General features: G+C 54.0%; 59 protein-coding genes and 3 pseudogenes (2 of these 62 cut by a window edge). 43 read left to right on the top strand and 19 right to left on the bottom strand.

Annotated elements, in window-relative coordinates; genetic code table 11:
- The 7 genes from COMA1_RS20055 to COMA1_RS20025 form a co-directional block, all read right to left on the bottom strand.
- A protein-coding gene (locus tag COMA1_RS20055) for an HD domain-containing phosphohydrolase (RefSeq protein ID WP_176698212.1) crosses the window boundary here: on the bottom strand, nt 1–1,008 show its 5' portion. It extends 120 nt beyond the left edge of the window; only the first 1,008 of its 1,128 coding nucleotides appear in the window; the start codon lies at nt 1,006–1,008; its stop codon lies off the left edge, out of view.
- 200 nt (nt 1,009–1,208) lie between these two features.
- Complete coding sequence (locus tag COMA1_RS20050; RefSeq protein ID WP_245631170.1) at nt 1,209–2,639, bottom strand: sigma-54-dependent transcriptional regulator; 1,431 nt, start codon at nt 2,637–2,639, stop codon at nt 1,209–1,211.
- Between the two features lie 16 nt (nt 2,640–2,655).
- Nucleotides 2,656–3,927: a GAF domain-containing sensor histidine kinase gene (locus tag COMA1_RS20045; RefSeq protein ID WP_090751305.1), complete on the bottom strand. Its 1,272-nt coding sequence runs from the start codon at nt 3,925–3,927 to the stop codon at nt 2,656–2,658.
- 266 nt (nt 3,928–4,193) lie between these two features.
- Complete coding sequence (locus COMA1_RS20040; protein WP_141654437.1) at nt 4,194–5,195, bottom strand: hypothetical protein; 1,002 nt, start codon at nt 5,193–5,195, stop codon at nt 4,194–4,196.
- A gap of 80 nt (nt 5,196–5,275) precedes the next feature.
- Entirely contained in the window at nt 5,276–6,145 is an 870-nt protein-coding gene (locus COMA1_RS20035; protein WP_090751303.1) for a nuclear transport factor 2 family protein, read from the bottom strand.
- A 93-nt stretch (nt 6,146–6,238) separates the two neighbouring features.
- The gene (locus tag COMA1_RS20030; RefSeq protein ID WP_090751302.1) at nt 6,239–6,988 is read right to left on the bottom strand and encodes a Stp1/IreP family PP2C-type Ser/Thr phosphatase; all 750 of its coding nucleotides are present in this window, start codon (nt 6,986–6,988) and stop codon (nt 6,239–6,241) included.
- Nucleotides 6,985–7,779, bottom strand: coding sequence for a ribonuclease H-like domain-containing protein (locus COMA1_RS20025; RefSeq protein ID WP_090751301.1), 795 nt, complete (start codon nt 7,777–7,779; stop codon nt 6,985–6,987). Before COMA1_RS20025 ends, COMA1_RS20030 begins: the two co-directional genes overlap by 4 nt.
- 94 nt (nt 7,780–7,873) lie before the next feature.
- Between COMA1_RS20025 and COMA1_RS20020 the strand changes: the two genes are divergently transcribed.
- The 14 genes and pseudogenes from COMA1_RS20020 (at nt 7,874) to COMA1_RS19950 (ending at nt 20,062) form a co-directional block, all read left to right on the top strand.
- Complete coding sequence (locus COMA1_RS20020) at nt 7,874–8,266, top strand: cyclophilin-like fold protein (protein ID WP_245631169.1); 393 nt, start codon at nt 7,874–7,876, stop codon at nt 8,264–8,266.
- A gap of 5 nt (nt 8,267–8,271) precedes the next feature.
- Nucleotides 8,272–8,907, top strand: a pseudogene (locus COMA1_RS21710) (DUF507 family protein).
- Between the two features lie 19 nt (nt 8,908–8,926).
- Nucleotides 8,927–9,382 carry a tetratricopeptide repeat protein gene (locus COMA1_RS20005; RefSeq protein WP_090751298.1) on the top strand — a complete coding sequence of 152 codons (456 nt, stop codon included), beginning with the start codon at nt 8,927–8,929 and terminating at the stop codon, nt 9,380–9,382.
- Nucleotides 9,383–9,402: 20 nt separating this feature from the next.
- Nucleotides 9,403–9,870: a thioredoxin-dependent thiol peroxidase gene (bcp, locus tag COMA1_RS20000; protein WP_090751297.1), complete on the top strand. Its 468-nt coding sequence runs from the start codon at nt 9,403–9,405 to the stop codon at nt 9,868–9,870.
- 56 nt (nt 9,871–9,926) lie between these two features.
- Nucleotides 9,927–10,784, top strand: coding sequence for a hypothetical protein (locus COMA1_RS19995; protein WP_141654435.1), 858 nt, complete (start codon nt 9,927–9,929; stop codon nt 10,782–10,784).
- Between the two features lie 134 nt (nt 10,785–10,918).
- Nucleotides 10,919–13,726 carry a type I restriction endonuclease subunit R gene (locus tag COMA1_RS19990; RefSeq protein ID WP_090751295.1) on the top strand — a complete coding sequence of 936 codons (2,808 nt, stop codon included), beginning with the start codon at nt 10,919–10,921 and terminating at the stop codon, nt 13,724–13,726.
- 15 nt (nt 13,727–13,741) lie between these two features.
- Entirely contained in the window at nt 13,742–13,942 is a 201-nt protein-coding gene (locus COMA1_RS19985) for a hypothetical protein (protein ID WP_090751294.1), read from the top strand.
- Nucleotides 13,932–14,270, top strand: coding sequence for a type II toxin-antitoxin system PemK/MazF family toxin (locus COMA1_RS19980; RefSeq protein WP_176698211.1), 339 nt, complete (start codon nt 13,932–13,934; stop codon nt 14,268–14,270). Before COMA1_RS19985 ends, COMA1_RS19980 begins: the two co-directional genes overlap by 11 nt.
- A pseudogene (locus COMA1_RS21705) lies at nt 14,213–14,425 on the top strand (type I restriction-modification enzyme R subunit C-terminal domain-containing protein); the annotation flags it as partial. The gene COMA1_RS19980 and the pseudogene COMA1_RS21705, both read left to right, overlap by 58 nt.
- The gene (locus COMA1_RS19970; protein WP_176698210.1) at nt 14,422–15,807 is read left to right on the top strand and encodes a restriction endonuclease subunit S; all 1,386 of its coding nucleotides are present in this window, start codon (nt 14,422–14,424) and stop codon (nt 15,805–15,807) included. The pseudogene COMA1_RS21705 and the gene COMA1_RS19970, both read left to right, overlap by 4 nt.
- 2 nt (nt 15,808–15,809) lie before the next feature.
- Nucleotides 15,810–16,724: a restriction endonuclease gene (locus tag COMA1_RS19965; RefSeq protein ID WP_090751290.1), complete on the top strand. Its 915-nt coding sequence runs from the start codon at nt 15,810–15,812 to the stop codon at nt 16,722–16,724.
- 5 nt (nt 16,725–16,729) lie between these two features.
- Nucleotides 16,730–17,374: a type II toxin-antitoxin system toxin DNA ADP-ribosyl transferase DarT gene (gene darT, locus COMA1_RS19960; RefSeq protein WP_090751289.1), complete on the top strand. Its 645-nt coding sequence runs from the start codon at nt 16,730–16,732 to the stop codon at nt 17,372–17,374.
- An 11-nt stretch (nt 17,375–17,385) separates the two neighbouring features.
- A complete protein-coding gene (gene darG, locus COMA1_RS19955; RefSeq protein WP_090751322.1) occupies nt 17,386–18,426 on the top strand; it encodes a type II toxin-antitoxin system antitoxin DNA ADP-ribosyl glycohydrolase DarG in 1,041 nt (346 codons plus the stop codon).
- Nucleotides 18,427–18,529: 103 nt separating this feature from the next.
- Nucleotides 18,530–20,062 carry a type I restriction-modification system subunit M gene (locus COMA1_RS19950; protein ID WP_090751288.1) on the top strand — a complete coding sequence of 511 codons (1,533 nt, stop codon included), beginning with the start codon at nt 18,530–18,532 and terminating at the stop codon, nt 20,060–20,062.
- A 443-nt stretch (nt 20,063–20,505) separates the two neighbouring features.
- On the opposite strand, the gene COMA1_RS21275 is transcribed toward COMA1_RS19950, so the two are convergent.
- The 3 genes from COMA1_RS21275 to COMA1_RS19935 all read right to left on the bottom strand — a co-directional run bounded on the left by COMA1_RS21275 (nt 20,506) and on the right by COMA1_RS19935 (nt 23,620).
- A complete protein-coding gene (locus COMA1_RS21275) occupies nt 20,506–20,679 on the bottom strand; it encodes a hypothetical protein (protein ID WP_090751287.1) in 174 nt (57 codons plus the stop codon).
- 343 nt (nt 20,680–21,022) lie between these two features.
- Nucleotides 21,023–22,252: an HD-GYP domain-containing protein gene (locus COMA1_RS19940; protein WP_090751286.1), complete on the bottom strand. Its 1,230-nt coding sequence runs from the start codon at nt 22,250–22,252 to the stop codon at nt 21,023–21,025.
- A gap of 135 nt (nt 22,253–22,387) precedes the next feature.
- Nucleotides 22,388–23,620 carry a cyclic di-GMP phosphodiesterase gene (locus tag COMA1_RS19935; RefSeq protein ID WP_090751285.1) on the bottom strand — a complete coding sequence of 411 codons (1,233 nt, stop codon included), beginning with the start codon at nt 23,618–23,620 and terminating at the stop codon, nt 22,388–22,390.
- A gap of 165 nt (nt 23,621–23,785) precedes the next feature.
- Between COMA1_RS19935 and radA the strand changes: the two genes are divergently transcribed.
- The 11 genes from radA (at nt 23,786) to COMA1_RS19880 (ending at nt 31,911) form a co-directional block, all read left to right on the top strand.
- The gene (gene radA, locus COMA1_RS19930; protein ID WP_245631168.1) at nt 23,786–25,147 is read left to right on the top strand and encodes a DNA repair protein RadA; all 1,362 of its coding nucleotides are present in this window, start codon (nt 23,786–23,788) and stop codon (nt 25,145–25,147) included.
- 31 nt (nt 25,148–25,178) lie between these two features.
- Complete coding sequence (locus COMA1_RS19925; protein ID WP_090751283.1) at nt 25,179–26,012, top strand: hypothetical protein; 834 nt, start codon at nt 25,179–25,181, stop codon at nt 26,010–26,012.
- Nucleotides 26,013–26,017: 5 nt separating this feature from the next.
- On the top strand, nt 26,018–26,797 hold the full coding sequence (gene tsaB, locus COMA1_RS19920) for a tRNA (adenosine(37)-N6)-threonylcarbamoyltransferase complex dimerization subunit type 1 TsaB (RefSeq protein WP_090751282.1): 780 nt from the start codon (nt 26,018–26,020) through the stop codon (nt 26,795–26,797).
- 23 nt (nt 26,798–26,820) lie between these two features.
- Complete coding sequence (gene rimI, locus COMA1_RS19915; protein WP_090751281.1) at nt 26,821–27,366, top strand: ribosomal protein S18-alanine N-acetyltransferase; 546 nt, start codon at nt 26,821–26,823, stop codon at nt 27,364–27,366.
- A gap of 16 nt (nt 27,367–27,382) precedes the next feature.
- Nucleotides 27,383–27,622, top strand: a complete 240-nt coding sequence (locus COMA1_RS19910; protein WP_090751280.1) for an HP1242/YdcH family protein — start codon at nt 27,383–27,385, stop codon at nt 27,620–27,622.
- Nucleotides 27,623–27,664: 42 nt separating this feature from the next.
- The gene (gene tatC / locus COMA1_RS19905) at nt 27,665–28,441 is read left to right on the top strand and encodes a twin-arginine translocase subunit TatC (protein WP_090751279.1); all 777 of its coding nucleotides are present in this window, start codon (nt 27,665–27,667) and stop codon (nt 28,439–28,441) included.
- Nucleotides 28,438–29,532 (top strand): ligand-binding sensor domain-containing protein, encoded by a 1,095-nt coding sequence (locus COMA1_RS19900; RefSeq protein WP_090751278.1) that lies wholly within the window; start codon nt 28,438–28,440, stop codon nt 29,530–29,532. Before tatC ends, COMA1_RS19900 begins: the two co-directional genes overlap by 4 nt.
- 20 nt (nt 29,533–29,552) lie before the next feature.
- The gene (locus COMA1_RS19895; RefSeq protein WP_176698209.1) at nt 29,553–30,065 is read left to right on the top strand and encodes a peptidylprolyl isomerase; all 513 of its coding nucleotides are present in this window, start codon (nt 29,553–29,555) and stop codon (nt 30,063–30,065) included.
- A 17-nt stretch (nt 30,066–30,082) separates the two neighbouring features.
- Complete coding sequence (locus tag COMA1_RS19890; protein WP_176698208.1) at nt 30,083–30,853, top strand: hypothetical protein; 771 nt, start codon at nt 30,083–30,085, stop codon at nt 30,851–30,853.
- A 229-nt stretch (nt 30,854–31,082) separates the two neighbouring features.
- Nucleotides 31,083–31,409 (top strand): IS630 transposase-related protein, encoded by a 327-nt coding sequence (locus COMA1_RS19885; protein ID WP_141654397.1) that lies wholly within the window; start codon nt 31,083–31,085, stop codon nt 31,407–31,409.
- Nucleotides 31,390–31,911, top strand: a complete 522-nt coding sequence (locus COMA1_RS19880; RefSeq protein WP_090750782.1) for an IS630 family transposase — start codon at nt 31,390–31,392, stop codon at nt 31,909–31,911. Before COMA1_RS19885 ends, COMA1_RS19880 begins: the two co-directional genes overlap by 20 nt.
- Here COMA1_RS19880 and COMA1_RS19875 read toward each other — a convergent pair.
- Entirely contained in the window at nt 31,895–32,821 is a 927-nt protein-coding gene (locus COMA1_RS19875) for a polyprenol monophosphomannose synthase (RefSeq protein ID WP_090751276.1), read from the bottom strand. The two genes, COMA1_RS19880 and COMA1_RS19875, sit on opposite strands and share 17 nt — an antisense overlap.
- Before the next feature lie 307 nt (nt 32,822–33,128).
- Here COMA1_RS19875 and COMA1_RS19870 point away from each other — a divergent pair, with 307 nt between their 5' ends.
- On the top strand, nt 33,129–34,481 hold the full coding sequence (locus tag COMA1_RS19870; RefSeq protein ID WP_090751275.1) for an FAD-dependent oxidoreductase: 1,353 nt from the start codon (nt 33,129–33,131) through the stop codon (nt 34,479–34,481).
- Nucleotides 34,482–34,505: 24 nt separating this feature from the next.
- Here the strand turns inward: COMA1_RS19870 and COMA1_RS19865 are convergent, their stop codons facing one another.
- Complete coding sequence (locus tag COMA1_RS19865; RefSeq protein ID WP_090751274.1) at nt 34,506–35,366, bottom strand: NAD(+)/NADH kinase; 861 nt, start codon at nt 35,364–35,366, stop codon at nt 34,506–34,508.
- Between the two features lie 396 nt (nt 35,367–35,762).
- On the opposite strand from COMA1_RS19865, the gene COMA1_RS19860 reads away from it, so the two are divergent.
- The 16 genes from COMA1_RS19860 to COMA1_RS19785 all read left to right on the top strand — a co-directional run bounded on the left by COMA1_RS19860 (nt 35,763) and on the right by COMA1_RS19785 (nt 52,445).
- Nucleotides 35,763–38,189, top strand: a complete 2,427-nt coding sequence (locus COMA1_RS19860; RefSeq protein ID WP_090751273.1) for an ATP-dependent Clp protease ATP-binding subunit — start codon at nt 35,763–35,765, stop codon at nt 38,187–38,189.
- Nucleotides 38,190–38,337: 148 nt separating this feature from the next.
- Nucleotides 38,338–39,399 (top strand): tRNA (adenosine(37)-N6)-threonylcarbamoyltransferase complex transferase subunit TsaD, encoded by a 1,062-nt coding sequence (gene tsaD / locus COMA1_RS19855; RefSeq protein WP_090751272.1) that lies wholly within the window; start codon nt 38,338–38,340, stop codon nt 39,397–39,399.
- A 109-nt stretch (nt 39,400–39,508) separates the two neighbouring features.
- Nucleotides 39,509–41,107 (top strand): GTPase HflX, encoded by a 1,599-nt coding sequence (hflX, locus tag COMA1_RS19850; protein ID WP_176698207.1) that lies wholly within the window; start codon nt 39,509–39,511, stop codon nt 41,105–41,107.
- 21 nt (nt 41,108–41,128) lie between these two features.
- The gene (nth, locus tag COMA1_RS19845) at nt 41,129–41,794 is read left to right on the top strand and encodes an endonuclease III (protein ID WP_090751270.1); all 666 of its coding nucleotides are present in this window, start codon (nt 41,129–41,131) and stop codon (nt 41,792–41,794) included.
- The gene (locus tag COMA1_RS19840; RefSeq protein ID WP_090751269.1) at nt 41,791–42,669 is read left to right on the top strand and encodes a YicC/YloC family endoribonuclease; all 879 of its coding nucleotides are present in this window, start codon (nt 41,791–41,793) and stop codon (nt 42,667–42,669) included. The genes nth and COMA1_RS19840 overlap by 4 nt, the downstream gene beginning before the upstream one ends.
- Nucleotides 42,666–43,361: a guanylate kinase gene (gmk, locus tag COMA1_RS19835; protein WP_245631167.1), complete on the top strand. Its 696-nt coding sequence runs from the start codon at nt 42,666–42,668 to the stop codon at nt 43,359–43,361. Before COMA1_RS19840 ends, gmk begins: the two co-directional genes overlap by 4 nt.
- Before the next feature lie 43 nt (nt 43,362–43,404).
- The gene (locus tag COMA1_RS19830; protein WP_090751268.1) at nt 43,405–43,764 is read left to right on the top strand and encodes a DNA-directed RNA polymerase subunit omega; all 360 of its coding nucleotides are present in this window, start codon (nt 43,405–43,407) and stop codon (nt 43,762–43,764) included.
- 3 nt (nt 43,765–43,767) lie between these two features.
- Nucleotides 43,768–45,012, top strand: coding sequence for a bifunctional phosphopantothenoylcysteine decarboxylase/phosphopantothenate--cysteine ligase CoaBC (gene coaBC, locus COMA1_RS19825; RefSeq protein ID WP_245631166.1), 1,245 nt, complete (start codon nt 43,768–43,770; stop codon nt 45,010–45,012).
- 8 nt (nt 45,013–45,020) lie between these two features.
- Nucleotides 45,021–45,767 carry a tetratricopeptide repeat protein gene (locus COMA1_RS19820; RefSeq protein ID WP_090751267.1) on the top strand — a complete coding sequence of 249 codons (747 nt, stop codon included), beginning with the start codon at nt 45,021–45,023 and terminating at the stop codon, nt 45,765–45,767.
- Nucleotides 45,768–45,860: 93 nt separating this feature from the next.
- On the top strand, nt 45,861–46,361 hold the full coding sequence (gene aroQ, locus COMA1_RS19815) for a type II 3-dehydroquinate dehydratase (protein WP_090751266.1): 501 nt from the start codon (nt 45,861–45,863) through the stop codon (nt 46,359–46,361).
- Between the two features lie 48 nt (nt 46,362–46,409).
- Nucleotides 46,410–46,970 (top strand): elongation factor P, encoded by a 561-nt coding sequence (efp, locus tag COMA1_RS19810; protein ID WP_090751265.1) that lies wholly within the window; start codon nt 46,410–46,412, stop codon nt 46,968–46,970.
- Nucleotides 46,967–47,521: an acetyl-CoA carboxylase biotin carboxyl carrier protein gene (gene accB / locus COMA1_RS19805; RefSeq protein WP_218055439.1), complete on the top strand. Its 555-nt coding sequence runs from the start codon at nt 46,967–46,969 to the stop codon at nt 47,519–47,521. The genes efp and accB overlap by 4 nt, the downstream gene beginning before the upstream one ends.
- A gap of 43 nt (nt 47,522–47,564) precedes the next feature.
- Complete coding sequence (gene accC / locus COMA1_RS19800; protein WP_090751264.1) at nt 47,565–48,905, top strand: acetyl-CoA carboxylase biotin carboxylase subunit; 1,341 nt, start codon at nt 47,565–47,567, stop codon at nt 48,903–48,905.
- A 204-nt stretch (nt 48,906–49,109) separates the two neighbouring features.
- The gene (locus tag COMA1_RS19795) at nt 49,110–50,369 is read left to right on the top strand and encodes an efflux RND transporter periplasmic adaptor subunit (protein ID WP_090751263.1); all 1,260 of its coding nucleotides are present in this window, start codon (nt 49,110–49,112) and stop codon (nt 50,367–50,369) included.
- A 130-nt stretch (nt 50,370–50,499) separates the two neighbouring features.
- Nucleotides 50,500–51,198, top strand: coding sequence for an ABC transporter ATP-binding protein (locus COMA1_RS19790; RefSeq protein WP_090751262.1), 699 nt, complete (start codon nt 50,500–50,502; stop codon nt 51,196–51,198).
- 11 nt (nt 51,199–51,209) lie between these two features.
- Nucleotides 51,210–52,445 carry an ABC transporter permease gene (locus tag COMA1_RS19785; protein WP_090751261.1) on the top strand — a complete coding sequence of 412 codons (1,236 nt, stop codon included), beginning with the start codon at nt 51,210–51,212 and terminating at the stop codon, nt 52,443–52,445.
- Nucleotides 52,446–52,483: 38 nt separating this feature from the next.
- Here COMA1_RS19785 and COMA1_RS19780 read toward each other — a convergent pair whose 3' ends face one another.
- The 7 genes and pseudogenes from COMA1_RS19780 to COMA1_RS22255 all read right to left on the bottom strand — a co-directional run.
- A complete protein-coding gene (locus tag COMA1_RS19780; protein ID WP_090751260.1) occupies nt 52,484–53,668 on the bottom strand; it encodes a cyclic di-GMP phosphodiesterase in 1,185 nt (394 codons plus the stop codon).
- Between the two features lie 107 nt (nt 53,669–53,775).
- Complete coding sequence (locus COMA1_RS21270; RefSeq protein WP_176698205.1) at nt 53,776–54,153, bottom strand: RusA family crossover junction endodeoxyribonuclease; 378 nt, start codon at nt 54,151–54,153, stop codon at nt 53,776–53,778.
- A gap of 228 nt (nt 54,154–54,381) precedes the next feature.
- Nucleotides 54,382–54,825 (bottom strand): division/cell wall cluster transcriptional repressor MraZ, encoded by a 444-nt coding sequence (locus tag COMA1_RS19770; protein WP_090751258.1) that lies wholly within the window; start codon nt 54,823–54,825, stop codon nt 54,382–54,384.
- Nucleotides 54,826–54,831: 6 nt separating this feature from the next.
- Entirely contained in the window at nt 54,832–55,038 is a 207-nt protein-coding gene (locus COMA1_RS19765; protein WP_090751257.1) for a helix-turn-helix domain-containing protein, read from the bottom strand.
- Between the two features lie 104 nt (nt 55,039–55,142).
- Complete coding sequence (locus tag COMA1_RS19760; RefSeq protein WP_090751256.1) at nt 55,143–55,484, bottom strand: FmdB family zinc ribbon protein; 342 nt, start codon at nt 55,482–55,484, stop codon at nt 55,143–55,145.
- 12 nt (nt 55,485–55,496) lie between these two features.
- Nucleotides 55,497–55,961 (bottom strand): ComF family protein, encoded by a 465-nt coding sequence (locus COMA1_RS21265; RefSeq protein WP_176698204.1) that lies wholly within the window; start codon nt 55,959–55,961, stop codon nt 55,497–55,499.
- A 117-nt stretch (nt 55,962–56,078) separates the two neighbouring features.
- Nucleotides 56,079–56,300, bottom strand: a pseudogene (locus tag COMA1_RS22255) (double zinc ribbon domain-containing protein); the annotation flags it as partial.
- A gap of 145 nt (nt 56,301–56,445) precedes the next feature.
- Between COMA1_RS22255 and COMA1_RS19750 the strand changes: the two are divergent.
- Nucleotides 56,446–56,837, top strand: partial view of an ABC transporter ATP-binding protein gene (locus COMA1_RS19750; protein ID WP_218055438.1) — the 5' portion only. 310 nt of this gene lie beyond the right edge of the window; only the first 392 of its 702 coding nucleotides appear in the window; it begins with the start codon at nt 56,446–56,448; its stop codon lies off the right edge, out of view.

Raw genomic sequence — 56,837 nt, 5'->3', positions numbered from 1 at the left:
AATGGCTTGTTCGACGGAAAGGGGAGAGCGTCCTGGAGTATCTGCAGTCAAATGGTCAAACAACTGAGCCATACCCACAATGCGAGCCAACAGCGGAGTCTCGGTACCGTGCAGTCCACGGGGATATCCTTGTCCATCCCATCGCTCATGGTGCGCGGCGATAATCTGCCCTACTTCAGCTGGTAGCTCTAAGGGTGCGATCATGCGAGCCCCGTTGACGGGATGTTCTCGGCACAAAACAGGTTCCCGTGACGGCAGAACTTGATCGTCAGAAAATCGATAGTGAGGCAGGTTCGTTTTGCCAATATCATGGAGAAAGGCTCCTAGAGCCAAGGCCTTTTGGTCCGTAAGAGAAAGATTGAGTCGAGCAGCCATTAATGTGGCATAGAAACTCACACGACTCGAATGATTCAATAGCTGACGGTCAGTCGCCTCAAGGATGTCAGAGAGCAGCGGAAGCAGTGTCATATCGTCTTGCGAGGGTATCGCTGCCGCCGGCTCATTGTTTGGAGACAGAGAAAAGTATTCGGTTTGGAGAATTTTCCACGCTTGGGTGCCTTGTTCCGGAGATCCCCAAAGTTCCGGTGAGTTGCGGAGGTATCGCCGAAGAAAATCTAGTCGACGTTTTTTCTCGATTGTTTGCTGAATGAGCGTGGTCAGTTCGTGTGTATTGAAGGGTTTCAGTAGGTAGCCTGCCGCACCGTGACGAATACCTTCCATGGCGGATTTGAGGCTTCCGTATCCCGTGATAATCACGACCTCTATGTGGGGATACTCGAGCTTGATTTCTTGAAGGAGCTCTAGGCCTGGGCGATCCGGAAGTTTCTGATCGAGGGTAATGAGGTCTATCGACTTCGTTCTGAGAAGCTCCAGTGCTATCCTGGCATTCTCAGCACAGTGGATGGTGCAAAATGGACCAAGCACAACTTTCAATGCGTCTCGTGGGCCTACCTCATCATCAATAATAAGAACAGTGGGTTGTGCGGAAGGTTGGCTAGAAGTCGTCATGCGATCCATACTAGATGAGTCGTGACAAAAAACAAGCAAAAACCATTCCTTATCAACGCCTTACAGTAAATGTACATATATGGTAGCTCATTTTATTTAGAATGCTACATATATGAATATGCGGTAAGTCTATGAAATATTGCTCATGTCTCAATGATGGTGACATGTGCAGAAGTGTGGCATTCTTGCAAGTGCACGTGTCATTCTTGCGTGTGATGTTCGGAATCCTGTGTAGTTGAATTGTCTGGTCGCCCGATACCGAGTGTATCCATTCGATACTTGAGCATTCGGCGGCTGATCCCCAGTAGGTGTGCCGCATGGGTCTGGACATAATTGGTTCGCTTCAAGGCGTCGAGAATGATTTCCCGCTCAAATTCCATCACGGCCTTCTCAAGTGACATCCGACCGGCAAGGGTGTCGTCGCGGAGCGATGGCGAACGCGAGGTGCTCTTCATCGATGTTGGTAAATGCTCCGGAGTGATTTCCGTGGCATGTTGGGACCAGATGAACGCTTGCTCAATAAAGTTTTCAAGCTCACGCACATTACCCGGCCAAGGATAACGGGTCAGGAGTTCCAGCGCCTCTTTCCCAAATTCAATAGGGGGACGTTGTGCTTCCTCCAGTCGTTTCTCCAAAAAATGGTTGGCGATGAGGGGAATATCTTCAACCCGTTCACGAAGAGGAGGCAGATAGAGTGCGATCACATTGATGCGATAGTAGAGATCTTCTCGGAACAGCCCTTTTCGCACAAGGTCATCGAGGTTTTTGTTGGTGGCAGCGACGATGCGGACATCGACTTTAATCGGCTGCACTCCGCCGATCCTCGTAAACTCTCGTTCTTGAATGACACGCAATAGCTTGGCTTGTGTGATCGGACTGAGATCGCCGATTTCGTCGAGGAATAAGGTTCCCGTATTCGCTAGTTCAAACTGCCCGACACGTCGGGCTGTGGCGTCCGTAAAGGCCCCTTTTTCGTGGCCAAAGAGTTCGCTTTCAATCAGCGTCTCAGGCAATGCGGCGCAGTTGAGTGCGACAAACGGACGCTCTCGGCGGGAACTGTTGTAATGTAAGGCTTTGGCGACCAACTCTTTGCCGGTTCCACTTTCTCCGGTGATGAGTACCGTGGTTCGGCTGTCGGCAACCTGTTCAATTTTTGCGTAGATCTCCTGCATTCCCTGGCTTTTCCCGATCAGATTGTGAAACGCGTATCGTTTGACGACTTGTGCCCGTAATTGGGTGACTTCTTGTTCCAACTCCGATGAGTTCAGGGCACGGTCGATCACGATCCGAAGCTCGTCGACGTCGAAGGGTTTTGAGAGATAGTCGGCCGCCCCCAACTTCATCGCATCCACGGCGGTTTTCACGGATTTGGTGCCGGTGAGCATGATGACCGGAGTGGATTTGCGCTCCGTTCTGAGCGTCTGAAGCACGGCGAGACCGTCGGTGCCAGGCAGGACGATGTCGAGCAGAACCAGATCAGGGACTTCTTTGCGGAAGATGTCGAGGCCCTCAGGACCGTCACTTGCTTGGGCGATATCGTAAAGCGGCTCCAGCACCATTTTCAGTGAGGCACGGACCCTGGCTTCGTCGTCGATCAATAACAGTCGCTTTTTTGCAATGACGCTTTCCACAAGGGCTCCTTGGGTACTACTGATGAAGCGCGGGAAGAGTAATGCGGAACGTCGTGCCTTGACCGAGTGTGCTGGTTACATGAATGGTGCCGTGATGTTCCTGAATGATCTGGTGCGCGATCGTTAACCCCAGCCCGGTTCCGGCGTTCATCGTGCTTGAATGTTTCGTTGTAAAGAATGGATCAAAGATGTGCTCAAGGTTCTCTGGTGCGATTCCCTGTCCGGTATCTTCGATGTCGATCTGCATGAAAAACGTACCCTCAGGCTTCTGGAATTGATGTGTCCGTACCCGGAGGCTGCCGCGTCCCTCACCCATCGCATCGAGAGCGTTCAGGAGGAGATTCAAAAGCACCTGTTTGATTTGCTGACGATCCAGCATGCCACGAGGAGTCTCAGGCGCCAACTGTTTTTCAATCTTGATCCCTCGCCCGTCTGCCTTAACTTGGATGAAGTACAGGCAGGATGTGACGAGGTCATTCAGGTCCTCGTCGGTCATCTGCGGTTCCATGTAACGGGCGTAATCAAGGATTTCTTGAATCAATCGCTCGATCCGATTGACGTCTTCAAGGACAATGCGGCTGAATTCCACGATAAATTGGCTGTCGTCTTTCCGCTCGGGAGCCAGCTGAATAAAGGTCTTAATGGACGTTAACGGGTTACGGATTTCATGGGCAAACCCGCCGGCGATGATTTCCAGTGAACGCAGCCTGTCGGTTCGGCGCATGAGGGACTGGGATTGGCGGAGATCTTCATAAATCAGGAGCGAATCAAGTGCATTTGCGGCACTCTGGGCCATCGCTGTCAGGATTTCCATGGTGACGGGTGAGAGTGCTGCCTGTGTGGCTGGAGAGTGAAGTAATATGAATGCAATCAGGGTTCCATGTGTGAGGAGTGGAACGGCAAGGACATGGGACCCTGGAAGGGGATGCGTTCTGTCATTGAAAATTTTGGCGTGTGGGATAAGAGGTGATTCCAGCCTGTCCACGATGTGTTGGTCCGCGATGAGAGCCTGGACTAGAGGATGGTCAACAGCCATGACCGAAGGAGGTGCAACGGTCTTGATCTGTCCGAACGAATGTATCTGACGGTAGTGGCGATGTTCTCGTTCGAATAGGAAAAGGGAACCCTGTGGATAGTGGGCGATTTCAGAGAGGCTCAAGAGAATTTGGTCGGCAAGGCGCGTCAGACTTGTCGGGTGTCCGATCGCTTGCAGAAACCGTGTCAGCGTCTGGATCGACTCATGACCAGCGGAGGAAGAATTGGCTTGGGACGATGTGGCGGCTATCATCACCGGGCAACGTTGAGGTAAATAACCGTGCTGTCGTGTTTGGTGAAATGTAGTACGTATGAAACCTAAGCTCACTCAGTATACAAGCCCGATGCCGGTTCTACCAAAGGATTTGGATTTTTAAACAGAAGTTCAGGTGAGGGCGTGCCAGATGGGGATATTCTATATCGAAGAAGGAATAGAGACGAAACGAGCGGGCGTGGAGCTGTACAGCGAAAACCGAACCAGCCGGCTATGATGAGCCGACTGGTCCGAGTACGTTCGCGCTACTGGGTGACGGAGGCACTCTTGGCTGGACAAGATCCTGGCGTCATGTATAGCAAGTAGTTCCCCATCCCATGTTGGAGTTCAGTTTTCTGAAGCGGGTGATGATGGACCATTATCATTTCGTAATCATCATCCTTACTGATTGGAAATCCCTGGGGGTCTCTATAGACTTGATGGGGGAGGAATTCACGGAGCGTTCCGTCTCCTTCAACATCCGGTACCGTCCGAAGAAGCGTTTGCTTCTTGGTTTTGTTCTCCAGTGCGATCATGAGCAGCTCATCGTGACCGTGTGGGTAGGCGAATTTGACGCATCCGCTTGTTGAAAACTTTAGCGGTGCCGTATGGACCTGAACGCCATGCCGAATCTCGATTCCCTCGTCGGTCTGATCGGAGGGACGATCCCCAAACTTGGTAAAGCAGACGATGTTGACACCAACCTGATAGATATTCATTGCCTGGATAGGTTTGGCCTTGGGAGCAAAATACATGGTGAAGGTGGCAATGACGTTCTTGGTTGGTGGAGCACCATGATAGAAGGCAACGACCGTCATCAGTTTGTCATTCTTCTCAAGTTTGACTCCGTATCCATCGGGGAATTGAGTTTCGGCCATCTCCAAGCCAGCCCCGCCGAAGAAGAGCGGTTCTCCGGGGCAGGAGATGCTGGGTTGGCTGTTGTTGATCATCAAGATGTGATGCAGATAGTTTCTCGGCAATTCTTTTCCATCGGCTGTGGATAAGGCGGACTTAAAGCCGATCAAGTACTTGTCCTCAGGCAACTGGAAGTTAAACCGAGGCATGGAATCGCCCATGTCGCCCTCGGTATGCCCGGCCGGAAGATCAATGGGTCCGAAGGTGAGAGTCGCTGTGTTCTCCCCATAGACGATCTTTGAACCGACTTGTTTTTTCAATGTGGGAACGGCATGGTGATCATGCCCTCCATCCGCATAGGCCGATGAAATCATGAACATGGTTGCAAGAAACAGCATGAGGGATCTGTACATAAGACCTCCCTGAGGCAGTGAAGCGATGATGTTGAACCGGACTCCGATTTGTCGATATGCCGTAGAGGAAGCACGTTGACTCATTGGTTGCTGGCCGGCGATGATGCCGCTTTCTTCCAATGATAGGTGCCTCCATGTTCCTTAGGCGGGATGTTTTTTCTTGTATCGACTCGTGTGTACCACCAGATTCCCTTGGCTTCCTTCCCGTCTTCTGAAAGGAGTACCTCGAAACCACCTTCGCGATCATTACCCGGCTGATGCCACGTGCCCTGCCACAGGTGGTTCTCGATCTTGGTGGTGACGAACCGTCCGCCTTGTTGCGTGTAAGGGCCGTTTCCACTCTTATCGAGGGTGGCCTTGTAGCGTTTTTCATCCTCGACTTCGAGAATGTCCCACTCCCCGCTGACATCAGGCATGGAAACAGTGCTAACGAGCTTTTGCGATCCTGCTGCCGCCGCGGGCGACGCAAGTGGCCCACCGAGTTGAGCGGATCGAAAGGACTCATGCCATGACAGCAGTTGCCAGCGCCCGGCACGACGCTCGAGCACACCGGTTTCCCGTAAAGGGAGGACGGTTCGTTTGACGGCTGATCCCTCTCCGACATAGCGGATATAGTCGACTTCCATCGCGAACCAAGCCAGATCGCCCTTGGTCCAGACCTTTAACTCGGTGATGGGAATTTCGATTTTCTGCGCGTTGACAAATTCCTCACGCATCTCCCGTTCAAAATCAGGCCAGCCAACGTACTTGCGCCCACCGACGGTATAGCTGACGATGTCGGCATCATGCGCCATGAGGCGTGACAGTGCCGGGAGGTCTTTTTCGGCGTTCGCACGTATCATCAAGCGAATGGCTGTCTCGGGATCGGAGGGTTCTGCTGCCAAGGAACTTGTGGTGACGCAGAGGAAGAAGGCAAGGCTTACAAGAACAAACGACGCCTGTTGGCGCATGTTAGGGGCTCCCTCAGTGTGACGGGTTTCACTAGTGTGATGCGGGAACGTACACGCCCGCGTGTGTCTTGTCAACCACGAAGTCAGCGGGGCTTATCGATAGGCGACGACGACGACCGTGACGTTGTCTTCCCCGCCACGATCGAGTGCCGCAGCGATCAGACGATCACAGGCACTGGCCGGGCTGGGGTCGTCATTGCATAGCACACGTTGAATATCCTGATCCTCCAACATTTTTGTCAGGCCATCTGAGCAGAGAATCACGAGATCGTCTTCCTGCATGGCACAGCCGGCGATCGTGGGGGTTACTGTTGACGAGACGCCAAGGGCGCGAGTCAGGACATGTCGCTCGGGATGGGTTTTGGCTGTTTCCGGAGTGAGGATACCGCGCTCGAGATATTTTTCGATCAATGAGTGATCTCTGGTGAGGGGAGTCAGCGCCCCGGCGCGAAACCGGTAGGCACGACTGTCACCGATGTGAGCGACGTAGGCCATGGAGGTTTGGTCAGGGACGACGGTCAGCAGCACGAGGGTGGTCCCCATCCCCTTGAGCTTCGGTTGGGAGCGGGCCTGCGCCAGAATGGCGTCATGCGCGCGGCTGATCAGCGTGGTCAACACATCAATCGGTGAGGCTGATCCGCTGCGGAGCTGCTCCTGTGAGAACGCAGCTTGGGTTTGCACCGTCGAGATGGCCGTCTGGGCTGCGACCGCGCCGCCCACGTGACCGCCCATCCCGTCGGCGACGGCCCACATTCCTGTGGTGTCCATTACGGCAAAGGCATCCTGGTTTGACGCCCGCACCAGACCTGTTTCGCTTCGGCCGATACCGATCCATGTACTCATCGGGTTGAGGGTGGGTGAGAGGTAGACAACACGACCGAAGATGCGCCCAATTGAGTCATTAAATCCTCCGCGAATCGATCTGCCAGGAGCACGAGGTGTTCAGTATCTGCTCGGTTATAGGCCAAAAGCTGGTCACGAGCGACCAGGTCCCCCTGATTCCACTGAGACCAGAGGCGAACTGCATCCCATCCATCTAGTCCCCGAATGGACTCGCTCCGCTCGATACCCAGTGTTTGTTCAATGTGCTTGAGTCCGCCCTGTAATGCAAGTCGGCGTGCGGCAAAACACAGATCAAAGTGCCATGGAGGCAGACGAAGCCCGGGAAACTTAGCACAGAGATAGGGAATATCAAATACGGATCCAAAAAATGTGACCAGGAGGTCACAGTGGTCGAGTTCAGCCTGTAATCGTTCTGCCGTGAGGGTTTCCCCTCGCACCAGACTCATCGTCTGTCCGTGGTGATGGAGTCCAACGACCGTCACGTCGCCCTCCTGTGGTGAGGTGCCTGTGGTCTCGATGTCCAGATAGCCTGCGCGGGAACGGCATGTTTCGTAGAGCCGCCAATGTTCGCGTCGTGGGAAGCGCGAAGCCAATTGACGAAACTGGCCCTGTTCTGTGGCCGATTGTGCCGCTCGGAGTTCGTCGTCATACCAACGTTTCCGAGCCATCGAGAGTCCGGGGATTGCAGAAAGAGCGAGGAAGCGGTTCCAGTTCAGTACACCGTCCTGCCACCAACGGCGTTCCGTGACCGGACCGACGCCTGGCAAGAAGATGAAGCTGGAAGTGAGCATCACGAAGGATTGTAGCCTTGATTTCGCGTAGGAGACAAGCTAGAGTTCGCGGCATCAAGAACAACTGTAGTGTCGAGTCAGGAACTATTTGCCGATGGATCCTATGACTGTGCCGGCAAAACGAATCCGCATTACCGTCGGGGGCGTTCGGTTGGAGGCGGAACTCAGAAAGACCAAGACGGCGGACGAGGTCTATGCGGCGCTTCCCGTGACGGCGTCGATCAATACGTGGGGCGAGGAGTTCTATTTCCCTCTTCCCGGAGTCCGCGACCATCGGGAAACCGCGACCACGCAGGTGAAAGTCGGTGATGTCGCGTTCTGGGGGGTCGGGCAAGTCCTGGCCATCTTTTTTGGGCGAACGCCGATGAGTATGGGCGCCGACCCGGTTCCGGCCGATCGTGTGAATATCGTCGGGAAGATCGTCGGCGATGCCACACAGCTCCGGCAGGTCATGCACGCGCCGTCCATTGTGCTTGAACAGGGGTAGGCACGATGCGGCTCTCCAAAGAACGGGTGCGTCATCTCGCGGAAAGTCTGACGGGGCATCTGCAACGGCACGATGATCTGGAGTTGGTGGGCGATCGCAAGGTCTTGGTCGAGGCGCTGGATCACGCCATCACACAGGAGCTCTCAGTCGAAGATCGTCTGAATGCTGAGGTGCGTCAACTCTTGAAGGCGTATCAACAGCAGATTGACCAGGGTCAAGTGGATTACCAGAAAATGTTTCAGATGGTGAAGCAAAAATTAGTTCGCGAGCGAGGAATCGTCCTGTGACGAGTGAACGGTGAGGCGAAGAACCATCGATGATTTCCCCTTACCCCTCACGACTAACCCCTTACCGAATTTTGATGTATGTTGACTGAAGACAAGGTCAGCCACTTGTCACATGTGATCCTCAAGGCCATGAAGCACGCGCCCGGTGTTCGGCTCAAGCGCAGTGACGAGCAGGTCTTGAAGGAAATCAAGAAGGTGTTGGCGGACGAACTTGCGCAGGAACAGCACATTGATCGGACAGTGAGGACGAAGTTAGCCTCGTATTCGCGAGGTCTTGTTGAGGGGAGCGCCGAATGGGACGTGTTGTATCGAAAGACCTTCGAAGAAGAGACCCGCAAGCAGGTGAAGATCTGAACAACGAGGTGCTGTGACCATGACTTGTCTCCTTTCGCGCGTGACGGTTCTCGCCCTCATGGTTCTGCTGCTCGTCGGTGCCGGCTGTTTCCAGAAGCGGAAGCCGCTGGTGCCGCTCACTCTGGATGGGGCAGCCCGGCCGCAGGCCATGACCTTGACAGAGCAAGGTACGCAGGCCTATCAAGCCCAACAGTTCGAGGATGCGAAGCGATATTTCGAGCAAGCTGTCACTGAAGCGCCAGGCTCAGGCCCGGCCCACTACAATTATGCGTTGGCTCTGAATGCACTCGGCGATGCAGAAGTCGCCAGGAAGCATTTTCTCGAAGCCGCGGATCTCTCCCCTGGAGACAAGGTCATTTGGGATTCACCGGCACTCTCGCCATACGGCAATCCGGAGAACAAGAACAAGAAGATGCCGGGGCCCTATACGCCTCGTCGGTCATCGTTCGGTGGCGGTATGCCTGGTGGGTATTAATTCAGATGAAGGATGGAACCATGAGCAAAGAACTGGCGGTCGGAGACAAGGCACCGGAGTTGGGCATTCCAGATCAGCATGGAAAATCCGTGATGCTCAAGAGTTTTAAGGGAAAACAGATCGTCCTCTATTTCTATCCGAAAGACGATACGCCTGGCTGTACGAAAGAGTCCTGTGATTTTCGCGATGTGGAGTCGCAGATTCTTCGGGCCGGAGGAGCGATCGTCGGGGTGAGTTTGGATGGAAAAGAATCACACCAGAAGTTCATTAAGAAATTCGGACTTCCGTTTCCGCTGCTCAGTGATGAAGATGCCGCTATCTCGAAGGCGTATGGTGTCTATAAAGAGAAGAATATGTACGGCAAGAAGTACTGGGGCATCGAGCGCAGTACGTTTGTCATCGATCCTGAAGGAAACGTGAAGGCAGTCTTTCGGAAAGTGAAAGTCGATGGGCATGCGGATGAAGTACTCACAGCGTTAAAAGCATAACGGTCATCAACGAGTTCCGGATCCGTCTTGTCCTGTCCAGTAAGGCGATGCGGCCAATGATTAACCAAATCCGCGGCGCCTGTGTTTTTCTCACTCTTCTCGTTGCTGCCTCACCGAGTCCGCTGTTTGCAGCGGAGAAAAGTTCCGCTACGATCCTTGTGAAAGATGCGCTGACCGCTCCCGGTCAGCCGACGACCATCGAAGCCAAGCTCGTTTCGAAACACCTGGTGCTCATTGCTGCACTCGGGGGAGAACCACTTGAACTCGTGGTAGACGGAAAGGTTGTTGCCACCGCGTTGACCGGTTGGGACGGCCGGGCATTGCTGGCCTACACCACCAAGGCACAAGGTGTCGCACCAGTCAAGGTCATCATTGGCAACAGCCCGCGAGTTGAGAAGACAGAAGGCCAGGCCAATCTTGCGGTCTGGGAGAAGCGGCAGCCTATTCTCATGATCGAACTGTCCTCGCTGCTCGAAGGGTCGGCACCGAACGGAGTTCCTGCCATCGGAGTCACGTTTGAATCAGAACGAAAGCCGATGCCCGGAGCCGCTGATGAACTCGGGAAGCTCACGCAGTTTTATTACAAGGTGATCTATGTGGTCACCACAAACACAAAGATGGATGGGTTTCAGGCGAGCGCCGAAGCCAGAGATTGGCTCAAACAGCACAAGTTCCCGACGGGTACTGTGGTGACCTTACCGGCCGACGCAAACGCCCTAGGGATGAAAATTGATGAACTCCATGAGGCAGGTTGGAGGACAGTCAAGGTTGGTGTCGGCCGATCCAAGGCATTTGCGGAGGCCTTCTTGCAACGCCGCCTTGAGGCGATCATGGTGCCCGAACCCTCGAAAGGCGAGGTGCCGCGCAAGGCGAAAGTCGCGAAGGATTGGAAGGATGTGAGGAAGAAATTGTAGGGCATGGCTCGTAGGCCATCAGCGATTCTACTCCTGGCCTCAACGCAGTCCCATCTTCGGAATAGTTGCATTCCTCAACAAAACAAGGTATCCCTTTTCGCCAACTCTCCCTCAGTCCTGGATGAGGCTTGGGCATGCCGACGCCTGAAGATAAAGCCCGCGAGCAGATTGATCGGGCGTTGGAACAATCCGGCTGGAAGGTCCAAGACACCAAGTCGGCCAATCTTCATGCCGGCCGGGGAGTCGTCCTGAGAAATTTCCCTCTCGTGAGCGGGCACGGCTTCGCGGATTATCTTCTCTATATTGATGGTAAGGCTGCCGGGGTTATCGAGGCCAAGAAAGAAGGCGTGACTCTCATCGGCGTGGAAGTCCAGGCCGAGAAATACAGTAAGGGCCTCCCATCAGACTTGCCCGCCCATGTCCGACCCTTGCCATTTCTCTATCAGAGCACCGGCGTAGAAACGCGATTCACGAACGGCCTCGATCCTCATCCGCGCAGCCGTCCGGTATTCAGCTTCCATCGACCTGAGACACTGGCTTCGTTCATGCCGCACCATGACGAAGTGCCAAAGGATTTGCACGGCGCATCCTTGGCCGCTGAAACAGCCACCACACTGCGTGGCCGCTTGAAGACGCTGCCGTCGCTGAGCACCACCGGCCTCTGGCCAGCGCAGATCACCGCGATCACCAACTTAGAACAGTCGATGGCGCAAGACCGCCCGCGCGCCTTGATTCAAATGGCCACCGGCAGCGGCAAGACCTTCACCGCCATCAACTTCATCTACCGCCTCATCAAGTTCGGTGGGGCCAAGCGCGTCCTCTTTCTCGTGGATCGCGGGAACCTGGGCGACCAGACGTTAAAAGAGTTCCAGCAATACGTTTCGCCCTACAACAACTTCAAGTTCACCGAAGAGTTCATCGTTCAGCGGTTGGCGGGCAATACTCTCGATACCACCGCGCGGGTCTGCATCAGCACGATCCAGCGCATGTATTCCATGCTCAAGGGGCGGGAACTGTCGGACGAAGACGAAGAAGCCTCCGTCTCTGACCTCGAACGGCTCTTCAAGAAACCCGATCCGTTGGACTACAACCCGTCGATTCCGATTGAGACTTTTGACATCATCGTCACCGACGAATGCCACCGGTCCATTTACAACCTCTGGGCGCAGGTGCTGGAATACTTCGATGCCCACCTCATCGGCCTCACTGCCACGCCCAACAAGCAGACCTTCGGCTTCTTCAATCAAAATCTCGTGATGGAATACAACCATGAGCAGGCCGTGGCCGACGGCGTCAACGTCAACTACGACGTGTACCGCATCCGCACCGCCATCACGCAGACAGGCTCCACGGTCGAGGCCGGGTATAGCGTGCAGCTGATGAATCGGGAGACGCGGACCAAACGGTGGGAGCGGCTGGACGATGACTTTGCGTATGATCCTGATCAGCTCGACCGCGACGTGGTCGCGCCGGACCAGATCCGCACCATCGTCAAAGCCTTCAGGGACAAGCTCTTCACTGATATCTTTCCCGGCCGCACCGAAGTGCCGAAGACCCTCGTCTTTGCCAAGGATGACGCTCACGCGGAGAACATTGTCGAAATCCTGCGCGAAGAGTTCGGCAAGGGCAACGAGTTCGCTCAGAAGATCACCTATCGCACCACCGGCGTAAGTCCCAAGGACCTCATCAAGTCCTTTCGAAACAGCTATCATCCCCGAATCGCCGTCACGGTGGACATGATCGCCACCGGCACCGACATCAAGCCGGTCGAGATCGTCGTCTTCATGCGCGCGGTCAAATCCCGCACCTTCTTCGAGCAGATGAAGGGCCGGGGTGTCCGCGTCATCAAGCCGGATGATCTGAAGGCCGTCACGCCGGATGCCACGACCAAAGACCACTTCGTCATCGTTGATACCGTCGGCGTGTGCGAGCAAGACAAGACCGACGCGCGACCGATGGAGAAAAAGCCCGACGTGGCCTTTGAGAAGCTGCTTCAAGCCGTCGCATTGGGGAACACGGAAGAGGACGTCCTCACCAGCATCGCCGGACGGCTGGCCCGCATGGAGCATCGCATCACCAAGGCCGATGAACAGGCCATCCGCAAAGCGAGCGGCGGTTTCTCGCTCAAAGACCTCAGCCGAAGTCTCGTGGAAGCGGTCAATCCAGATCGGCAGGAAGAGCGAGCCACGCAGCAGTTCGGCACAAGCAAGCCGACAGAGCAGCAGATTCAGCAGGTGGCCACCAAGCTGATCCAAACAGCGGCCAAGCCGTTTCACGATCCGAAATTCAGGGAACTCCTGGTCGAGATCAAAAAGAAGAACGAACTGACCATCGATCACGTGAGCCAGGACCAGGTCATCGAAGCAGGTTTCAGCGCCGGCGCGTTAGCACGCGCCCGTACCATCGTGCAATCGTTCGAACAGTTCATTACACAGCACAAAGACGAGATCACCGCCCTGCAGGTGCTCTACAGCAAGCCGTATAAACAGCGGCTGAAGTTCGAGGACATCAAGGACCTGGCCAACGCCATTGAGAAGCCGCCCTACCTCTGGAACGAATCGCAGCTCTGGCAGGCCTATGCGGCGTTGGAGAAGTCGAAGGTTAAAGGAACGAGCGGCAAGCGCATCCTGACCGATCTGGTTTCTCTTGTCCGCTTTGCCACGCATCAGGACAATGAGCTGGTGCCATTTCCCGAGAAGGTCAATGCCAACTTCAACGCCTGGCTTGGGGAGCAGGAGGGCAGAGGCAGGAAGTTTACCGATGAGCAGAGGCAGTGGCTCAGCATGATTAGGGACCATATTGCGGCAAACATGGGGGTTGAATCAGACGACTTCGAGTACGCACCCTTTTCCCAGGCCGGTGGGTTGGGAAAAGCCTATCGATTGTTTCCGGACGGCCTTCAGACCATAATAGAAAGCCTGAATATGGCCCTGGTGGCCTAAGAGAGGAAGAACGATATGTCGACAGCTGAACAAATTTTCAAGGAAGTTCAGAAACTTCCGGACGTCTTGGCGCGGGAAGTACTGGATTTCGTCGAGTACATCGAAATCAAGCATGGCCTGAGAGACCGTCATACCGAAGAATTGAAGCAGGCGCAGGAACCGGCCATGCGCCATGTGTGGGATAACCAGGACGACGAGGTTTGGAATGGCGTGTAAGCCAGGCGACCTGGTCTTGATTCCGTTTCCCTATTCTGATCTCCAGTCGGCCAAGAAACGGCCTGTCATGGTCTTGACCCCTTCGGATCGACATGCCGACTTCATCGGGTTGGCCATCACCCCAGTTGCCCAGCCAAATCACGCCATGCCAATCGTTGCAACGGACTTGGTGGAAGGCGCTCTCCCCAAAGCTTGTTGGATCAGGTTCGACAAAGTCTTTACCCTGTCCGAAAGCAGCATCGTCAAAACCTTCGGCGCACTGTCGCCACAAACCATACAAGCCGTGTTGCAAGGGCTCTGCTCCGTCGTTGGGTATGCCCGCAAATGATCCGTGACCATGTCGCGGCGAATCTTGTTGTTGCGCCAGACGACTTCGAGTTCGCGCTCTTTGCTCAAGAAGGTGGGCTAGAGAAAGTGCATCAGTCCTTTGGGACAGAGCTGAACAAGGTGATTGAAGGGCTGAACGGAGCATTAGCGGCGTGAAGACAATCGCGGGGAGTAAAGCAACGAGTGATTGGGGCAAGGTTCGTATTGGCGATGCCCTCAGGTTGATTAACGGGCGAGCTTTCAAACCGACCGAATGGAGAGAAAGCGGCATCCCGATCGTCCGTATCCAAAATCTGAATAATGCGGAAGCTCCCTTCAACTACTACAAGGGGGATCTACCAGAGAAGTTCTTGCTTAATAGCGGCGATCTGCTGTTTGCTTGGTCTGGCACGCCCGGAACTTCATTTGGTGCCCATATATGGCGCGGTGGGAAGGCTTGGCTAAACCAACACATCTTTAAGGTGATGTTTGACGAAGCTGATTTCGATAAGAAGTTTCTTCAGCTTGCGATCAACCAGAACCTCAACGAATATATCCGTGCTGCACATGGTGGAGCTGGGCTGGCGCATATCACTAAGGGCAGGTTTGAGCAATCAGAGTTGGTCAAGCCGACCCTAGATGAACAACGCGACATCGTCGCGGAGATTGAAAAGCAATTCTCCCGTCTCGACGAAGCCGTCGCCAATCTCAAGCGCGTCAAAGCCAACCTCAAATGCTACAAAGCTGCCGTCCTCAAAGCCGCTGTCGAAGGGAAGTTGACCGAAGACTGGCGCAAGCAGCACCCTAACGTCGAGCCAGCCAGCAAGCTCCTCGAACGCATCCTCGCCGAACGCCGGGCGAAGTGGAGTGGAAGAGGGAAATACAAGGAGCCTATTTCTCCGGATGGCAGGAGTGCGCCGTCGCTACCAGAGAAATGGTGCTGGTTAAGCGTAGATGCAATAGCATTCGTCACCAAGCTCGCAGGGTTCGAATACACGAAATACGTAAAATATGACCAAGGTGGCGATCTTGCCGTCATAAAAGCCGAGAACGCGGGCAGGTATGGCTTTAAGAGAACTGAGTTCTCCCGCGTCAAAAACAGCACAGTCGCTCACCTTACCCGCTCCCGATTATACCCCGGTGATCTTTTGATGGTCTTCGTCGGAGCAGGAACCGGAAATGTAGCTCGAGTGCCGGATGACCAACCGTATTTTCTCGGCCCTAACATTGCGATGATTAGAGTGACTTCTGAACTCGTGTCGCCGGGCTACCTGGAACTGTTTCTCCGTTCACCCCTTGGAAACGCAATAGCGTTAGGATTTGCCAAAGCGGTAGCGCAGCCTTCTCTTTCCATGGGAACGATTCGGATGATTTCCATCGCGATTCCTAGTCTTTCCGAACAACTTTGCATCGTGGCCGAAGTCGAGCGCCGCCTGTCGATCATCGAGGAACTCGAAGCCGCCGTCAAAGTCAACCTCGCCCGCGCCGATCGTTTGAGGCAGTCCATCCTTTCACAGGCCTTTAATGGAAAGTTCATATCTAATGGAGTGCGAGGGTAACTATGCCTGAACGGTTACCCTCTCATTTCATTGATCTGGTCCAAGATGCACTGCTGAAATCGTTTTGGAGGAAGAATGCCCTTCTAAACTTTCTCCGGCGTCACAAGATTGCAGAAGGTTTTCTTGCAACATGGCAAGAAACTGAAACCAAGCGTGTGTTTGTAGGGCGATTGTTTCCAAAGCTAGAATCGGATAGCAAGGGTGCTCAGGTTATTAAGCAGATGGGTGCGTCGCTCTCCGATCAAGTGAAGTTTCCCGACCTCGAAGGCTGGGAAGATGCGCCCGCAAAGATTCAATCGGCTAAAGAGGCAATAGTGGCACTTCGTCACTATTTGAATATGCAGAAGCAAAACGCAGACGATGCCAAGACGAGGGAAGAGACCAGAAAGGCCGCTCATCAGCGAATGCAGGAGACGATTAAGAAGCGACAATCTCTGGAAACCCTCGCCGAGAAATTAAAGGAACTTTCAAGGCGGATCGGTACTGCGGAGGCTGGTTACGAGTTCCAAGATTGGTTTTTTGATGTGGTCGATTTCTTCGAGATGACTAATCGGCGTCCATATTCTTCAGGCGGACGGCAGATTGATGGGTCTGTAACGGTTGAGGGCACGACCTATTTGACCGAATTGAAGTTCACCAGAGAACAAGCGGGTGCCCCAGATGTTGATACATTCTTGGCTAAAGTGAACGACAAGGCCGACAATACGATGGGAATCATGATTTCTATGTCTGGTTATTCATCGACAGCGGTTGAGCAAGCGTCTGGACGGAAAACGCCTATCATTCTGCTGGACCATGGCCATGTCTACCTCGTGCTAAACGGGAGCTGGACGTTAGCTGAAGTAGTGTCGCGCGTGAGGAGGCATGCGTCACAAACTGCACGCGCGTTTCTTCCGGCTTCGGAGTTTGGAGCCTAGGATAGATGCCTCCCAATCCTACCCCAATTCTTCGATTCACCCACGTGGACAACCTTGACACGATCATTCGGCGAGGCGGTCTTCATGCTCCGAATCATGTGCCGAATGACGGGTTGTCCTATCGATTCTGTCATAGCGCTGCAATTCAGAGTGCTCGTGCTCAGACGTCTATTCGTTTGGGGCCGGGTGGGACAATTCACGATTATGTCCCATTCTATTTCGGCTGTCTGTCTCCGATGTTGTTAAACCTGAAAACCGGACGCGTAGAAGGTTATAGCGAAGGACAGGATCCCCTGGTCTATCTTGTCTCGTCGGCTCAAGCCCTGGAGACAGCGGGTATCAGGTTCGTGTTCTCGGATGGCCATGGACTGGTTACCTTCTCTCAATGGTTCGACAACCTCGACAAGCTGGATGCAGTTGACTGGACATTAGTAAACGAGCGGTATTGGACAGACACCATCGATGACATGGATCGTAAGCGTAAGAAACAGGCTGAGTTTCTTGTGCACCAGTGCTGTCCGTGGTCTTTGATTCAGGAGATTGTGGTGATTGATGGGAGGATGAAACAACGCGTTGAGACAATCCTGGCCGCTTTCCCTGCAGGTCAGAGGAGGGTAGTCAGGGTTGATCGGAATTGGTATTATTGGTGACCGCTCTACCTATGATTCGTAACACTACAGGCAACCTTCTCCAAACTGACGCGGAAGCCCTCGTCAATACCGTTAACTGCGACGGTTTCATGGGCAAAGGTATTGCTTTGCAGTTCAAGCAAGCTTGGCCTGATAACTTCGATGCTTATGCCAAGGCTTGTCGTGCGAAGGAAGTTCGTCCAGGGCATATGCTGGTTTGGGAGTCTGGCCGAATGGTCAATCCCAGATACATCATTAATTTCCCCACCAAGCGACATTGGCGAGAAAAGTCTAGGCTTGAGGACATCCGAAACGGTCTCCGTGCGTTGGTCGAGGATATCAGGCGGCTGGGAATCCGCTCGATTGCAGTACCTCCGCTCGGCTGTGGGAATGGCGGTTTGGACTGGCAAGCTGTTCGCCCACTCATTGAAGCGGCTTTTGCTGAGTTGCCTGATACACAGGTGCACTTGTTCAGTCCTTCAGGCTCGCCAGAGGCTAAGACCATGCCGGTCAACACGAAAAGACCGGAGATGACCATCAGCCGTGCTCTATTCGTGAAGGTCATGCACCAATATGAGTCTTTGAGTTACCGTCTCACTCTTCTTGAAATCCAAAAGCTGATGTACTTTCTTCAGGAGGCGGGCGAGCCTCTTCGCTTACGGTTCCAGGCGGGGACCTATGGCCCGTACGCTGCAAACCTGAACAAAGTATTGGAACGAATTGAGGGACATCTCATTCGCGGGTATGGCGACAGTCAGAGGCCTGACACTGAAATTGAGTTGCTTCCCGATGCGGCGAAAGAGGCTGACTTATACCTCAGCCAACATCCGCTGCCGATCGTCCGGGTGAATCGCGTGAGCAACCTTATTCAAGGGTTCGAGACTCCTTACGGTATGGAGCTTCTTTCTTCCGTCCACTGGGTTTGCACGCATAGTAAGCCAAAGGCAATTACCCCAGAGGCAGCTATAGAGTCAGTGCATGGATGGAACGAGAGAAAGCAGAAGATGTTCCGCCCAGAGCATATCCGTGTTGCGTACCAGCGTCTTCGTGAGCTTGCTTGGATAGCCAAGTGAGCCCCACTTCCCAAATCGTCCAAAAACTCTGGAACTACTGCAACGTCCTCCCTGCCTGCCGCGCTTTGCTTGGCGCAGACAGGCGCGACGACCAACGGAGACCATGACTACTTCTGCAATTGTTAGCAAACTTTGGAATTACTGCAATGTGTTGCGGGATGATGGAATGTCCTACGGCGACTACGTCGAGCAATTGACCTATTTACTCTTCCTCAAGATGGCCGACGAGCGCACGAAGCCGCCGTACCTGCCCGCGCACGGCGCGCAGGCGGGCAACCAACCACTCAGCATTATTCCCGACAAGTACAGTTGGCCCAGCCTCCTGAAGCATGACGGCGACGATCTGTTCGATCACTACCGACATCTTCTGGAAGAACTGGGTAAGGAAAAGGGCATGCTCGGCCTGATCTTTACCAAGGCCCAGAACAAGTTTCAGGACCCGGTCAAGCTTCGGCGGCTGATTGTGGATCTGATCGACAAAGAAGACTGGTCCACGATGAGCGCCGACGTGAAAGGGGATGCCTACGAGGGCTTACTCGAAAAGAACGCGCAAGACACCAAGTCCGGTGCGGGGCAGTACTTCACGCCCAGGCCGCTGATCCAAGCGATGGTTGAGGCCATTGGCCCGAAGTCCAGTGAGACCACCTGCGACCCGGCCTGCGGGACCGGCGGATTCTTTCTGGCGGCGCACGACTACATCGTGAAGCATTCTCCCAACCTAACCAAGGATGAAAAGCGGCAGCTCAAGCAAGGCACGTTCAAGGGGTGGGAATTGGTCCAAAGTACCGCGCGGCTTTGTGCCATGAACTTGATGCTTCACGGGATCGGTAGCGATAAGGAATTACCGATTAAGGCTGGAGTGGACTCTTTGGCGAGTGACCCTGGCGATCGATTCGAGATTGTCATGACCAACCCGCCATTCGGGAAGAAGAGCAGCACGACGATCGTCGGAGAAGAGGGCGAGGTTTCAAAAGAACGGGATGTCGTCGAGCGTGACGACTTCTGGGCGACAACCTCAAACAAGCAGCTCAACTTCGTGCAGCATGTCAAAACCTTGCTGAAGCAGAATGGCCGCGCCGCCGTCGTGGTGCCGGACAATGTCCTCTTCGAAGGCGGGGCAGGGGAAACTGTGCGCCGCAAGCTCCTGCACGAGTGCGATGTGCACACCCTCCTGCGTCTGCCGACCGGGCTCTTCTACGCGCAGGGCGTAAAAGCCAACGTGCTCTTTTTCGACAAGAAGCCCGCGAGTGAGACCCCCTGGACCAAAAAGCTCTGGATCTACGATCTCCGTACGAACAAACACTTCACGCTCAAGACCGATCCGCTCAAGCGCGAAGACCTCGACGAATTCGTGAAGTGCTACAACCCGACGAACAGGCACTCCCGCAAAGCCACTTGGTCTGACAAGAAGCCCGAAGGCCGCTGGCGTGCCTACGATTATGACGACCTCATCGCCCGCGACAAAGCCAGTCTCGATATCTTCTGGCTCAAAGACGACTCCTTAGAAGACTCCGCCAACCTTCCCAACCCCGACATCATCGCCCAAGAAATCGTCGACGATCTTGAATCCGCCCTCGAACAGTTCAGGCTGATTGCGAATGATCTGGGTGGGGCAGCGTCGAGTGGATCGGTGTAACAGCATGCTCAAGAGCAATCGCTAGGACCGGGCCGGTTTGGACGAAGATCAGTATCATCCTCTTCGTTCCTCACAGACGATAGTGTTCTCTCAGCCTGGTTTCTTATCCAAGTAGTCGGTCTGGGCGTTTTCCGCTTGTTTCGGGATCGAGGATGGCTGTGATCTCCCGACAGGGAGTTGCTACCTCCATGACGAGATCTGGCTCGTGCAGATGTCTGCGGAGGGGGCATCCCTCTACTTTTCACAAGGCAACGCCGGCGCCAGTGGCGCCCACTGGTTAACCTGTTTGCCGATCCCGGTCTCACCTGCTTTCAGCTGCAAGACCTATATGACCGGGTAGACACCGACGATTTGCACAAATCAGTGGTCAGGATCCTCTTGGTCTGTCGTGCTTGTTGGATCCTGCGGGCCCGGAATTCGAGCCCGCAATGGTCAGGATGTCCTTAGCGTGTGCCGACGGTCTGGGATTCGCTGGCTGCCAGACTTTTTCTGCGATTCTCGGCGATGGTGCGGTCGATAATGGCTCCGCAGTTGAAACATTTCCAGGCATAGAAGACGAGAAAGAAATCCGAGAACCGCTCTAGCATCATTGTCCCTTTACACTTTGGACATTCCATCGATCCCTCCTAGGTAGTGAGATGCATAGCTGTAGACTGAGGGAAGCAAGAGCCGCGCCAAATCGGTACCGCTCAATTCTCCAATGATTGGTGAATTACGTAGTTAAACGTGTGGAAGGATTTCAAAGTCTTGACACTTTCATGAGGCTGAAGTGTCAATCTAGTGACTGATTGTAAGTAAGTTATAAAATGTAGTTTCGGAAAAGTGATGAGTATATTGCTTATGAAAAAATAGGGGTCGGGAGTCTTTATAGTGTGTTTTGGAATTGACGTGAGACCAAGAGCGTGCAGTGACAGCTGGGATGCCATCTTGGGGGAGTGGTTCGCTATGATGGTGGGGAATTTATGCCGCTTTCTTGTCGAGATAGTCGGTCGGGTCGATTCCCGCTTGTTTTGGATCGAGGATGGCGCTGATCTTTCTGTGAGGTGTTTCGATCTGTGCCACGAGATCGAGCTCGCGGGGATTCGAGAGGAGGGCATTGCCGGAACTTTTCACAAGGAGTACCACCGGTGCCAACGGCGCATGGTGATGCACTTCTTTGACGATTCCGGTCTCGCCCGTATTCAGCTCCACAACTGATCCTACGGGATAGATCCCCACGACATGGATAAATTGCTGCACCAGCGTGGTATCCAAGTGCCCCTCGATCGCGAGCCGATAGAGAAACTGGAGGGCTTCATGGGCCGCACGACCTTTGTGGTAGCATCGATCACTCGTGATGGCATCGTAGATATCGACAACCGCGGCTATGAGGCCGAATTGGCTGAGCTCGTGTCTCACTCGGCGGTGCGGATAGCCAGTACCATCCACCCGCTCATGATGTTCCAAGGCAGGACGTAGGTAGGAGTCTCCCAATCCGGTCGTAGTGGACAACACTTCCACGCCGCGGAGCACATGTTGCTTCATGATCTCCATTTCATGCGGTTCAAACCGGCCAGGCTTATTCAGGATTTCTGGAGGGATCTTGGTTTTTCCAACATCATGGAGCAGGGTGCCTACTCCCACCTGATGCAAGGCAGTTCGGTTGAACTCAAGATGGCGTCCGAGGGACATGGCGAGAAGCGAGGTATTCACGGAGTGGTAGAAAGTGTATTCGTCGAACTGTTTCAGTCTCGTCAGGCTTGTGAGGGCATCGGGATTTCGGAGTACACTGTCCGTCATGTCGGAGACGACTCGGTTGACCTCCTCCATATTAATCGCCCGTCCCAGCCTGGTGTCGTGCATGGCGTTCTGCACGATTGTTTTTGCGGCGTGATAGATCTGCCTTGCCGCCGGGAGTTCCTCTTCGAACGGAACAATTTGGGGAATCGGTGCTGGCTCTCCTCCTGCGGTGAGTACAGGATCTGTAGCGATGTCCGATTCAGAGAGCGCTTCTGCTTCAACTGCTTCTCCATCTTCTCCATCCGTCCTCACAACCAGGGTTTGCACACCGCAGGCTTTGAGCTGTGCGATCTGGACGGTTGAAGTGATGGTCATCTTATGCCGAAAAAACGGCGTATCCAGCCAGGACCGGTCCAGTTGTTCAACCAGCATCCCTGGTTTTAGTTCATCGATTCCAATGCGCTTTTTCATGGTTATGATGCGGTCAATCGGATCCTTCGCTACGTGATATCGGACCACTATTCGCAAATCTTGAGGTGCAATGAGCCGTAGCGGTTCCGGTGTGGTGGTGATAGACGAGAGAAACGCAGGATCTTATGCCTGAGGCTACGCTGCTTTCTTATCGAGGTAGACGTCTGGGTCAATACCGGTCTGGTGGGGGTGGAGAACCGTTTTGATGCTCCGAGGGGGTGTCGCTGTCTGCTGAGAGAGATCCTCTTCCTGTGGGTGTGAGAGGAGCGTATTTCCAGCGCCCTTGACGAACAGTATCACTGGTGCCAGTGGCGCATTATGGTTGATGCGTTTGACGATGCCGGTCTCACCAGTATTTAGCACCACCACTGATCCGACCGGATAGACTCCGACGACCTGGATAAATCGTTGCACGAGTGTGGGGTCGAGGTGACCTTCGAGCGAGAGCCGATACAGCAATTGGAGGACTTCATGGGCCGGTTTGCCCTTATGGTAGACCCGGTCGCTTGTCATGGCGTCATAGATATCGACAATCGCGGTGATCAGACCGACCTGACTGATGTCTTGATGAGCGCGTCGATGCGGATAGCCGTCGCCGTTGACTCGCTCATGATGTTCTAGTGCCGGCTGGATGTACGTGTCGCCCAGGCCGGTCGTGCAGGAAAGGACTTCGACACCCCTGAGCACATGTTGTTTCACAATTTCCATTTCATGAGGCTCGAACCGACCAGGTTTATTGAGAAGTTCGAGAGGGACCTTCATCTTTCCGATATCGTGCAAGAGTGTGCCGACGCCGGCGAGATGAATCATCGATCGATCGAAGCCAAGGCTCCGGCCCAGAGACATTGCGAGTAGGGCGGTATTCACGGAGTGGTAAAAGGTGTATTCGTCGAATCGCTTGAGCCGTGACAGACTGGGGAGGGCGTCTGGATTGCGAAAGACACTCTCGGTCATATCACTGATGACAGTTTGCACGGCATCGACATTGAGCGCTCGTCCCAGCCGTACGTCTTGCATCGCGTTTTGCACAATCGTCTTGGCGGCCTGATAGACCTGCTTGGCAGCCGGTAGCTCTTCCTCGAAAGGGACATATGTAGGAGTGGAGGATGGGACGGGATCCGGCAATTCATTTGTCGAGTCGATGGGTTTGTCCTCTGGAGTCGATGGTGTCGGTGCTTCTTCAGGGACCTCTTCGGCCTCCACGCGGACGGTCAGCGTCTGCACGCCACAGGCTTTCAGCTGCGCGATCTGCTTGGTGGAGGTGATCGTCATCCTGTGACAAAAAAACGGTGTGCTCAACCAAGACCGGTCGAGCTTGTCGACCACCATGCCCAGCGTTAATTCATCGATTCGGATGTGCTTTTTCATAGGCCGTTGTAGGCTGTCACTAAGCGATATCGGCCAGGATATCGCAAATCTTGAGATTTATCCCATCGACAGCGTGATGTCAGCATGCAGGGCTGGTCCTTTCCTTCCCATTCACCATCCATTAAGATAGCCGGTAGCTCGATTGTTCGCTGTGAGGATCCATCGTTGAAATCAAAAGTGACCTTTTCCTGCCAGGCTTGTGGTCATCAATCGCCACGGTGGCTCGGCCGCTGTCCTGATTGCGGCGGTTGGAATACGATGAAAGAAGAGCGGCAAGCGGCGACCGGCAAGGGTCGGCCTGCTGACTTGAAAACAGCTCAAGCCAAGGCCACACCCATCGCCGAGATCGAAGTGGTTGGTGAGGACCGTCGGTTGACCCACATCGGGGAGTTTGATCGAGTCTTGGGCGGTGGTGTCATTCCCGGCTCGGTGATCTTGATCGGTGGTGATCCTGGCATCGGGAAGACCACGTTGTTACTCCAGGCCTTGCCACGGTTGGCGACGAAGGAGGCCCCGGTTCTCTATGTCTCAGGGGAAGAATCGCCTCGGCAGATCAAAATGCGGGGGCAGCGGTTGGGGATCGAACATCCGCATCTGCTGATTTTGGCTGAAACGTCACTCGAACTGATCTTGAAATCAATTCAGGAGGTTCGACCGGTTGCGGTAGTCGTCGATTCTATTCAGACGGTATACACGGAACAGATCACCTCGGCTCCGGGCAGCATCAGCCAAGTCCAAGAGGTGGCGGGACAACTGATGTGGTTTGCGAAGCGCGCCGGCGTCCCGGTCTTCATCATCGGACATGTCACGAAGGAAGGGGCCATCGCCGGGCCGCGATTGTTGGAGCACATCGTCGATACGGTGTTGTACTTCGAGGGTGACAAAGGCCATAGCTATCGCATTCTCCGGGCCGTCAAGAATCGATTCGGATCAACGAATGAAATCGGTGTATTCGAGATGAAGGACGCCGGGCTCGAAGAAGTCAGTAACCCGTCTGAGTTGTTCTTGGCCGAACGTTCCCAGCGGAGTGCTGGATCGGTGGTGGTGTCGAGTCTCGAAGGGACAAGACCGATCCTTGTTGAGCTACAGGCGCTGGTGTCCTCGACGAGCTATGCTATGCCCAAGCGGATGGCGAATGGGGTGGAGTTGAATCGTGTCTCCCTGTTGCTTGCGGTGATGGAAAAACGGTTGGGTGTGCATCTCTCCGGACAGGACGTCTATGTGAATGTCGTCGGTGGCATGCATATCGACGAGCCGGCGATTGATGTGGGGATTGTGGCGGCGGTCGCATCGAGCCTGCGAGATATCCCGGTTGAACCGGGGTTTTTGATGTTAGGCGAGATCGGCTTAGGCGGGGAGGTCCGCGCGGTCAGTCAGGCTGAGGCGCGCATCCGTGAAGCGGCAAAGATGGGGTTCAAGCGCTGCCTCTTACCAGAGCGAAACTTGTCGAAGCTGGATCCGATCGAGGGAATAGAGTTGATTGGGATTCACGAGGTCAGAGAGGCGCTCGACGTGGTCTTGGCGTAGTTTGTTGGCAGAGAGGCCGAGTTCATCACCGATGATCATGACGCGTCTGTTCTTCGTCATTCTCCTTGGGCCGCTTGTCTTGCTTACGGGTTGCGCACTGGTTGGTCCCAAGGAAGAGCTGTCGCTCAAGCGAGTTACGGTGGAGGACCTTACCACCCTGTTGCGCCAACGTGATACCGCAGTCCATTCCATGAAAGGCTTGTTCAGCGCCAAGGTGCGTGGTGGGCTGATTCCGATTCTCTCCCGAGTCGAGGGAACAGTCTACTATCGACGGCCGAATGCCTTGAGGCTCAAGGGCTTCACTCCGTTCGGAGGCGAGCTGTTTGAATTCGTGCAGGCTGACGAGTGGTATAGGCTTCGGCTCCCGATGGAAGGGAAAGTCTATACCGGTTCGCAAGCCGACCTAAAAGATCAGGGGAATCTTGCGCGCTTCTCCCAATTGAGTACTTGGGCCATCGGAGGTCTTTTGGGAGCGAACGCGCTTGCCAAAGACGAAACCGCCAAGCTTGTACTGGAGCGGAGTCGGTATCGTCTTGATATCTACGGGACCGCACGTGGGGGTGGCCATTCGTCGCGGACACTCATCCGCCGTCTTTGGTTTGATCATCGGCTGTTGGTGGTGCAGGAGGATCGGCTTGGTGGGGATGGGGAGATTGAGGCCACGATTCACTACGATGATTTTCGGGCTTTCGATGAGGGAGGTGCCGTATCGTCGCAGGTCATCGCCGATACAGAGGCTCGGTTGCTACGCCCGTTCAAAATTTCTCTCGAGGCTGGACGGGGGCAGGGAGCCGTGCAAATCACCTTCCATGAATTGCATCAGAATCAGACCATCACAGCGGAAGACTTGGGACAGGCTTTGTAACCGCGATGAAGATTCTCGCAATTGAAACGGCCACCACGTGGCAGAGTGTGGCGATTCTCGATGAAACCGGCGTGCTTGCCCAGCATGGGCAGGAGGCTGGTGGGGCCCATGGCGCATTGCTTTTGCCGACCATCGATCGCCTGCTGATGCAATCACAGGTGAAACTTCATGAGCTGAGCGGGGTGGTCTGTTCCGCTGGGCCGGGTTCGTTTACAGGGATTCGAGTCGGTCTCGCCACAGGCCTCGGACTCCGGGCTGCAACCGGACTTCCCCTGATTCTTGTCCCAACATTGGAAGCCATGGCCTGGAACGTGGATAGCACCATACCGATTTGTCCCCTCTTGCCCAGCCGTCGGGGAGAAGTGTATTGGGCGATCTTTCGCCGAGGCGTGGATGGGCATGTCGAGCGTGTGTTAGGGGAGCAGGTCGGGACGGAACATGTGTTCGTTCAGAGTCTCCATGAACCGACGTTGGTATTTGGAGCGGGATGGACGACGATGGCCCCCGAGACTCACGACCGTCTCGCAAGGGCGGGCACGGTGAGGGTCGGATCAGAACATGTCTTCACGCCGTCGGCTGTCTCAGTTGCTCGTGTTGGGATGAGTCGGCTTCAACGGGGGGAGGTTGCCGGTGAGGTCGTGGCTCCACTCTATGTCCAACGGGCTGAGGCCGACATCCAATACGAACGATCTGGAGGGCTGTCACCCGTCGCGAGGCGTCAAGGCCGGGTTGAACGGAAGACGGCAGAGCGATTGGCGCGAGGCCGGAAACGGTCGAGGGTGTGATTCCTCTGTGCGGTGGGAGAGCGATGTTGGATCTGCACATTCTTCCAGCGACAGCGGAGATGTTGCCCGAGATTGTTTCGCTAGAAGAGGCTTGCTTCTCGGCGCCTTGGACGCGCAAAATGCTGGAAGCTGAGTTAACGGGGAATCCTTTCGCGCATTTTCTTGTCGCGCTCCGCCAGGATTGGTCGGGGGGGGAAGCGAACTCAGTGATTCTGGGCTATCATTGCTTTTGGATTGTATTTGAAGAGCTGCGGCTGATGAATTTGGCAGTCCAAGGGACGATGCGCAGACAGGGAGTGGGACGGGCGTTGGTGATGGAGGCCTGCCGCTTGGGGCTTGAACAGGCCGCGACTCGAGCGATCCTCGAAGTCAGAGCCTCGAACGATGCTGCACGGTCGTTGTACACGCAGATGGGGTTTATTCAGGTCGGTAAACGTCCGCAGTATTACACCCATCCCACTGAAGACGCGCTCTTAATGGAAATAAATCCGCTTGTACTGCCAGGTGAGCGGCAGCGAGATCGAACATGCCGCTCAGGAGGTGACTCACTGTTGTCAGATTCACTCTAACCAGAGGAGGTGTCGTATGTTGACTGAAGATGCGATCATGTTACAACTTCGCCACACCAATACGGAATTTCGAGAGCTGGAAGAGTCTCACCATCGCCTGGACCTTGAACTCAATGAGCTGCAAAGACGTCATGTGCTGACGCCAAACGAAGAGATCGAGAAAAAGCGGATTCAAAAAGAGAAGTTGGTCAAGAAAGACAAGCTGGCAGAATTCATTCGTCTGTATCGGGACCAACAACTGGAGCCAGCACGGTAATCAGCCGCTTGCCATACAAATTTAGAACTCTTAGCCAGTTTTATGCAGCACGTCGTTCATCCGCTTGCCCTTCACATTCAAGCCGTCAAGCGTCGATTGCTCATCATCGGGGCGACGGTGGTGGGCTCACTGGTGCTCACGTTCACGTTTTCGTCGGAAATGGTGGCCTGGCTGAATCGCCCATTTCCAAACCAGCTGGCATTTTATGGGCCGACGGAGGCGCTCTTCGCTTCGATCAAGGTCTCGTTGTTGGCGGCAGTGATCCTGAGTCTGCCGGTCATTTTCTACCAGTGTTGGAAGTTCATTGAACCAGCGTTGTTGCCGACCGAACAACGCTGGGCCATCCCGCTGTTTATGATTGCCGGCGGGTTGTTCGCATTAGGATTGGTGTTTTGCAATGTAGTGATCCTGCCGCTCGTGATCGAGTGGTTTGTGAGTTTTGGGTTGGACCGTGACGTGACCCCACAACTCAGTGTGGGGACCTATATTGATTTCAATGTGAAGTTCTTGCTGATCTTTGGGTGTGCGTTCGAATTGCCGTTGGCCATGACCCTTGCGGCGATGACGGGATTCGTTTCTGCACACCAGTTCGCTCAGTACCGTAAGCATGCCATCTTGCTCTGTCTTATTGTCTCGGCGGTCGTCACGCCAGACGCGACACTATTTACGATGCTTCTCATGGCCGTTCCTCTGATGGCGCTGTACGAGGTCGGGATTCTTGGCGCGCGTATGTTTGGACGGAATCTGACTCACAGCGACGTTGATTTGCCGCTTGATCCGGATCTGCCGATCAATACTGCAGGAACGAGGGTGCGATGACGGCTCGGCTTGTGAAGGTTTATCGGATCGCTCTTCTTACGGTGACCCTGCTCGTGGGAGCTGGTTTTCTGTATGTGGTAGGGGGTGAGGCCTTTCAGACGCATCTCGTGTCGTCTCCGATACCGACCCCGATGGCAGATCACTCATCATCGCCCGGCCCGTTTGAACAATCCGTCGCGAGTGTGCAAGCGCTCGTCATGGATGGCCATGGGACGATTTACGCTGGGTCATTTGGACATGGCATCTTTCGTAGCGCCGATCGTGGGTCAACATGGGCTCGAGCGGGGGGAGGAGTGACTGATCCGTTTATTCTGAGCCTCTCCTCCACCAAGGATGGTGCGGTCTACGCCGGTACGTTTCGCGGGGGAGTGTTTCGTTCGCGTGACGACGGCCGCTCGTGGCAACCGGTGAGCACCGGGCTCAAACAGATGGAGGTGAAGGCTCTCCTGGCAGTTGATCAGGAACTCTTTGCTGGAACGGGTGATGGTGTCTATCGTCTGCGGCACTCGGACGATCACTGGATTCCCGTCACGACTGGATTGGATGATATTTTGGTTCATGCCTTGGCTCGTTCGCCTGATGGAACGTTATTCGCCGGAACATCGGGGAAAGGCCTCTTTCGCTTCAGCCCTCGTTCATCAGGGTGGGTGCGGCTGCATCATGGCTTGAAAGACCATGAGGGGCTGATCGAAAACTTCATCCGCGTCCTCGTCATTGATCACGACCAGAACATTGTCGCCGGAACGTTCGATGGCGGTGTCTTCCGCAGTGCTGATGGTGGACTGACCTGGCGACCGATCAGCCGGGCATTACCCAATGATTCCATCCGGGGTATTGTGTCGAGCGATCGGACATTGGTTGTGGCGACGGGGAATGGAATTTTTAAGACGGTGGATCAGGGGAAGCAATGGACTCCGGTGAATAAGGGATTGACGAACCAGGCTATCCAGGTGTTGATCGGATCCAAGGAGACCGGACTCTATGCCGGAACAAGTTCCGGAGTGTTTCGGAGCGACGACGGGAGTTCATGGATTGCCGTGAATGAGGGGCTGGAGGCTGGAGTTGCGCCACCGCCGTTTCTCTTTCGATAATGTGAGAAAGGATACATCGAATGGCTGAGAAAAATGACAAAGTCCAAGCGACGATTGCTGTAACCAGCAAGGGGCAACCGATCGGTGACATTATGCTCAAGTTTTTTTCCGATGTGGCACCCGGTCATGTCGCGAACTTCATCAAGCTGTCCAAAGAGGGATTCTACGACGGGACAACGTTCCACCGAGTGATTCCTGGATTCATGATTCAGGGAGGGGACCCAAATAGTAAGAGCCCAGATCGTTCCTCACATGGTATGGGTGGGCCTGGGTACAAAGTGAAGGCAGAGTTCAACAGCACTCCCCATAAGCGAGGGATCGTCTCGATGGCTCGAGCCAATGATCCGGATAGCGCCGGGTCGCAGTTCTTTATCTGCGTCGCAGACGCAAACTTCCTCGATTGGCAATATACGGTCTTTGGAGAGGTGGTGAGCGGTATGGACGTCGCCGACAAGATTGTCGGTATGAAGCGTGATGGCAGGGACAATCCATTGGAGCGTGCTGAGATGACCGTCACGATCAGCGAGGGGTGAAAAAGGGGGAAGGAGGGGTGAAATATCGGAAGTCGCACGCTCGAAAACTCAACACGGTGATGTCGGCGCTCATCGTGTTTCTGACTCTTTTCCCCATCATATTATTGATCGGTTGCGCGGTGCCGCACATTCCGTCACGGATTGTGTACGAAGATCCTGTGAACTATGTGCGGCTCGAAGAAGATGCCGATGTGCTCGCTGAATGGCCACCCACTCACCATACCCATCCTTTTCTCATAGAAGCTGGCACCATACGTACAATCTTGACGGGAATGAAGGTGCAGGAACACCGGACCGTACTGCAACGGTGGTTTCTTGGGGAGTCTCCATTGGTTCAGGCTTTCACGGATGAGGAGATAACGCTCTTGTCGTCTCAACTGGCGGAAGCGTTGGCAGAAGCCGCCTATAACGAGCGTGTCACGTTTTATCTCAGCCAACCGCAAACATTTGCTCGGCGCATTATTACGACGGGTGGATTGTATATCCATGGCGCGGAGTTGCATTTTTTGCTGGGTAACTGGCGGATCATTTACGGGATTCCAGCCTATGGCATGATCTACGACCGCCGCTATCCTATGAGGCCGACCGCGGCCAAGGGTTTTGATCTGCTGTTTCAGCCGGTTGAGGCGATGATTCCCCTGCAAAGCAGCTTGCTTGACGGGGTCTTTGCCAACGCTAAAGATGAGCTGGTTATTGATTTAACCAAGCTTGAATCTTCTGAGCCGGTCACATTGCTCATAGGCCCCTGTATGAATAGCCGGGCGCTCTGTTCACGGAAGCCCAGCTGATCCCCTTCTCTAGGGCTTTTAGAAGGCGACGAGCAAGACTGACGACAAGTCCGGAGGGGAGAGGGGCTTTATTGCCTCGTTGATCCTCTAAAGCACATCCTGGGCACTTCCATCAACCCTTCGATGATCGATGGCCACCCCAGCTTGCTCTGACCTAAGATACGGTCGCTATAGCCAAGCCCTCAATTACTGATGGACATAGGCAGTGGACTTTAGCGATCATGCGGGCATGAGATGTTCACCAGATTTGCGCCAACGGGTCGTGGATTTTGTCCGAAGTGGGGGAAGCAAGGCCGACGCGGCTCGGCGGTTCAAAGTCGGTGAGGCGAGCGTGTACCGCTGGCTCAAGCCTGGTGGCCTAACGTACCAGCGTCCTGGTCCTCGTCGGGCCCACAAATTGGATTGGGAGCAGTTACGCCGTCATGTGGAGGACCATCCCGATCGGATACAAGCAGAACGGGCGCGGCATTTCCACGTCTCCCGACATTGCATCTGGAACGCGCTGCGCAAACTGGCCGTCACGCATAAAAAAAAGGATGGGCTACCAAGAACGTGACCCTCTCCAACGACGACGGTTCCTCCGTCTTCGTGAACGGTTTCTGCGACGCGGCAAACAGCCCGTCTACATCGATGAATGTGGGTTTGCCCCGTCGACGGTGCGGCGCTATGGATACGCGCCGAAAGGCCAGCGTGTAGATGGCCTGGTGTCCGGGCATCGACGGCCACGCACCTCGCTCATTGCCGCTCGTATGGATGGGCAACTGGTAGAGCCCTGTCTGTTCAAAGGCACCTGCGATACCGTGGTCTTCAACGCGTGGCTGCAGACGAGATTGTGCCCGCGCCTGACCGCCCACCATCTCGTCATCATGGACAATGCCACCTTTCATACCTCGCCCGAAACAGCGCAGCTCATCAAGGCGACTGGGGCGACCTTGCTATTCCTTGCACCCTATTCCCCCGACCTCAATCCCATCGAGCGGGACTTCGCCGTGCTGAAGAAACGCCGGGAATATCAGGAGCAAGCCACGCTCGACGACATCGTCAAGGCCTATCAATGATTGTGAACTTAGCTATAAATCGAATAGGGAGTTCACTGACCGTCGCTCCAAGCTGCACAGCTCGCCAGGCTAACTCCACTTGAAAAATGTATCCCTTGGCTTGCACCGTCGACAAAGCCATCCTCTCCAGCAGTCCCCGGCGATAACACCGAAAGCCTCCGGTCCAGTCTTGAATGATCGAGCCTAGAAAGAGGCTTACATAGCTGTTGCCGCATCGGGACACGAGGCGTCGGCGGGCGTTCCAGTTTTCCGTTCCACCGCCAGGAACATAGCGACTGCCAATGACCAAGTCGGCTGTGTGGCTGCGGTGAACTAAGCGGGGAAGATCCCACGGGGCATGACTGAAGTCGCAATCCATTTCAATGATTCGATCATACGGTCGCTGGAGGGCCCACTGGAAGCCCGCGATGTAGGCCGGCCCGAGCCCTTCCTTTCTTGGCCGATGGAGCACATGGACATGAGGGTGGCGGGTGCTGAGCTGATCAGCCAGTTCACCGGTTCCATCCGGTGAATTGTCATCCACTATTACAATATCGGTTACGAGATATTGGCCGATTGCCGTAACGAGTGCCTCTAGATTGGCACGCTCATTATAGGTCGGAAGAACCACAAGGATAGATTCCTCAAAGGTGAATGGTGAGGTAGGCACGAGCTGTAGCTCTCCCGCCACTTGAGCGTATCCCGGGTCATGATCGTTTACTGAGGCTCTATCGCTAATTGCCACGCGAGCGCTATTAACGCCTTGAGCAATGAGTACTTCGGCTTGGTCAAAATCCGGTACAAGGTATGCTTCGTCTCGGCGCAATCGCTTGGGAGCGACTGGCTGGCCATTCTTGCAAGCCGGATGGAAGTGAATCGAAGTGGCTTGGGGCCCAGTGTCTGATGAGGCAGTCACCTGATGCGAGGACATGAAGAACCTTGCCGAGTCTCACTGGTTGTGATGGCTCTGCCTATCTAGAACAAGATCGGCATTGGCTGTTCTGGATATTTAGGAGCAAGACCGAAACGGATATTGCGTGTGATCCGCCCACCCTCCTGTGGAAGCGTGTGGATTGTAGACGACCCGCAAGAACTGTGCAAGTAGAGGCATATGGATGGCTTTTCCCTTTAGTAACCAATACGCTGTCCATTTTGACAGTGCGGGAATCGCTATGCTACAGTCCGCCGATCGTTGATAATCAAGGCTTTTCTACGTACATCCTGAAGGGCGATTGAACATGAGCGGATTGCAGACGCATGTCGTTATTGTGGCAGGGGCAGGGCCGGCTGGTATGGCGGTGGCGGCTGCTCTCTCAAAGGTCGGGCATGAGGTGATCATCCTAAACCGTGACATAAAATTTGGTGGGTTGGCGGAATATGGGATCTTCCCATCCAAGTTGAAGCTTCGCGGTGGTCTTAAAAAACAGTACTGGGAGCTCCTTCAACAGAAGAACGTCCATTATTTAGGGAACGTCACGATTGGGAACGGCAAGGACCTCACAGTTGAAGAGGTGTGTGGGTTGGGAGCGAGCGCGGTTGTCTTTACGATCGGTGCTCAGGGAACCAAAGCCATTGGTGTGGAAGGAGATTCTGCACAAGGCGTGTTCCACGCAAAGGACGTCGTCTATCACTTTAACCGACTCCCGGGATTTGGGGATCGCCCGTTTGACATGGGAAAGCACGTTGCGGTGATCGGAGCTGGTGACGTGATGGTGGATATTGCCCACTGGTTAACCCGCTATAAACAGGTCGAACGGGTTACGGCGATCGTGAGACGTGGGCCGGTCGAACGAAAATACAATCCCAAGGAGATTCGGAGTATCTGTGCCAATATGGACCTTGAGGGGATCAGCGCTGAGTTTAGTCGCATCAAGGACCGTCTCACCAGGGTCGGCCAAAATCCTGATGAAGTCCTGAAGGCCTTTACCGGCGAGTTTACTAAATGCGAACCCAAGGTGTCTGAGACAAAGATGGGCTTTCGTTTCCTGGCCTCTCCAAAACGGATTCTCATTGATCCCAACAATCGTGTTCGCGGACTTGAAATGGAAGACAATCGGCTCGATCCCAAAGGAGAGGATACGGTCGCTGTCGGCCTAAAAACGTACTATGAGTTTCCTTGTGATTCAGTGGTGTTTGCCGTCGGCGATAGGGTCGATGAGACAGTCGGTCTTCCCTATAAGAACGGAGTGTTTACCACTAATCCCAACAAGACGGGGAATGATCCTGATGATGCCCTGTTTCAGGCTTACGATGAATCGACGGGCAAGGTCATGGAAGGGGTGTTCTTGGCGGGTTGGGCTCGAAAAGCCAGTGAAGGCCTCGTTGGTGTTGCAAAACGTGATGGAGATTGGTGTGCGGAGGTGGTTGAACGGTATTTGGGCGCTAAGTCTGGCGGGGGAGGGGTGAACATCGTGCTGGACCGCCTGCACACGAAGTTAAAGCAACGGCAGAGTCGTCCGGTTGATGTGAATGGGTTGGGGGCTCTAGATGCGGCTGAACGTTCGTTCTCCGAGAAGACCGACTGTATCGGTGAGTTCAAGTTTTCGGCGAACCAGGATATGCTGAAGTATATCGAACAGACGAGTAGTTGAAGCCGATAGATCGTTATCCCGTCCTTAACTATGTCCCCACTTTAACTTTTCCCGTAAGACTTCATAATAGTGGCTTTCCGGAAACCTGATGAGCCGAGTCCGGCTCTCTGAAGCTTGGATAACGGCGGTGTCGCCCTGTGTCATGGCCACGCCGACTTGCCCATCCAACGTTGCCATTGATCCATCATCTTTACTCGTCAGTGTGACTTCAATCACGGCATTGTTGGGCACGATCAAGGGTCGGTGAGTTAAGGTGTGTGGACAGATTGGTGTCAGGATGAGCGCCTGGAGGCCGGGATTCATGATCGGGCCCCCGGCCGAGAGTGAATAAGCGGTAGAGCCTGTGGGTGTTCCGATAATGAGGCCATCTCCACGAAGATTCGTTACGAATTGGCCGCCAATTGCAACATGTAGTTCAATCATGCGAGCCAAGGTGCCTTTGCTGATCACCACATCGTTAAGCACGACGCCTTGCGCGACAGTTTCTCCATGCCGGTGGATATGCGTGGTAAGCATCAGCCGTTCATCAAGGGCGAAATCGTTGGCGAAGACTCGTTCGAGAGATGGATAGAGGTTGTCGAGTCGGACCTCCGTCAGGAATCCGAGCCCTCCCATGTTGACTCCCAGGATCGGAATACTTCGTTCAGCTGAAAGCCGTGCTGCGCTGAGAATGGTTCCGTCCCCTCCCAGTACCAACAGAACATCGGCTTGTTGCGCGAGTTGAGTTTTAGGGACTCCTCCGAGTTCGTTCAATAACAGTGCGGAGGTCGTGTCAAGTAAGACATCGATGTGATGCTCACGAAGCCAGGCTACTACGCCTAGCAGCGTGGTCTTTACCTCAGGGAACTTTGGCTTCGTCAAAATCCCAACACTTTTACTTTTCATGAATGCCAAGCATGTGGGTGGGCGGATGAGAATAGTCATTGTATCGGGATGCGTAATTTTATGTCAACGGAAAGGCTGTTGGGTTTTTCGTATTCTCTTTGTAAGGAGTGTGTGAGCAACTTTTTGTTCTGCCAGCGTGCAATCCGTAGCGACCCAATGGACCACAGCCTAGCAGGAAAGGATGCGTCTCTTGAATCTATGACTGGAGGGCAATCGAGCTGTCCTGCAATCTACTTGCACAGGAGACCACGGAATTCAGAAACCAGAACCTTGCTTCCCAGTCTCGTTCTCTACTCAATCTTGACTCTCAAACGTACTGTGGTTAGAATCAGAGCAAGGTTTTTCAAGGGTTTGCTTGAATGCGGCCGGGGTATCACTCACCGAGAAGGAGGCAGGATGTTCGAACGATTTACGGATAAGGGTCGAAAGATCATCATCCTTGCGCGTGAGGAGGCTGAGCGACACCAGAACGACTATTTGGGCACCGAACATCTGGTCTTGGCGATCCTTCGTGAGTCCGATGGGATTGCCCTCATGATCCTGAAGAAGATGGGATTATCGACTGAGCAGATTCGACTGGAGATCGAACGTAACCTGCCCGGCGGGGGAACAACGATGACGTTTGGGGAAATCCCCTTTAGCCCACGGGTCAAGAAGGTCATTGAGTATGGGGTTGAGGAGGCTCGGTTACTGGGCCATAATCACATTGGGAGCGAGCATCTGCTCCTCGGGCTGTTGCGTGAAGAGGAAGGGATCGGTGGAAAAATCCTTCGAAGCCTGGGGGCAAACTTACTGACCGCACGTCAGTTAACTGTAACCTTTTTGCGGAAATCTGCTCCGCGTGAGCGTGATCGGAAGAGCAATACCCCGGCGTTGGATGAATTTGGTCGAGACCTGACCCAGTTGGCTCAAGAAGGTCAATTGGATCCAGTGATTGGTCGGGCGGACGAAATCGAGCGCGTCTTGCAGATTCTTAGCCGGCGAAGCAAGAACAACCCGGTGCTCATTGGAGAGTCGGGTGTCGGGAAAACGGCCATAGTCGAAGGGCTTGCTCAAAGAATCATCCAATCAGAAGTGCCAGACAACCTGCTCTCACGTCGAGTCATCGCGTTAGATTTAGGGTCTCTTGTGGCAGGGACAAAATACCGTGGACAGTTTGAAGAGCGTCTCAAAGTTGTAATGAAGGAAATAGTTCAGGCTGGCAACATCATTATATTCATCGACGAACTTCATACCCTGGTTGGTGCTGGAGCGGCTGAGGGATCCATTGATGCATCGAATATGTTGAAACCCGCGCTTTCGCGAGGAGAAATTCAGTGTATCGGCGCGACGACATTAGATGAGTACCGGAAGCATATCGAAAAAGATGGGGCATTGAAGCGGAGATTCCAACCGATTTATGTCCAGCCACCGAATATGGATGAAACCGTCCGTATTATTCAAGGACTTCGAGATCGCTATGAAGAACACCATGGAGTGGAGATTACGGAGGATGCGATCGTGGAGGCCGTCAAGTTGTCTGATCGGTACATCACTGATCGGTTCTTGCCCGATAAGGCGATCGACCTGATTGATGAAACCGGATCACGCGCTAAGCTGCAGACCTACGCACTTCCTTCAGAATTGAAGGCCATGGAGCAAGAACTGAAGAAAGTTGCCCGTGAGAAAGAGCTCTCAATTTCTACGCAGAACTTTGAGGAAGCGGTTCGACACCGTGAAGAAGAAGAGCGGTTACGCAAACTCCTTGATGAATCCAAGCGAGAGTGGAAAAAGAACCAGGAAAAAAATAAGCCCGTGATCGGCAAGGAAGATGTCGCTTACGTTGTTTCAAAAATGACGGGTATCCCACTCTTCAAGCTGGAAGAGGAAGAATCAAATAAGCTCCTGAGAATGGAAGAATTTCTTCACAAGCGGGTAGTCGGCCAAAACGAGGCGATTTCAGCCGTTGCCCGAGCCATTCGGCGTTCTCGAGCTGGTCTAAAAGAGACAAAGAAACCAATTGGCTCCTTTATTTTCCTTGGGCCGACAGGGGTCGGCAAGACAGAGCTTGCCAGGACTCTGGCGGAATTTCTATTCAACAGCGAGGATGCGTTGATTCGCGTTGATATGTCAGAATATCAGGAGAAATTCACTAGCTCTCGGCTTTTCGGCGCCCCTCCGGGCTACGTGGGGTATGAGGAGGGAGGCCAGCTGACGGAAAAGGTTCGTCGTCGGCCTTACTCCGTTGTCCTGTTTGATGAAATTGAGAAAGCGCATCCCGACGTGTTTAATGTGCTGCTCCAAGTGTTAGATGACGGGGTTCTGACGGACAGCCTTGGCCGAAAAGTCGATTTTAAGAATACTGTGGTCATTATGACGTCCAACATCGGGACGAAGATGATCCAGAAGGGTGTGTCGCTAGGGTTCCAGAGTACGGAAGGCGAAGCCGCACGTCGGAAAAAGGAAGAGGTGCTCGGAGAGCTTCGCAAGTCATTCAGCCCAGAGTTTTTGAATCGTATTGATGAAATCGTTATTTTCCATCAGCTCGAGAAGGAACAGCTCTACAATATCTTGGACATCCTTCTCCATGAGTTGAATCTGAGGCTGGTTGACAAAGGGATTGAGATTGAGGTTGATGATGAAGTCAAACAGTGGCTCATTAAAGAGGGTTATGAGCCGCTCTATGGGGCACGACCGATGCGAAGGGCCATCCAACGTGCTATCGGCGATCCCCTCTCTGATGAACTGATCCGGGGGCGCTTTAAGGAAAGCCGTAAGGTGAAGGTGGTCTTGCGAGATGGGGCTCCGGCCTTTATTGAGCAGGAGGCGATGGCTGGGGTGTAATGCCCGTCTGTGGTTGTTCAGCGATTCAATACGATGGACATGGCCTCTGTAGCATCTGGCTACAGAGGCCGTTTTATTTCAAGAAGGTTTGGTGGCCTCGTCAGCTATGATGGCTGTCGGGATTTGAGCACAGGAAGATCCTCGCTAGATGGTCTGGAAATCGGGACCGATCCTCGGTATCGAATCTTCGTGTGATGAAACCGCCGCTGCGGTCCTTGGTTCCAATGGAGCGGTGCTTTCCAATGTTGTGGCGTCGCAGCACTCCGTCCATGAAAAATTCGGTGGAGTGGTTCCAGAATTGGCAGCCCGGGCCCATCTTGGAAAGATTGATATGGTGGTAATGCGCGCATTGGAACAAGCTCAGGTTGAGAAACGTCATCTTCAGGCTCTGGCAGTCACTCAAGGGCCGGGATTAGCTGGGGCATTACTTGTCGGGGTAAACTATGCTAAAGCCTTGAGTTACGGACTACGCATTCCTCTTATCGGGGTCAATCATTTGCAGGGTCATATTGCCTCCGCATGGTTAGCCGATCCGACCTTTCCTCTTCCTTGCATTGTTCTGGTTGTATCCGGAGGACATACGCATCTTTATCGCCGTGAGGTGAATGGTGAGTGTGTTCTGCTTGGACGCACTCGTGACGATGCAGCCGGCGAGGCTTTTGATAAAGGAGCTCAAATGCTCGGGCTAGGCTATCCTGGAGGACCGGCCATTGACCAAATTGCCCGGGGCGGAGATCGACAGGTCATTCCATTTCCCCGGTATCATGGGTCAAGGGGTAGTCTTGAATTTAGCTTCAGTGGTCTTAAGACCTCATTACTCTATAAGTTACGCGGAAGGACCGTTCCGCTCAGGCCTGAGCAGGTCGCCGATCTTGCGGCTGGGTATCAAGAGGCCATCGTACAGGTTTTGGTGACGAAGTCTTTGGCGGCTTTGAAGCAGTCGAAACTATCTGCGCTTGCGGTGGTAGGGGGCGTGTCAGCGAACTCGCGGCTACGTGCGCTATTGAACGAACGAGCGGAGCCTGGGCAGTTCCAACTTTCGCTTCCGCCATTGGAGTTCTGTACGGACAATGCGGCCATGATTGCGTCGGCGGGGCGTCAACGGTTGATGTGTGGAGAGCCCAGTTCTTCAGATCTGGACATTTTCCCGATGGAGGGGGCCATGACGTTGACTGAGAGGCGCTTGGCCACGACGGGATTCCCAAAGTAGAAGGAGAAGGACCATCTCTAGCATCCGTGGTCATATTGCTGGGCTTCGCGCGAGCCAGCTCGTCGCGCTTGAACGGCTGTATCGTCGTCGCGTGGCGACTGACATAATCATGTCGCCGGATCTGGCCAAGGTGATGGGCCAACTCACGCTTGAACTACGTCGACCAATCGGTGTGCTGCTGACCAGGCGGGGACAGGTTCAGGAAGTCATCGTGGGAACGGAGTTGACACTCTCTTCTGCGACGCTCACCTTGTTCCGTGTCGGCAGTCGGGCGCTTCGTGGGTTGCGATTTATTCGGACGCAATTGCATGATCAGCCGCTGAACCAGGAAGTGCTCACCGATCTTGCCTTCTTACGACTTGATCTCATTGGCGTCCTCAGTGTTGCCGCTGATGGTCAACTGGGGCACATGTATATGGCGAGTTTGCTGCCTCCGAATGCCGGAGGCCAATTGTTCAAGGTGTGGCAGTCGACTCCCTTTCATAGCATTAGGGTTGCGTTCGACGAGTTTATTCAGAGGCTCGAAACGGAACTTCAGCAGGCTTGTGCGCAGTACTCGGTTGCACATGGAAAGGAGTCAGCAATTCTTGTGAGTGCGTCCGCGAAAAGCCGAGCAGAGCAGGAGGAACGCTTAACTGAATTGGCGGAGTTGGCGGTCTCGTCCGATGTGACGGTTGTCGATCGCATGGCCCAACGAACATCGGACGGACATCAGCGCTATCTGTTGGGAAGCGGCAAAATGAAAGACGTCTTGATTCAAACCCTTCACCGTGGGGCCGACATGGTCATCTTTGACCAGACGCTCTCGCCGGCCCAGCTCCGGGCCATTTCGGAAATGACGGATATCAAAGTCATTGATCGCACGCAACTGATTCTGGATATTTTTGCTCGGCGTGCGCATAGTCGTGAGGGGAAAATTCAGGTCGAATTGGCACAACTCCGCTACCTGTTGCCACGATTGTCGGGGCGTGGCACTCAGTTATCGCGTTTGGGTGGAGGCATCGGGACGCGGGGGCCTGGTGAATCGAAACTCGAGACGGATCGACGACGAGCTCGTGAGCGGATCACGCATTTAGAGCGGGAATTGGCGCGGTTTGCGCGGCATCAAGACCGGCGACGGTCCCGACGAGGGCGATTTGGGCTTCCTGTGATTTCGTTGGTGGGGTATACCAATGCTGGGAAGTCTACCCTGCTCAACGTCTTGACCAAGAGTCAGGTTTCAGCTCAAAATCGGCTATTTGAAACACTTGATACAACAAGCCGACGGTTGCGATTTCCCGAGGACCGTGAAGTCATTATTACGGACACCGTGGGTTTTATTCGCGATCTTCCGCCAGAATTAGTTGGCGCGTTTCGGACGACACTTGACGAGCTTCGCGAGGCGGATCTCCTGCTCCACGTCGTCGATATCAGCGCCGTCGATATTGACGTGCAGATCACCGCTGTGGAAACCATCTTGGCCGAGCTTCAGCTGACTACGATTCCTAGAGTGCTGGTATTCAATAAATGTGACCGGGCATTGCCACAACAAGTTGAACGGCTCTGCCGACGGTACGAAGCCGTCGGGATCTCTGCGCTCCAGCCGCCCACGCTGCGTCCTCTGCTGACTCGACTGGAGTCGCACGTGAAAGCATTGTTGCCTGTTGATGATCAAACGGCCGAGGTGTCTCACGGGAATGGTGCGGTTGCTCTTGCAACTTACGAGTAGGCGCTGCACAATCGGGCGTCTATGATACCGATCAATCGTAGAAAGGCCGGCTCTCCCTCCGGTCGTGCAGCGAAAATCGCATTACAACTACGTCAATCCATACCGGAGGTGAGGATAGAGTTAGCACACCGGTCTCCCTGGGAGCTCTTGATTGCCACGATTCTTTCCGCACAATGTACGGATCGGCGGGTGAATCAGGTGACACCGGCTTTATTCCAACGATATCCAACCCCACAGTCGATGGCGATGTCGGAGCAGGCCGATCTTGAGTCGCTGATCAAACCGACGGGCTTCTACAAGAGCAAGGCAAAGAATTTGGTCGGCTGTGCGCAGGCTGTGTCGACCCGTTTTGGTGGTCACGTACCGAGTACGATGGACGAATTGACGTCAATTCCCGGTGTTGGGCGAAAGACTGCGAACGTGATTCTTGGAGGGGTGTTTGGAAAACCGGGAGTCGTCGTTGATACCCATGTGAAACGTATGGCGAACCGCTTAGCCTTGAGCCGCTCACAAAACCCTGAGCAGATCGAGCGTGATCTTCAGGCTCTCTACCCACAAGCTGAGTGGACGGATGTTTCACAGCGTCTGTTGCTTCATGGGCGATACGTGTGTCTTGCACGGAAGCCCCGTTGTCGTGCTTGTGTGCTCTCTAATGTTTGTAAGTGGGAAGGGAAACTGACCAGATGATCACGAGTATGACCGGTTTTGGTCGCCGTCAGGGAACCTCTGGAGAAGCGACCGTCACGATCGAGGTGCGATCCGTCAACCATCGTTTTCTGGAAACATCTATTCGTCTGCCAAAATCAATGGGAGGGCTGGAGGACGTTCTTAAGAAGACCATCCAGCAGCATTGTGCCCGTGGACGCGTGGATCTGACGGTCGTGATCCAGGGAGCGCGAGGGAATGGACGAGTGCCTCAACTTGACGAGAATTTAGCAAAGCACTACCATCAAGCTCTTCGGGCCCTCCAACGCACGTTGAAGCTGAAAGGATCGATTGACATCGCCATGATGGCTGGGTTTCGCGATGTCATCGTGCTGTCTGAGCAATCAACTGATGATCCAAAGTTCTTCAAGCTTGTCGAACAGTTGGGGGCAAAAGCGATACGTGATATGGTCGCCATGCGCAAGAAGGAGGGGGGGCTGCTTGCGAAGGACATTCTTTCCCGACTAGCGTGTGTACGGACCTGCAAGACGGTGGTTTCCTGCCGTGCTTCATCCGTGACACAGGACGCATTCGATCGGATGAAGCTGCGCGTAGAAAAACTACTCGGAGATGCCATTCCGGACCTTCCGCGACTCAACCAGGAGCTGGCCATCTATGCCGATCGATGTGACATTACGGAAGAATTGGTCAGACTGGATGCGCATATGGTACAGTTTGAACAGGCTGTTCAGCACAACGAGCCTGTTGGGAAGACGTTGGACTTTCTTCTGCAGGAGATGGGGCGAGAAGTGAATACCATTGGCTCAAAGGCGAATGATTCGGCGATTGCCGCAGAGGTTGTTCGAATGAAAACAGAGTTGGAACGGTTACGTGAGCAGATACAGAACGTTCAATGAGTAGTCCAGCGACCACACGCCATCTGTCTTCCGGGCTGGCTGACGGGCAACCTGCTCCAGGGCGTCAAGGGATCCTGTTTATTGTTTCAGCCCCTTCAGGGGCAGGAAAGACGACGTTGTGCAAACAGATTGTGGCTTCGATATCAGGGGTGTGGCATTCCGTATCTGCGACCACGAGAAAACCTCGTTCCGGAGAAGAGCATGAACGAGAGTATTTTTTCATTGAGGAACAACTATTTCACGACATGGTGAAGCGTGACGAATTTTTGGAATATGCCCATGTCTATGGCCACTGGTATGGAACTCCTCGGGGACCCCTTATGGACAAGATTCAGCAGGGCGTTGACGTCTTGCTTGAAATTGACGTTCAGGGCGCCCTGCAGATCAAGAAGGGGTTTGTCGATGCGGTTTCTATCTTCATCCTACCGCCATCGATGGCTGTTCTCCGTGCTAGACTTCAGAGTCGAGCTTCGGACTCTCAGGAGGAAATCCTCAGCCGACTTCGCAAGGTGAAGGATGAAGTCTGGTGTGTTCGTGAATACTCCTACCTCGTTCGAAATGATGATCTTGAGCAGTCTCTTCGCGAGTTACAGAGCATTTTTCAGGCTGAACGTCTGAAGACTCAGCGGATGGACCTGCAGTGGCTTGAGCGGAGTTTTACCGATGGGTCGAACGCAGTACCGGCAGATTGAGAGCCTTTACTTACATTTTATCGTATAGGGAGAGAGCTATATTATGATCGATATGCTGAATTTGTTGCCGCAGTATACCTCCAATGAATTCGACTCCAGGCACCGATTGGTGATTGTCGCCTCGCAGAGGGCTAAGCATTTGACCCAGGGTGCCAGGCCTGGTGGACCCTCTCGGTTTACGAAGGAAACCACCGTTGCGCTTGATGAGGTGTTGAAGGGGCAAGTGAAGTATCTGATCGGTAAGGAAGCACGTGATGCGATGAAAGAGGCGAAGCGTGGGAAAGAAGGCGAGACAGAGCGTATTGCGATGATGACCGGGGAAGATGCGCGAGAGATCAAGAAAGAGCTCAGTGTCTATGTAGATGATACGGCTCAGCCGGCGGTAGTCCAAACCGAGGAGTAGCTGGTGGACGAAGCGAGGTCCACCATGACTCTTGGTGGTAAACACCTCGTGTTAGGGGTGACAGGAAGTATTGCCGCCTATAAGGCCGTCGGTGTGCTTCGCGCATTGAGAGATCAAGGGGCGTCCGTATCGGTTGTCATGACTCGGGGGGCGACAAAATTTATGACGCCTCTGACGTTCGAGGTGCTCTCAGGTCATCACGTCATCACCGATCTCTTTGAGGCTCATGAAACCATGCCGCATTTGACCATGGCCGAGGGTGCCGATGCGGTTCTTGTGGCGCCGGCGACGGCGCATTTTCTGGCGAAGGCGGCGATTGGCCTTGCGGATGATGTCTTGACCACGATGCTGCTGAATGTTCGATGCCCTGTCATTGTTGCCCCCGCTATGGACGGCGAGATGTGGACGCATCCAACAGTTGCTCAACATGTGGATGCGCTTCGAGCGCGTGGGGTGGTTGTGCTTGATCCTGAAGTAGGCCCACTTGCATCGGGTCGGGTCGCTCAGGGGAGGCTCCCAACAGAGGCAATAATTCTGGACACAGTTCATGCTGCGGTATTTCGGCAGAGCGATTGGCGAGGCCAGCGGGTATTGGTATCCGCCGGGCCAACTCAAGAGCCTCTCGATCCGGTGCGGTTTCTTTCCAATCGTTCGTCAGGGAAAATGGGGTATGCCATTGCGGAAGCGGTGCGTGCTCGTGGAGGGGACGTGGTCTTGGTCACGGGACCTTCTGCATTGACACCTCCTTCGGGGGTTACCACGGTTCACGTGAATACTGCGAGTGAGATGGCCGATGCCTTGTCTCAGCACTTTTCTTCCTGCACAGTCCTGATCATGGCGGCTGCCGTTGCGGATTTTCGTCCACGGGTGACAGCCTCAGGGAAACTGAAAAAACAGGGGAAATCTGAGATGGAGCTGGCACTCGAAGCAACTCCGGACATTCTTGCGATGCTCTCTGCAAGGCGTACATCACAGGTTGTTGTCGGGTTTGCAGCAGAAACGGAACAAGTACTAGCTCATGCCAAGGACAAGCTGAAGGGAAAAGGTTTGGATCTCATTGTCGCCAATGATGTGACGCAAACAGGTGGCGGGTTCGGCAGTGATGATAATGCGGCGGTCATTCTATCAGCGACAGGAGAGCAGAGAGTATTCAGCCTGATGCCCAAGCGGCGGTTGGCAGATGAGATTCTGAATGCGGTGCGTGATTTGTATTTGGTGGCACCGCGCGGTGAGTCATTCGTGGAGTAATCCTGTTTATGGCTTCTGCTTCCAAGAAGACGGACAACGCTGCCGAAATTGATCGATTGGCCATGGCGCTCGCCAAAGAGCCAGGATCAAAAGTCTTTATCCCTCTGGCTGAAGAGTATGGGAAAGCTGGCCGGTGGGAGGAGGCCGTCGTTGTGCTGGAGGATGGCCTGAAGACCTATCCCGGTTTCATTACGGCCATGGTGGCGTTAGGGCGTGCGTATGAGCAGGTGAACCAGCCAGTGAAGGCCAAAGCCATTCTTGAAGAGGCCATAAAAGTAAGCCCTGATAATCTGCGTGCGCATCGAACATTGGCCAAGCTCTATGCCACTCAAGGGGCCAAGGATGCCGCCATCCGTTCTTGTAACGCTATCTTGGCGGTGAACTCACAGGATCAAGAAGCGTTGGCTCTGCGGGCAAGTCTTGACCACGTAGTGGTCAAGGAACATGTTCCGGCTCCTCACCAACCAGCCGTGGATTTTGAGAAGCCTCAGTCTGATGGCCTTGGTGGAGCACCCATGGCATCAGTTGTGGGAGGGGCGGCTCAGGTAATAGCGAATGATAGTGACGATCATTTGGCTCCGATCCGACCTGGCTTAACCAAATGTGCCGAGCCAGTAGCTGCTGGTCCATCTTTGAGTCTTCAGGAAACGGATAGATCGGTCGTTGCACGACTTGAGCAGTGGCTTCATTTGATCCAAGCGCGCCGCCGTGATGTTTCTGGCCCACCGCAACCTGTCCAGAAGACGTCTGTGTGACGTCAACGGTTTGACCCTCTGAAAGCAGACTGCTAGAATGCCGCCTCTGGTACGTGGGTGGTCTTCTTTTGGTGTGGAAGGGGGATACGCGCCGTGCTCCGTGTCTTGGTTTTGCATGGTCCCAATCTGAATCTGCTTGGTAATCGCGAGCAGTCTATTTATGGGACCACGTCTCTCGAAACGATTGACTCGTCTCTCCACAAATTGGGAGATGAACTTGGAGCTGAGCTTGTCATTCGACAATCCAATCATGAGGGAGAGTTGGTGACTTGGATTCAGGAAGCCCGCCGAGATTGTCAGGGGATCATCATCAATCCGGCAGCCTATACTCACACCAGCATCGCGATACGCGATGCGTTGGCGGCGGTCGAGCTCCCTACGGTCGAGGTTCATCTGTCAAATATTTACCGGCGGGAAACCTTTCGACAACAGTCCTATGTGTCTGGAGTTGCTGTCGCGCAGGTTTCTGGATTTGGTCCATCCGGCTATTTGTTGGCCCTGCGTGGACTATGCGAGTATGTCACGAAGTCCATGTCGACAGATTCCAAACCGGCGGTCTCTCCTGCAGAGAGAGGCAGGACCGGCCTGACATGAGCTTGGTTGTAGGTTAGGAGTGTTTCTTCTCATCGAAGGGGGTTTAGAGTGATTTCCACGGTTGATTTTCGTGGTGGTGTCCGTTTGATGGTTGAAGGGGAACCTTTCTATATCGTTGAATTTCAACACGTCAAGCCTGGCAAAGGTGGTGCATTTGTCCGTACCAAGCTGAAGAGCTACCTCTCGGGGAATGTGCTGGATCGCACATTTCGATCTGGAGAACGATTTGAAGAGCCGGATCTTGAAGAGCGTGATATGCAGTTTCTCTATGCGGCCGGCGAGGCTTATACGCTCATGGATACGGAGAGCTATGAGCAGCTGACGTTTGAAAAACGTCAATTGGGGGAGAATGCCGATCTGCTAAAAGAAAATATGGTCGTCAAGATCCTCATCTATGAACATCGCCCAATCGCGGTGGAACTGCCGAACTTTATTGAGCTCAAGGTCGTCGATGGAGAGCCGGGTGTGCGGGGAGACACAGCATCCGGAGGAACAAAACCGGTCATTGTTGAAACAGGAGCCACCATTAAGGTGCCGCTGTATCTGGAGGTTGGGACGGTGATTCGAATCGATACTCGTACGCGATCCTATGTGGAGCGTGTTCGGTGAGAAGTCGTCGGTCAAAGCCAAAGGCGCGTCGTATTGTGTTGTCGGAAAGGCCGGGGCCACCGCTTGGCGAAGCCACGCTCACGATCGGTTCCAACAAACATCTCCAGGAACTGATCGATCTTCTTCGGCGTAATAACCTGACCGAGCTGGAGATTGAGCACCAGGGTGTTCGGATACGGCTGAGGCACGAGCTTACGGCAAAAGCTTCTGTGGCGGTTCATCAGGAGTCAGCTCCGACCATTCTTCAGCAACCGTCGCATACGGTATCCTCTGCAATGCCGGTAATGGAAGGCACGGCCGGGTTTGTGACGGTGACCTCACCGATTGTCGGAACGTTTTATCGCTCCCCTTCTCCAGATGCGGATTCATACGTAGATGAAGGCGACTTTGTCAAGAAGGGCCAAGTTCTTTGCATCGTTGAGGCGATGAAGCTCATGAATGAGATCGAGTCTGAAATAGATGGTCGGATTGTGAAAATCTTAGTGGAGAACACAAAGTCCGTTGAATATGGTCAAGCCCTGTTCCTCATCGATCCTAAAGCCACCCCATAGGTTATTCTCACAGTGATTCTCTCCATCGTGTCGGAGCCAAGACGTGTTTAAAAAAGTTCTGATTGCCAATCGTGGAGAAATTGCGCTGCGAGTCATTCGCGCCTGCAAGGAGTTAGGCATTCAGACCGTCGCGATCCATTCCGAAGCTGATGCGCTGGCGATGCATGTACGGGCGGCTGATGAAAAGGTCTGTGTCGGACCAGCTGATTCCGCGCTCAGTTATCGGAACATTCCCAATGTCCTGAGCGCAGCGGAGATTACCGGAGTCGATGCGATTCACCCCGGGTATGGCTTCCTCTCCGAGAACGCCCATTTTGCCGAAGTGTGCGAATCGATCGGAATCAAGTTCATCGGCCCCAGCTCAGAAAATATCGCCATGATGGGGGACAAGGCGAAAGCGCGAGAGATCGTAGCCAAACGAGGTCTTCCCGTCACTCCAGGGAGCCCCGGTGAGGTGCGGAGTGAGGAAGACGCGTTACAGGCTGCACAGAAGATCGGGTTCCCGGTCATCATCAAAGCAACGGCGGGTGGGGGAGGCCGTGGGATGCGCGTCGTCAATCGAGCCGAAGACTTGGGACGCGCCTTCCAAGCCGCTCAAGCTGAAGCCAAATCGACATTTGGGAACGACGGTGTCTATCTTGAACGCTATTTTTTGGAGCCGCGCCATATCGAAGTGCAGGTCTTGGCTGATCAGCATGGCCGCGTGATTCATCTTGGGGAACGTGACTGCTCCATCCAACGGCGGCATCAGAAGCTGGTCGAGGAGACCCCGTCCCCGGTCGTCGACGACAAGCTTCGTCGAGATATCGGACGAGTGGCGGTGGAGGCCGTCAAAGCTGCGCATTATCGCAATGTGGGGACGGTGGAGTTTCTTCTTGATAAGGATCGAAACTTTTATTTCATGGAGGTCAATACCCGGATTCAAGTGGAGCATCCAATTACTGAAATGGTGACGGGTATCGATTTGATCAAGGAGCAGATTCGGCTTGCAGCTGGACATCCGCTCTCGCTACGCCAACAGGACGTGGTGCTGGCCGGCCACAGTCTGGAGTGCCGCATCAATGCCGAAGATCCTGAGAAGTTTACCCCATCCCCCGGAACCATTACCAAATACAGCCCCCCGGGAGGATTCGGTGTGCGAGTGGATTCTGCGATGGAGTCAGGTTCGATCGTTGTGCCGCATTACGATTCGATGATTGCGAAGTTGATTACGCATGGTCGTGATCGACAGGAGTCGATGGCACGGATGAGGCGAGCCTTGGGTGAATTTGTTATCGAGGGGATCAAGACGACGATTCCGCTTCATCGCCGAATCCTTGAAGACCCTGATTTTCAAAAGGGCCATGTCTCTACCACATTCTTGGAGCATTTCTTGGCAAGGTAGCGTGTGATCGTTCCTTCCTGATCCTCCCGTGTTCGATTTTCCTCTGGCCGTGCGCTCAGTCTCTTAGCCTCGTGCAGCCCACATGCTCCTCGAGTGGGATGGGTATGGCAGAAAGATCATATGTCTCGGGATTGGGGAAGCGTGATTCTTGGCAGTCTTCCTGATAGGATGAAAGGATAGCCCTAATGCGAGTGTGTGTAACGTATGCGACGAATTGGATTAATTCTTAGCGTCCTAGCTGTCGGCCTCGGCATCGGAGGCTATGTATTTTTCAACGGGGAGCGGAAGGCCCCTGTTCGATACCGAACGGCGACGGTTGAGCGTGGGCAGGTTATTTCCGTCGTCAGTGCAACCGGGACGATCAATCCCGTGGTATCCGTCCAAGTGGGTACGCAAGTGTCGGGCATGGTCAAGAGTCTTCATGCCGATTTCAATTCACAGGTCAAAGCCGGGGAAATTGTGGCGGTCATTGACCCGGAGCCGTTCAAGGCTCGTCGGGAACAGGCCGCGAGTAACTTGGAGATGGCACGGGCGAGCGTCGCGCGTGCGCGAGCCGATTTGGCCCAACGAAAACGAGAACTCAGCCGCGTCGAAGTGCTGTTGCCGGAGCAGTTTGTTTCCCAAAATGATGCTGATGTGGCCATCACGAATTACCACAGTGCCGAGGCACAGGTCCGAGTCACTGAGGCACAGGTCAAGCAGGCTGAGGCGGCGGTGAATGCCGCGGATCTTGAGCTGAAATATACGGTGATTCGTTCGCCTGTCGAAGGGATTGTGGTCGCGCGCAATATCGAGGTCGGACAGACGGTTGCGTCCAGTTTCGCCACGCCCAACCTTTTTCTCATCGCGCTGGACTTGACCAAAATGCAAGTCGACACCAATGTGAGCGAATCGGATATCGGAGGGATGTCGGAGGGAAAGGAAGCGGTCTTCACCGTCGACGCCTACCCAGGGATCTCGTTTACGGGCATCGTGAAGCAGGTTCGTCTTGCGCCGATCAGCGTACAGAACGTGGTGACGTACAATGTGGTGGTCAGTGTGGATAATGCCGATTTGCGGCTCAAGCCAGGCATGACCGCGAATGTCTCGATTGTAGTCGCGCAGAAGGACCAGGTCATTAAAGTTCCCAATGCCGCGCTTAGATTTGTGCCACCAAAAGGTGAAGGGAGTCCACGAGATGTCGGTGGACGATCAAGCAAGGGAGAAGCCGCTCGTCCTGTTACGACTGAATGGCGACCCATGGTGGCGCCAAAAATCGTCTGGAAACAGGGGGAGAATGGAGACCTTGTTCCGCTGTCGGTACAGACCGGAATTTCCGACGGCTCTTCAACGGAGATCATTTCCGAGGGACTTTCAGCGGGGGACGTGATCGTCATCGGGATTGACCAATCGTTCGACGAGAAAAAGGAGGGCAAGGGGCTTCCTCCGGGGTTCGGCAGTTCGCCCCGTCCTCGAAATCGCTGAGGCCGCGCCAAAATGTCAGAAGGTGGCGAGGAAGTCCGTAGCTAATGGATAAGGCACGAGATCGTGACACATCTGAGGGCGTCCGTGTTTCTAACCTCCTACCAATATTCTTGTAGAATTGTCTAGGGATATGGCTCCGCTCATCGTCTGCGAAGATCTCTGGAAAGTGTACCGAGTCGGTGACATTGAGGTGCAGGCATTGAGGGGCCTCAGTGTGACAATCAACGATGGCGAGTTTGTCGCCATTATGGGGACAAGCGGCTCAGGGAAGTCCACGCTGATGAATATTCTTGGTTGCCTGGATCAGCCGAGCAAGGGGCACTATCGGTTAGGCGGTGTTGAGGTGGAGGGGTTGCAACCGGATCAGTTGGCAGAGATTCGGAATCAGAAAATCGGTTTTGTCTTTCAAAGTTTCAATCTCATTCCGAGAACCAGCGCATTGGAAAACGCTCAATTGCCGCTTCTGTACCGAGGACTGTCCTTAAAGGAGCAGCGAGCCCGTGCCTCTACAGCACTCGAACGGGTCGGACTGAAGGGCCGGGAGCATCATACCCCCACGCAATTGTCGGGTGGTCAACAGCAACGGGTGGCCATCGCTCGGGCACTGGTGACCTCGCCATCTTTGTTACTTGCCGACGAACCGACGGGAAATCTTGATACAGGGTCGAGCTATGAAATCATGGCGATTCTTGAGGGATTGAATCGTGATGGAATTACGATCATTCTTGTGACGCATGAAGTCGATATTGCCGCCCTTGCTGCGCGTGAAATTGTGATCAAGGACGGCCAAGTCCTGAGTGACCGTACCATTCAGGATCGGGCTCATTAGCAGGGGTGCTGATGCCGACGTTTGTGTGGCTGACAGTTGTGACTGCGCTGCGAATTTTGCAACGAAATCGCCTGCGTGCTGGATTGACGATGTTGGGGATTATCATCGGAGTCGGTGCGGTTATTGCCATGGTCAGTATCGGGGAGGGGGCAAAACTAGCCGTGCAGAAACAGATCGCCTCCATGGGGGTGAATAGTATTCTCATTTGGCCAAATTATTCGGTAATCAGCGGTGTGCGTGGGGGGCAAGGTGCCGTGGTTACCTTGACGGTGGCCGATGCGATCGACTTAAAAAAGAAGGTTCCGCTTTTGGCTGAAGCAGGTTGGTCTCGATCGGGCTCGATGCAAGTGATGAGTGGAGGCCGCAACTGGAGTACGACGGTGATAGGGGCTTCGCCGAGTGTGCTGACGATCAGAGACTGGGCCTACAGCAGCGGAGGTCCATTTACCCAAACGGACATGGATACCGCCGCTCGCGTGGCACTGATTGGTCAGACGGTGGTGGACAACCTCTTTGAGTCGGGAGAGGAGCCGGTTGGGGCGGTTATTCGTGTGAAAAATGTTCCGATCCGGGTTATCGGTGTCTTGAGTCCGAAAGGGCAGAGTCCTTCTGGCTATGATCAGGATGATGTGGTGATTATTCCTTTCACCACTGCTGAGCGAAAGGTGTTGGGGACATCGTTTCTTGGGTCCGTCAGTGGCGTCCATGTTTCTACAGATCGGACGGAAGATATATTTGATGCGATTGAACAAATACGGGAGGTGTTGAGATCACGCCATCGATTACAAGGAGATCGACCGGATGACTTCCTGATTCGTACCCAAATCGATGTTGCAAAGATTCAAGAAGGGACCAGTGAGACCTTGACGGGTATGTTGCTTGTCATTGCATCCGTCTCCCTTCTTGTCGGAGGCATCGGCATTATGAATATCTTGCTCGTGTCGGTCACTGAACGCACGCGAGAGATCGGAATACGTATGGCGGTCGGCGCCAAACGGCTCCACATCATGATGCAATTTCTCATTGAGGCCATGACGCTCAGTATGGTTGGGGGAGGGATCGGTGTGCTCTTGGGTGTGACTGCGGCCAAGCTGACGTCCATTATTGCCGGTTGGCCGACCATCATCTCAGGAAAGACGATTGTGACTGCATTCGGTTTTTCCCTCGTGGTTGGCCTGTTTTTTGGACTCTATCCTGCCAATAAAGCAGCACGATTGAATCCGATCGAGGCCTTGCGCTACGAATAGGTACGCTGGTTGGTCGCGTGCGCTGTTCGTCAGCTTCATTACGTGATGACCGCTTCTATGGCACGAGTCTGCGGCCCATCGGGTTGATTCGCCAGATTGACGGTGAACGGGTCCGGATAGGTCGTGCCTTCTGGCTGATGAGTGATGGTGATGATCGGCTGGTGCAATGTCTCTTGATTCAACGTCGTTACCACGCCTCGTTCCTTCGTATTCAGCCGTACCTGGCTATGCACCGGATAAATGCCCACTAACCCAATAAATGATGATAGAAGCTGCTGATCGAGCTTATTCTGTCGAGCTTCTTGGTAGAGCCGCTGAAACGTCCGGTGCGAAGGCAGCGGTGTGGCCCCGCCGAATCCACTTAACAGTTCATCGTACCGATCAACGATCATAAGAATTCTGGTTCGGTCCGAGGTAAATTCCCCTCGAGCTTCTTTCGGATACCCGCTGTCATCGAGATAGGCATGATGGTTGGCAATGAGATGGAGGATGGCCGTCTCGCTGCTGCCTGCTTGTTGCAATGTTCTCACGCCGATACGTGGATGAGTCTCAAACTCTCGTTGTTGAGCAGGGGAAAGACGTTGGTCGGCGTGCGCATGACGAACGAGTGCGGGGGCTATCTGCAGCAGTCCGATGTCATGCAGGAGCGCGGCCGTGGCCAGTTCTTGCAGCTCCAATGGGTTGAACTGAAATGTCTGTCCCAGGATCAATGCCAAGGTACAGGTTGTGAGGGCATGCTGGCTCAGCATTGGATCACCGGCTCGATTCTGGCTCAAGGCCATGAAGACGGATGAGGGGGTGAGCGTTCTGGTCACAATCGTGATCTCGTGGACGGCATCGGCTGCTTGTTGCGCATTGACCGTTCCGGTACTCGCAATCCTTGTGAAGACAGTCTGAACGGACTGTGTCAACTGCTGCTTTGCCAGCGCAGCTTGTGCATATTCTTCGTTAAGTTGGGCAAGTGATTTGATCGGCTTTTTGTCCTGAATCGCCGGGGTGTGGGGTGTCGGGGGTTGTCGGTCTGTCGTATCTTGCTCAGGGTGAGGGCTGATCCCCCGGTCAAGATCGATAGTCACTGTCTTGACTCCGGCGCGGAGCAACTTCTCGATTTGCGCTGGTCGTTCGACCTTGAAGGAATGACGAAGGAAGGGGGAGCGAAACCATGGGAGATCCAGACCTGCGACGTACATTCCGATCTGAAGTTGGCTGATGGGTACGCGCATGGTCGGGATAAAAAAATGCCTTTGAGAAAGTTCCGAAGTCGATGGCTTCTTAACCTATCGGCGGAAGATGGACAGAACTGTAGCTGCGGGAAGGAGAAAGTCTATTGTCAGGACTCGTGGGTTGAAGGTGATAAGCAGGAAAGGGAGAGTTCAATGCGGGGGTTGATTTTGTCGACGTGCTTGTAGAGATGAGTTTCAATGATCCGATTGTCATTGACGTCGAGACCTTCACAGATTGCGTCCTGGGCGATCTTCAGCCCTCCGTCAAGATCCCGCTTCAATGCCGAGGCAAAAAAGAACCGGATCGACAGAGAAAGTGGGCCGGATTGGAGGCGGTCGCGAAAGGATGGCGCCTCAGGTGACTGAGCCAAGGTCACCCACACCTGCTGACCGACCTGCGCTTTGTATGAGCGACCGGTCGCTGAGAGCAATCGACGTCCGTTCACCGTGGCATATTGATGGTTGATGCTAGGAGGAACTGGCAACGTAATCGTTAGGCTGTCTGCGGTGACCATCGCTGGATGGGATTGGGCGTTATCAGTAGCGTTGGTATTTGACCGAAGGGACTTGAGGGAACGGGGAGAGGTCTTCAGGGAAACGGAGGCGATGAACCGTAGTCGAGATCGTGCTCCTTGAGATTGGATTGTTTTTGCGAGGGAGATGCGGGAAGAGAATGCAATGCCTCGTCGATGGCGTGATGGCATGCGGCTGACTTAGAGCAGGTTTACGATCTTGGCCATATTCTGTTCATACCGATCTTCCGTACGGGCAATATAACGACGCCAGTCACTTGGATTCCACAGTTCCATGCGGTGATAGAGTCCAACCAATATGATCTCCTGGTCCTCATCCACCGGGACCAGTTTGCGTAAACGGCCAGGAATCAGGATCCGTCCGGTCTTATCGATATCCGATGAGCCGGCTTCCGAGACGACGAAGTGCATGAACAGCCGACTTTGGTCTTCATCCAAGGACGACTTTGTTCGGTCCAGAACCTTCTCCCATTCCTTCATCGAATAGATCAGGAGTGACTGTTCGGGGCCTTTCAAGAACATCACGGCTTGGCCCTCGGCTTCAATCTGCTCGCGGATCGGAGAGGGGACGATAAATCTCCCTTTTTCATCCACTTTGCAAAGATATTCACCGGCGAACATCATAATCCCTTAGTTTAGGAATTGCCCGGATATCTGGAGTTGGGTGTCTTGGATCCACCGTTCGAGATCCGAACGAACGAATCGCCAATCGATGCCAAGCATAGATCCAGGGATGGATCGGCGCTGAAGATACCGATAGAGCGTATCCTGTGGAATCTTGAGGAAGCGGTAGGTTTTCATGGCTGTCATCAGCTCGCTCTTGGGAGTCTTGCTCATTACTCCACTTCGTCATAGAGCTTCCATGCTACATACCACCCCCACTATGGAGGTATTCTAGAGGTCGTTGTAAGAAAGTCAAGTGAAAATATATGAGAAACATCTTAGATGTCGTCGGCGTGGTCGACGCTTGAGTCGTCTCTACCTGGTTCGTCCAACATGGCTTCGACGTCACTGACGTCTTCACCCAACTCCTGTCCCATTTTCTTCATGAGTCGGGCGACACTCCGGGGATCAGATTCATCGAGTCCACCGAGGGTGGTGGGATCGGCAAGTGACTCGAGCCTGGCCTCCTCCGACTTGGGAGCGGAAAATCGTGAGAGGAGGCGATTCATCCTTAAGCTTCCACAGTGACGGCATTGCACCGGATCGACTCGCTGGGGGTTCAATATCAGGATCGCATTGCGCTTCGTGCAGTCCTGGCACAGGTACTCATAGATGGGCATGAAGTTGACCTTTCAATGACTTGAAAATGGATAGAATGCTGGAGAGTGCGTGCGATCAGGGATCAGATTCTGGTCGATGGTTCGTGCCAAGGTGAGGACGAAGACGTCGGCTGAACCGGATCGGCGCAGAGTCCTGGCACATTCGTTGACAGTCGTGCCGGTTGTGAAGACATCGTCAATCAATAAAATACGTTTGTTCATGAGCTGAGTAGGATGCCGTACCGCAAATGCGTGGCGAAGGTTTTTGAGCCGGCTTTTGCGGGAGAGAGAGGTCTGAGGCGCGGTGGAAGTGGTACGGACCAGATTGGTGTACGAAATGGAAATATTCAGATGCCGTCCGATCTGATCGGCCAGCAGCAGTGCCTGATTGAACTCTCGCTGGCAGAGCCGCGCGTGGTGCAATGGAACTGGGATGATCATGTCGATGGTATCCAGCTGTGGAAGTGTGGTGAGCATCAAGTTGGCAAGGGGTGTCACGAGGGACACCTTGCCCTGGTACTTCAACAGGCGGATCGCATCTTGGAGGGGAGGGGTGTAGGGATATAGTGTCCAGGCTCGTGTGTAGGAAGGTGGACGTTCAACGCAGGCGTAGCACAGGTGCTGCGGGCTATAGGCAGTCGCCAATGCAGAAGCAAACGGTCGATCACATCGTGCACATCGAGCTGGGGGCATCGGCTGAAGCGCGCTCCAGCAGCCGGTACAAAAATGAGGGATCAGGTCATCTGCCAAGGGTGCACCACACACGACACACTGAATTGGGAAGAAAAAGCGTGTGACACGACGTAGGAATGTTGGGAGCAGAGGAAAGGCAGCCATGGCAGACAGAGATGAATCCTTGCGCTTGTTTCATTATGGCGAAGCGGCAGCTCCTGTCAAGGTTGTCCTGTTCCGAAGGGGTGTGTTATAGGAGTACGGGTTTCAGAGGATCTAGGACCACGTCGTTCAGGAGCATTCGGAGTCGGTGGTTACGATCAGACGGCTTTCCAAGACTTACTCGCGCGGTGAGGCCATGGTGACCGCCTTGCACGATGTGGATCTTGAAATTCGGCAGGGCGAATTCTGTGCGTTTGTCGGTCCTAGTGGGTGTGGGAAAAGTACCCTTCTCAATCTTGTCGCTGGGCTGGATCACCCCACTTCTGGTGAAGTTGTGATTGATGGACGGTCCACGAGCACGCTGAACAGTCAGGACTGGACGACGATGCGGCGTGAAACAATCGGGATTGTGTTTCAAGCCTTCCATCTTGTTCATGGACTGACGGCGGAAGAGAATATCGCACTCCCGTTGATGTTGCGGGGAGACCAAGGACGTGATATTGCTGCACGGGTCGATGATCTGTTGCATCAGGTTGGCAT

It is taken from the genome of Candidatus Nitrospira nitrosa (assembly GCF_001458735.1).
Taxonomy (GTDB): domain Bacteria; phylum Nitrospirota; class Nitrospiria; order Nitrospirales; family Nitrospiraceae; genus Nitrospira_D; species Nitrospira_D nitrosa.
This window is presented reverse-complemented; position numbering and strand designations above follow the sequence as displayed.

Coding starts and splice junctions, on each gene's coding strand:
- COMA1_RS20045 (WP_090751305.1), bottom strand. CDS start 3,927: ATGATAGCCGCCACATCGTCCCAAGCCAATTCTTCCTCCGCTGGTCAT.
- COMA1_RS20040 (WP_141654437.1), bottom strand. CDS start 5,195: ATGTACAGATCCCTCATGCTGTTTCTTGCAACCATGTTCATGATTTCA.
- COMA1_RS20035 (WP_090751303.1), bottom strand. CDS start 6,145: ATGCGCCAACAGGCGTCGTTTGTTCTTGTAAGCCTTGCCTTCTTCCTC.
- COMA1_RS20030 (WP_090751302.1), bottom strand. CDS start 6,988: ATGAGTACATGGATCGGTATCGGCCGAAGCGAAACAGGTCTGGTGCGG.
- COMA1_RS20025 (WP_090751301.1), bottom strand. CDS start 7,779: ATGCTCACTTCCAGCTTCATCTTCTTGCCAGGCGTCGGTCCGGTCACG.
- COMA1_RS20020 (WP_245631169.1), top strand. CDS start 7,874: ATGGATCCTATGACTGTGCCGGCAAAACGAATCCGCATTACCGTCGGG.
- COMA1_RS20005 (WP_090751298.1), top strand. CDS start 8,927: ATGACTTGTCTCCTTTCGCGCGTGACGGTTCTCGCCCTCATGGTTCTG.
- bcp (WP_090751297.1), top strand. CDS start 9,403: ATGAGCAAAGAACTGGCGGTCGGAGACAAGGCACCGGAGTTGGGCATT.
- COMA1_RS19995 (WP_141654435.1), top strand. CDS start 9,927: ATGATTAACCAAATCCGCGGCGCCTGTGTTTTTCTCACTCTTCTCGTT.
- COMA1_RS19990 (WP_090751295.1), top strand. CDS start 10,919: ATGCCGACGCCTGAAGATAAAGCCCGCGAGCAGATTGATCGGGCGTTG.
- COMA1_RS19985 (WP_090751294.1), top strand. CDS start 13,742: ATGTCGACAGCTGAACAAATTTTCAAGGAAGTTCAGAAACTTCCGGAC.
- COMA1_RS19980 (WP_176698211.1), top strand. CDS start 13,932: ATGGCGTGTAAGCCAGGCGACCTGGTCTTGATTCCGTTTCCCTATTCT.
- COMA1_RS19965 (WP_090751290.1), top strand. CDS start 15,810: ATGCCTGAACGGTTACCCTCTCATTTCATTGATCTGGTCCAAGATGCA.
- darT (WP_090751289.1), top strand. CDS start 16,730: ATGCCTCCCAATCCTACCCCAATTCTTCGATTCACCCACGTGGACAAC.
- darG (WP_090751322.1), top strand. CDS start 17,386: ATGATTCGTAACACTACAGGCAACCTTCTCCAAACTGACGCGGAAGCC.
- COMA1_RS19950 (WP_090751288.1), top strand. CDS start 18,530: ATGACTACTTCTGCAATTGTTAGCAAACTTTGGAATTACTGCAATGTG.
- COMA1_RS21275 (WP_090751287.1), bottom strand. CDS start 20,679: ATGGAATGTCCAAAGTGTAAAGGGACAATGATGCTAGAGCGGTTCTCG.
- COMA1_RS19940 (WP_090751286.1), bottom strand. CDS start 22,252: ATGAAAAAGCGCATTGGAATCGATGAACTAAAACCAGGGATGCTGGTT.
- COMA1_RS19935 (WP_090751285.1), bottom strand. CDS start 23,620: ATGAAAAAGCACATCCGAATCGATGAATTAACGCTGGGCATGGTGGTC.
- COMA1_RS19925 (WP_090751283.1), top strand. CDS start 25,179: ATGATCATGACGCGTCTGTTCTTCGTCATTCTCCTTGGGCCGCTTGTC.
- tsaB (WP_090751282.1), top strand. CDS start 26,018: ATGAAGATTCTCGCAATTGAAACGGCCACCACGTGGCAGAGTGTGGCG.
- rimI (WP_090751281.1), top strand. CDS start 26,821: ATGTTGGATCTGCACATTCTTCCAGCGACAGCGGAGATGTTGCCCGAG.
- COMA1_RS19910 (WP_090751280.1), top strand. CDS start 27,383: ATGTTGACTGAAGATGCGATCATGTTACAACTTCGCCACACCAATACG.
- tatC (WP_090751279.1), top strand. CDS start 27,665: ATGCAGCACGTCGTTCATCCGCTTGCCCTTCACATTCAAGCCGTCAAG.
- COMA1_RS19900 (WP_090751278.1), top strand. CDS start 28,438: ATGACGGCTCGGCTTGTGAAGGTTTATCGGATCGCTCTTCTTACGGTG.
- COMA1_RS19895 (WP_176698209.1), top strand. CDS start 29,553: ATGGCTGAGAAAAATGACAAAGTCCAAGCGACGATTGCTGTAACCAGC.
- COMA1_RS19885 (WP_141654397.1), top strand. CDS start 31,083: ATGAGATGTTCACCAGATTTGCGCCAACGGGTCGTGGATTTTGTCCGA.
- COMA1_RS19880 (WP_090750782.1), top strand. CDS start 31,390: ATGGGCTACCAAGAACGTGACCCTCTCCAACGACGACGGTTCCTCCGT.
- COMA1_RS19875 (WP_090751276.1), bottom strand. CDS start 32,821: ATGTCCTCGCATCAGGTGACTGCCTCATCAGACACTGGGCCCCAAGCC.
- COMA1_RS19870 (WP_090751275.1), top strand. CDS start 33,129: ATGAGCGGATTGCAGACGCATGTCGTTATTGTGGCAGGGGCAGGGCCG.
- COMA1_RS19865 (WP_090751274.1), bottom strand. CDS start 35,366: ATGAAAAGTAAAAGTGTTGGGATTTTGACGAAGCCAAAGTTCCCTGAG.
- COMA1_RS19860 (WP_090751273.1), top strand. CDS start 35,763: ATGTTCGAACGATTTACGGATAAGGGTCGAAAGATCATCATCCTTGCG.
- tsaD (WP_090751272.1), top strand. CDS start 38,338: ATGGTCTGGAAATCGGGACCGATCCTCGGTATCGAATCTTCGTGTGAT.
- hflX (WP_176698207.1), top strand. CDS start 39,509: ATGTCGCCGGATCTGGCCAAGGTGATGGGCCAACTCACGCTTGAACTA.
- nth (WP_090751270.1), top strand. CDS start 41,129: ATGATACCGATCAATCGTAGAAAGGCCGGCTCTCCCTCCGGTCGTGCA.
- COMA1_RS19840 (WP_090751269.1), top strand. CDS start 41,791: ATGATCACGAGTATGACCGGTTTTGGTCGCCGTCAGGGAACCTCTGGA.
- gmk (WP_245631167.1), top strand. CDS start 42,666: ATGAGTAGTCCAGCGACCACACGCCATCTGTCTTCCGGGCTGGCTGAC.
- COMA1_RS19830 (WP_090751268.1), top strand. CDS start 43,405: ATGATCGATATGCTGAATTTGTTGCCGCAGTATACCTCCAATGAATTC.
- COMA1_RS19820 (WP_090751267.1), top strand. CDS start 45,021: ATGGCTTCTGCTTCCAAGAAGACGGACAACGCTGCCGAAATTGATCGA.
- COMA1_RS19795 (WP_090751263.1), top strand. CDS start 49,110: ATGCGACGAATTGGATTAATTCTTAGCGTCCTAGCTGTCGGCCTCGGC.
- COMA1_RS19790 (WP_090751262.1), top strand. CDS start 50,500: ATGGCTCCGCTCATCGTCTGCGAAGATCTCTGGAAAGTGTACCGAGTC.
- COMA1_RS19785 (WP_090751261.1), top strand. CDS start 51,210: ATGCCGACGTTTGTGTGGCTGACAGTTGTGACTGCGCTGCGAATTTTG.
- COMA1_RS19780 (WP_090751260.1), bottom strand. CDS start 53,668: ATGCGCGTACCCATCAGCCAACTTCAGATCGGAATGTACGTCGCAGGT.
- COMA1_RS19770 (WP_090751258.1), bottom strand. CDS start 54,825: ATGATGTTCGCCGGTGAATATCTTTGCAAAGTGGATGAAAAAGGGAGA.
- COMA1_RS19765 (WP_090751257.1), bottom strand. CDS start 55,038: ATGAGCAAGACTCCCAAGAGCGAGCTGATGACAGCCATGAAAACCTAC.
- COMA1_RS19760 (WP_090751256.1), bottom strand. CDS start 55,484: ATGCCCATCTATGAGTACCTGTGCCAGGACTGCACGAAGCGCAATGCG.